Here is a 50,897-nt window from a genome sequence, read left to right on the forward strand (position 1 = left end):
CGGCGCCGCGCAGGTGAAGCTGAGTGCCGCCTGGCTGGTGCAGCACTCCGGCTACGGCCGGGGCACCCGCGCGGGCCGGGTCGGGACGTCGTCGCGGCACAGCCTGGCGCTGACCACCGAGCCCGGCGCCACCGCAACGGAGCTGATGGCCTTCGCCGACCGGGTGGTCGCTGCGGTGCGGGAGCAGTTCGGCGTCACCCTCGTGCCCGAGCCGACCGCGGTGCGCCCGTGAACCCGGCCGAGTCCCTGCAGCTGGGCGCCCTCTACGACGCGCTGCGCACCCCGGCCCCCATGCCGGCCGCCCCCGCCCAGCTGACCGGGTGGATGGCGCGCGTGGAGGCCGACGCCGCGCTGAGCGGGCTGATCTCCCGGGTGCTGAACTCCGGGAGCGCCACCGAGGCCGAGGTCGCCGACGCGCAGGCGCTGTTCGAGAAGAGCGGCACCGCCGCCGACCCGGCGCGGGTGGCCCGCGCCTACGACGTCCTGCACCGGACCGCGGACTAGGACAGTGCCCGGGAGAGCGTGACCTGCTCCTCGGCGTAGCCGAGCCGGGCGTACAGCTCTCGCGCCGAGTGGTTGGCGCTGCCGGTGTCGAGGGTGACCCGGTGCAGCCCGCGGGAGCGCGCCCATGCCTCGACCGCGGCGACCAGCAGGGTGCCGACGCCTCGGCGGCGAGCGCCGGGCGCGACCACCAGCTCACCCAGGTAGACCTCGCGTTCGCCGCTGAAGTGCCGCCGCGCGCTCGCCCCGGCGAACCCGAGCACGCCCTCCTCGGCGCTGGTCGCGGCCAGCAGCAGGTGATCGTCGTCGGCGGCGGCCCGGCAGGCGTCGGCCACCCAGCTCGCCGCCGCGGCGGTCGCGCCGTCCGTGGGTCGCCACGTCGCGATCCCGGCGGTGAGCTCGCCGGCCAGCGCCTGCACCGCGTCGTGGTCGGCGGGGACGGCCGGGCGGATCGTCAGTGGGAGACCGCGCACGGGCCGATCATGTCGGACGGGAACGTCTCGATCAAAGGGATCGTCCGGGGCATCGGCGGCCTACTCCTCGCGGTGCACCTTGTGCTGGGCGGCCTGGGCGCGGGGCCGGACGACGAGCAGGTCGACGTTCACGTGGTGCGGACGGGTGACCGCCCAGGCGATGCAGTCGGCGACGTCGGCGGCGACCAGCGGCTCGCGCACCCCGCGGTAGACGGCGTCGGCCTTCTCCTGCGACTTCGTGCGGTTGAGCGAGAACTCCTCGGTCTTGACCATCCCCGGCGCGATCTCGACCACCCGCACCGGCTCGGCCACGAGCTCCAGTCGCAACGTCTCGGCCAGCGTGTGCACCCCGTGCTTGGCCGCGGTGTAGCTCGCCCCGCCCTCGTAGCTGATCAGCCCGGCCGTCGAGCCGACGAACACCAGGTCGCCGGCGCCCGAGGCCCGCAGCGCCGGCAGCAGCGCCTTGGTCACCCGCACCGTCCCCAGCACGTTGACGTCGTAGGTGCGCTCCCAGGACTCCAGGTCGGCGTCGGCGACCGGGTTGCTGTCGAACGCGCCGCCGGCGTTGTTCACCAGCACGTCGACCCGGCCGAGCCCGTCGGCGAGGGCGGCGACGGAGGTGGGATCGGTCACGTCCAGCTGCACCGCCCGGCCGCCGATCCGCTCCGCGAGCTCGGTCAGCCGGTCGATGCGGCGGGCGGCCAGCACGACGGAGAACCCGTCGGCCGCCAGCCGCTCCGCGGTCGCGGCACCGATGCCGCTGGAGGCGCCGGTGACGACGGCGACGCGGCCCGACCCGGCGGAGGGCGCGCTGGAGGACGACGGGGCGACGGGGCTGGACATGTGCCCATCCTGGCGCTGTTGCAGACTGGGACGACGACAGGGTGTCCCGACCGGGCCGCCTCAGCAGCCACAGCAGGCCTCAGTGGCCCCAGGTGCCCGAGCGGGAGGAGCTCCGTGCCCGCTCGCCGCTCCCCACGCCAGCCCACGCCGTGGCGGGCCGGCGCCGCGCCGGAGCCTGCCGCGCCGGTGCTGCCGCGTCGGGTCGCGACCCTGTCGGTGCACACCAGCCCGCTGGAGCAGCCGGGCGCCGGTGACGCCGGGGGCATGAACGTGTACGTGGTCGAGGTCTCCCGCCGGCTGGCCGACCGTGGGATCGCCGTCGACGTGTTCACCCGGGCCACCTCCAGCGAGCAGCCGCCGGTGGTCGAGATGAGCCCGGGCGTCACCGTGCGGCACGTGAACGCCGGTCCCTTCGAGGGTCTGGGCAAGCAGGAGCTGCCCGCCCAGATGTGCGCCTTCACCGCCGCGGTGCTGCGCGAGGAGGCCCAGCACGAGCCGGGGCACTTCGACGTCGTCCACTCCCACTACTGGCTGTCCGGCCAGGTCGGCTGGCTGGCCCGCGACCGCTGGGGTGTGCCGCTGGTGCACTCGGCGCACACCCTGGCGAAGGTGAAGAACGCCGCGCTGGCGGAGGGCGACGAGCCCGAGCCGCGCACCCGGGTGATCGGTGAGGAGCAGGTCGTCGCGGAGGCCGACCGGCTGGTGGCCAACACCGCCGAGGAGGCCCGGCAGCTGGTCGACTTCTACGACGCCGACCCCCGCCGCACGCTGGTCGTCCCGCCCGGCGTCGACCTGGAGTGCTTCCGGCCCGGTGACCGCCGCGGCGCCCGGGCCCGGATCGGGGTGGCCCCGGACGCCGTCGTCCTGCTGTTCGTCGGCCGGATCCAGCCGCTCAAGGCCCCGGAGATGCTGCTGCACGCCGCGGCCCGGATGCTGGCCGCCGACCCGGCCCTGCGCGACCGGCTCGAGGTGCTGGTCGTCGGTGCGCCCAGCGGGTCGGGGCTGGCCGAGCCGCAGCGGCTGCAGGAGCTCGCGGTCACCCTGGGCGTCTCCGACGTGGTCCGCTTCCTGCCGCCGCAGGCACCCGCGCAGCTCGCCGACCACTACCGGGCCGCCGACGTCGCCGTCGTCCCCAGCCACAACGAGTCCTTCGGTCTCGTCGCGCTGGAGGCCCAGGCGTGCGGCACCCCGGTGGTCGCCGCGGCGGTCGGCGGGTTGCCCACCGCCGTCGACGACGGCGTCTCCGGGCTGCTGGTCGCCGGCCGTGACCCGGAGGCCTACGCCGCGGCCATCCGCCGGGTGCTGGCCCGCCGTGAGCTGCTCGCCGCCGGCGCCCGTCGGCACGCCGCCGCGTTCAGCTGGGACCGCACCACGGACTCGCTGGTCGACGCCTACGCCGCGGCGATGACCGAGATGGGCCGGCGCCGGGTGCGCCGGGCACACCGGGCCGCCGAGGCCGTGCGGGTGCTGACCGGTGGGAACAGCCTCGGGGGCCGGGCCCGGCGATGAGCGAGCGCAGCATCCCCGAACTCGACGCGGTCGTCGAGGAGACGCTGCGCGCGGCCGGGCTGGAGTACGAACACCCGGGGTCGGGTCGCTTCGTGGTCACCCTGCCCGGCACGAAGAAGCTCAAGACGGTCGTCGGGCTGACCATCGGCGCACACGCGCTCACCATCGAGGCGTTCGTCTGCCGGCAGCCCGACGAGAACCGGGAGCAGCTGTGGGCCTGGCTGCTGCAGCACAACGCGCGCAGCTACGGCATCAGCTATTCGATCGACAGCGTCGGTGACGTCTACCTGACCGGCCGCCTCCCGCACGCGGTGATCACCCCCGAGGAGATCGACCGGCTGCTCGGCTCGGTGCTCACCTACGCCGACGACCACTTCAACACCCTGCTGGAGATCGGCTTCGGCACCTCGATCCGCCGCGAGTGGGACTGGCGGGTCAAGCGCGGGGAGTCGCTGCGCAACCTGGAGGCCTTCGCCGCCTTCGCCGACCCGGCCCGGCGGCCCCGGGACCCGCAGGGGTGAGCACCACCGAACGCCCGGCACCGGCGACCGACCAGCTGCCGCCGGGCTACGAGCGCCGCTGGTGGGTGCTCGGCACGATGATCGTCTGCCTGCTCATGGTGATCATGGGCAACACGATCCTGAACGTCGCGCTGCCCACCCTGCAGCGGGAGCTCGACGCCACCCAGGGTGAGCTGCAGTGGGCGATCGACTCCTACATCCTGGTGTTCGCCGGGCTGCTGTTCAGCTGGGGCGTCATCGGCGACCGGATCGGCCGGCGCAAGGTGCTGCTGGCCGGGCTGACGATCTTCGCGTTCGGGTCGGTGCTGGCCGCCTTCAGCGACTCGGCGCTCCAGCTGATCGGCTGGCGGGCGCTGATGGGCGTCGGGGGCGCGGCGATCCAGCCGGCCACCCTCGCCGTGATCACCAACGTCTTCCCCTCCGGCGAGCGGGGCCGGGCGATCGGCCTGTGGGCCGGTGCCTCCGGGCTCGCCGTCGCCGGTGGGCCGCTGGCCGGTGGCCTGGTGCTGGAGCACTTCTGGTGGGGCGCGGTCTTCCTGCTCGGTGTCCCGGTCGCGGCGGTCGGCGCGGTCGGCGTGCTGACCGTCGTCCCCGAGTCCAAGGACCCAGACCCGGGTCGGCTCGACGTCCCCGGCGTGCTGCTGTCCATCGCCGCGCTGGTCGGGGTGGTCTACGGGATCATCCGCGGCGGCAGCGAGGGCTGGGGCGAGCTGCAGACCTGGGGGCCGCTGGCCGCCGGCGTCGTCCTGCTGGTCGTGTTCATCTGGTGGCAGCGGCGCACCGCGTACCCGGCGCTGGACGTGTCGCTGTTCCGCAACCCGGCCTTCTCCGCGGCGGCGGGGGCGCTGGCGCTCAACTTCTTCGCCCTGCAGGGGGCCACGTTCTACCTCGTCTACTACCTGCAGGGCGTGCGCGGCTACTCCCCGCTGGAGAGCGGGGCCTCGCTCGTGCCGGTCGCCCTGGGCATAGCGCTGACCGCGCCGCGCACCTCGCGGCTGGCCGAACGATTCGGGGCCAAGGCGGTCTGCGCCACCGGCTTCACCCTGATCGCGCTCTCCTTCGCCGGCATCCAACTGCTGGACGCCGATGCACCGGTCTGGCTGGTGCTCGCCGACCTCGCGCTGCAGGGCATCGGCATGGGCGCGGTGATGGCCCCGGCGACCGAGTCGATCATGTCCGTCGTCCCGCGGGAGAAGGCCGGTGCCGGGGCGGCCGTGAACAACGCGGTGCGCCAGGTCGGCGGTGCGCTCGGCGTGGCGATCCTCGGCTCGGTGCTGGCCACCTCCTACGCCAACCGGCTCGGGGACGACGTCCTGGCGCTGCCCGCCGGGGCGCGGGACCAGGCCGGTCAGTCGATCGTGGCGACGTTGTCCGCCGTGGCGGACGCCGAGGCAGCCGGCGGGGAGACCGCAGCAGCTGCTGCGGCCGTCGTCGACCCGGCCCGGGAGGCGTTCGTCGGTGCGATGCACCTGACCGCCGTCGGCACCGCGGGCGCCGCGGTGATCGCCGCGATCGTCGTCCTGGTCTGGCTCCCCGGCCGGCGCCGCACCAGCTGAGCCGTCCGTCCCTCGCGCGACCGGGTGTCACCCCGGCGGGGCCCTCCCGGCCGCCCGGCCGGGCACGCTCCGTCGAGGAGTGACCCGTCCCACGCCTGCTCGGGTGACCCTCGACCGGACTGAGCGGTATCCGTTGACCACGGAGCGTGTTGGCCGCCAAGGTCAGGGGTGAACGGCTGCGATCCCCGCGCCGATTGCGAGGAGCTGCCCGTGTTCGACGCTGCCCGGTCCGTCCCCACCCGCCGCGACCCCTTCGCCCCGCTGCTGGAGAGCACTCGCGCGGAGATGATGCGGCGGCACGTGCGGGAGGGGATGGCCACGCACTCGGTGCCCACCGCCGGGGCGCCGCAGCCGCTCACGGTGTTCGACGACGGCCGCACCCGGATCAACCTGGGCACGAACAACTACCTCGGCCTGGCCGGCGATCCCCAGGTGGTCGAGGCCGCGGTCGCCGCCCTGCGGCAGTACGGCACCAGTGCGGCCGGCAGCCGCATCCTCAACGGCACGACCCGCCTGCACCTGACCCTGGAGCGGGAGCTCGCCGAGCACCACGGCACCGAGGACGCGGTGCTGACCTCCGCCGGGGTCAACGCCAACGCCGCCATCCTCTCCACCATCGGCGGGCCCGGCGACGTGCTGCTCGTCGACGCCCACGCCCACGCCAGCCTGCACGCCGCGGCGGCCGCCAGCCGGGGCACCGTGCTCCGCTTCACCCACAACTCGGTGGCCTCGCTCGAGCGGCGGCTGGGGCGCCTGGACCCCGAGGCCGGGGCGGTCGTGGTCGTCGACGGCGTCTACTCGATGAGCGGGGAGTCGGCGCCGCTGGCGGCGATCGCCGGCCTCTGCGGGCGGTTCGCCGCCCGCCTGGTGGTCGACGAGGCGCACGGGCTCGGGGTGCTGGGGGCCAACGGCCGGGGCGCCGCCGAGGCGGCCGGGGTCCTGGACCGGGTCGACGCGGTCACCGTGGCGTTCAGCAAGTCGCTGGCCAGCGTCGGCGGGGCGGTGCTCACCTCGCGCGCGGTCGCCGACGGCATCCGCGCCTCGGCGATGCCCTACATCTTCAGCGCCGCGAACGCCCCGACAGCGGTCGCCGCCGCGCTCGCCGCGCTCCGGGTGCTGCGCCGGGAGCCGGAGCGGATGCAGCGCCTGCGGGACAACGGGGACCTGCTGCGCCGGGTGCTCACCGAGTGCGGTGCACCGCCCCTGCCCGGCAAGGGTGCCGTCATCGCGGTCCGCACCGGCGAGGACGAGGCCACCCGCAGCGCATGGGCCGCCGCCCACGAGGCCGGGGTCTACACCAACGCGGTCAGCTACCCGGCCGTCCCGCGCGGACAGGGCGTGCTGCGGCTGGCGGTCATGGCCACGCACACCGAGGAGCAGCTGCGCCGGGCCGGGGAGCTGGTGGCCGCCGCCGTCCGCGGGGTGCGCTCCCCGGAGCTGGCCGGCGCGATGACCGGGAGTGCGATGGCCGGGAGTGCGATGGCCTGACGGCCGGTCGGGGCCGCCTGCCGTGCACCCCGGCGGGGGCGGTCGGGCAGGATGGCCGCGTGAGCGACACGACGAGCACCGGGACCCTCATCCTGCTCCGCCACGGCGAGAGCGAGTGGAACAAGGCCAACCTGTTCACCGGCTGGGTGGACGTCGAGCTGTCGGAGAAGGGGCGTGCCGAGGCCGCCCGCGGTGGGCACCTGCTCGCCGAGCAGGGACTGCTGCCCGACGTCCTGCACACCTCGCTGCTCAAGCGGGCCATCACCACCGCGGAGCTGGCGCTGGCCGCCGCGGACCGTCAGTGGATCCCGGTCCGCCGCTCCTGGCGGCTCAACGAGCGGCACTACGGGGCGCTGCAGGGCAAGGACAAGGCCGCCACGCTCGCCGAGTACGGCGAGGAGCAGTTCATGACCTGGCGGCGCAGCTACGCCACCCCGCCGCCGCCGATCGAGGCCGGCAGCGAGTACAGCCAGGACGGCGACCCCCGCTACCGGTTCCTCCCCTCGGAGGCCCGCCCGGCCACCGAGTGCCTGGCCGACGTCGTCGTCCGGATGCTGCCGTACTGGTACGACGCGATCGTGCCGGACCTGCGCAGTGGCCAGACCGTCCTGGTGGCCGCGCACGGCAACAGCCTGCGCGCCCTGGTGAAGCACCTGGACGACATGGGTGAGGACGAGGTCGTCGGACTGAACATCCCCACCGGCGTCCCGCTGCGCTACGACCTGGACGCCGACCTGCGGCCGGTCACGCCCGGCGGCCAGTACCTCGACCCCGACGCAGCCGCCGCCGCGATCGAGGCGGTCAAGAACCAGGGCAAGAAGTAGCAGACGAGGAGGGGCCCGGGCGCATCGCGCCCGGGCCCCTCCTCGTTCGCTGGGTGGTGCTCAGCGGGGGTCGGTGACCGCCAGGGCCGGCTTCTCGCCGGTGACCAGGAAGACCACCCGGCGGGCGACGCTGACCGCGTGGTCGGCGAAGCGCTCGTAGTAGCGGCCCAGCAGGGTGACGTCGATGGCCGACTCCATGCCGTGCACCCAGGTCGGGCTGAGCAGCTCACGGAACAGCTGCTTGTGCAGCTGGTCCATCAGGTCGTCCTCGGCCTCGAGCTCGACGGCCGCCTCGACGTCCCGCTTGGCGATCACCGTGCCGGCCTTGGTCACCAGGCTCTCCGCGATGTGCCCGGCCTCCAGGAAGACCGGCCGGACCTCCTGCGGCACCGCGTGCTCCGGGAAGCGCATCCGGGCCACCTTGGCGATGTGCTCGGCGAGGTCGCCCATCCGCTCCAGGTCGCCGACGATCCGCATGGCCGTGGTGATGGTGCGCAGGTCGGTGGCGACCGGCTGCTGGCGGGCCAGCAGGGTGAAGCAGCGTTCCTCGATGCTCTCCCGGACGGCGTCGATGCGCTCGTCGCCGGCGATCACCAGGTCGGCGAGGGCGACATCGGCGTCCAGCAGGGCGGTCGTGGCCGTGCTCATCGCCGAGCCGACCGAGTTGGACATCTCCACCAGACAGGCGTTGATGTCGTCCAGTTCCTCGCGGTAGCTCTCTCGCAACACGGTTCCTCCTCGTCCCGTCGCCGCGCGCAGGCGGCACCCGGGGGACGGCGACCCGGGACGACGCGGTCCCCCCGCGTGTGCGCCGTCGGCGGGTTCGTCGGTCGCGACACGTGTGTGATCGAGGGTAGAGACCCGTTTCCGCGCCTGAGGAGGCCGCCAGGTGAACGGCCAGGGGCCCGACGGTGAACTCCTCCGACCCGACCGGGTGATCGCCACCGAGGATGCTGGTCCGCGCCCCGGTCCTGTCTAGCATCGGCCCTGTGGACCCGGTCGTCGCCCTGCTGGTGGGCCTGGTGCTCGGCCTGCTGCTGGCGGCGTCGGCGGCACTGGTCGTGCGGTCCTCGCGCGCCCGGCGGCAGGCCCAGGCGGACCAGCAGGCCGGTGCGGTCGAGCGCACCGAGCGCCGGACGGACTCCGACGCCGCGATGAGCCGGCGGCTGGTCGACCTGATGGACCCCGCCGTCGTCCTGCTCGGCCCCGACGAGGCGGTGCTGCTGGCCAACGCCTCCGCCCGTGCGCTCGGCGTCCTGCGCGGCAACCGGCTGCTCGTCCCCGGGCTGGTCGAGGTGGCCCGCGAGGTGCAGGTCACCGGGAGCCAGCGAGCCGACGTCGCCCTGCCCAGTGACCTGGTGGGGGCAGGGCCGCGGATGGTGGCCGTGCACGGCATCCGGCTCGGGACCGGACCCGCCACCTCCGCAGGGCCGGTCGCACTGGTGCTGCAGGACGTCACCGAGGCCCGGCGGGTCGAGGCGGTCCGCAAGGACTTCGTGGCCAACGTCGGGCACGAGCTGAAGACCCCGGTCGGCGCGCTCGCGCTGCTGGCCGAAGCGGTGCAGGATGCGGCCGACGACCCGGAGACCGTCCAGCGGTTCGCCGCGCGGATGAGCCACGAGGCCGACCGGCTGTCCCGGCTGGTCCGCGAGCTGATCGACCTCTCCCGCCTGCAGGGGGCCGAACCGCTGCCCGAGCTGGTGCCGGTCGCGGTGGGCACGGTCGTCTCCGAGGCCGTGGACCGGACCCGGGCCGCCGCCGCGGCGAAGGACATCCAGCTGGCCGTCGCCGCCCAACCCGGCCTCGTGGTCCGCGGGGTCGAGGCCCAGCTGGCCACCGCACTGACCAACCTGCTCGCCAACGCGGTCGCCTACAGCCCCGGCGGCACCACGATCGCGGTCGGCGCGCGCGCCCGGTCCGGGTTCGCCGAGGTCGCGGTGACCGACTCCGGCATCGGCATCCCCCGCTCGGACCGCTCGCGGGTGTTCGAGCGCTTTTACCGGGTCGACCAGTCCCGCGCCAGCGCCACCGGCGGCACCGGGCTGGGGCTGGCGATCGTCAAGCACGTGGCCACCAACCACGGTGGCTCGGTGACGGTCTGGAGCGAGGAGGGTCTCGGCTCGACCTTCACCCTGCGCATCCCGCTCGCGGCAGACGCCGACGCGGCGATGGACGACGACGGTGCGCCCGAACGGCCACCGGTACCACCACTGCGCAGCCGCCAGACAACCGATCAAGGCCCCTCACGGGCCGACGAAGGACCCTCCGGGGTCCTGCAGAAGGGACGGTCATGACCCGAGTGCTCGTGGTGGAGGACGAGGAGTCCTTCTCCGACGCGCTGTCCTACATGTTGCGGCGGGAGGGCTACGACACCGTCGTGGCCTCCACCGGGACGGACGCGCTCGTCGAGTTCGACCGGGCCGGGGCCGACATCGTGCTGCTCGACCTCATGCTGCCCGGGCTGTCGGGCACCGAGGTCTGCCGGTCGCTGCGCGCCAAGAGCTCCGTGCCGATCATCATGCTCACCGCCAAGGACGCCGAGATCGACAAGGTCGTCGGGCTCGAGCTGGGGGCCGACGACTACGTCACCAAGCCGTACTCCGCCCGTGAGCTCGTCGCCCGGATGCGGGCGGTGCTGCGCCGCGGCACCGAGGCCGAGCCCACGGCCGAGGGCGCCCTGGTCGCCGGACCGGTACGGCTGGACGTCGACCGGCACGTCGTCGCGGTCGACGGTCAGACGGTGTCGCTGCCGCTCAAGGAGTTCGACCTGCTGGAGCTGCTGCTGCGCAACGCCGGCCGAGTGCTCACCCGCGGCCAGCTGATCGACCGGGTCTGGGGCGCCGACTACGTAGGGGACACCAAGACCCTCGACGTCCACGTCAAGCGGCTGCGCGCCAAGCTGGAGCCCGACCCGGCCAACCCGCGCTACCTGGTCACCGTCCGGGGGCTGGGGTACAAGTTCGAGGCGTAGTAGGACTGTCGGCCTCCGGCCTCCCACCGCGGCCAGGAGCGGGGTCGGCCTGCGCTGAGCCGTTCCTGTCAGGCCGGAGGTGGACCCTGCGGGCCCGCCGTCCGGCCTGACCGCCTGCGGCGGGGCCCGTCGCCTGGCAGGAGGACCCTCCGGGCCCTCCGTGTCAGGCGACCACCGGTGGCGTCGCCCGGTTCGAGAGGGCGACAGCGTGGGTGGCCGCGACCCACCTCTGCCTGTTACTGGCCGCGGCCGGTCTCGTCCTGGAGTTCGTCGATCTTCTTGGAGGCGTCGGCCTTGCTGATGTCGTCGGGGACGTCCTCCTTGGCCTCGCGGGCCAGGGTGTTCAGGTAGCTCTTCTGTGCGCCGGTGGCCGGCTCGTCGCCGGTGACCCAGTCGTTGGGGTCCTTCTCGGTGCTCTGCGGGCTGTCCGGGCCGGTGCTGTTCGACTCGCTCATGTGTTCGAAGTTACGCGGGCTGTCGGACCCGTGCAGCTCGAGCGGCGGCGGCGGTCGTCGCCTGGACGGCGGCCCGCGTGGTGGCCCGGGCGGCGAGCTCGGTGCGGCGGTCCTCCCACCGCCGACCGGTCCGGAAGACGTGGCGGCCACCGCAGGAGGGGCACTCGATCGCGACGGCGATGTGCGTCGGGTGGTTGGCGACCGATCGGATCCGCCGGTCGGCGACCAGCTCGTCGGTCCGGGTGACGGGGCAGGTGATCAGCAACATGCGCAGAGCGTCGCGCTCGGCGGACAGCCGGACGAGTGGCAGGACTGACCACGACCGCGTCTGTTCTGCCATCCTGTCGGCATGACCGCTCCTGGTGCTCCGGTCGTGGTGAGCGTCGTCGTCGCCGATGGCGTCGTCGGCAGCTTCGGGCTGGGGGTGACGTCGGAGGTCTTCGGCTACGACCGCACCGCGATGGGCCTGCCGCTGTTCGACTTCGCGCTGGTCGCCGAGGTCCCCGGTGAGGTGCGCTCCGACACCGGCGTGCGGCTGCTGGTCGATCACGGGCTGGAGCGGCTGGCGGTCTCCGACATCGTGCTGATCACCGCCTGGGAGTCGTTCGACCGGGCGCCCTCGGCCGCGCTGATCGCCGGGATCCGCGATGCCCATGCCCGGGGCGCGATCGTGGTGAGCCAGTGCACCGGCGCCTTCGTCGTCGCCTCGGCCGGGCTGCTGGACGGCTGCCGCGCCACCACGCACTGGCGCTACGCCGGCGAGCTGGCCGCGCGGTTCCCCGCCGTGACGGTGGACCCCGCCGTCCTCTACGTCGACTGCGGTCGGCTGATCACCGGTGCGGGCACGGCCGCCGGCGTCGACACCCTGCTGCACCTGGTGCGCCGGGAGTGGGGTCCCGCGGCGGCGAACGCGCTCGCCCGGGAGATGGTCGTGCCCCCGCACCGGGACGGGGGGCAGGCGCAGTACATCGACACCCCGGTCGCCCGCTGCGAGGACGACCTGCTGGGCGTCGTCCTGGAGTGGGCCCGGGCGCACCTGTCGGAGGAGATCAGCGTCGAACTGCTCGCCCGCCGGGCGCTGATGAGCCCGCGCAGCTTCGCCCGCCGGTTCAAGGCCACCACCGGGACGACGCCGCACGCCTGGCTGCTCGGTCAGCGACTGGCCGCCGCCGAGGCGCTGCTGGAGGGCAGTGACGCCCCGGTCGAGGAGATCGCCCGGCTGGTCGGCTTCGGCACCGCGGCCGGCCTGCGGGAGCAGTTCACCCGGCGGCGCGGGGTCTCCCCGCGGGCCTACCGGCAGACCTTCCGGGCCGGCGCCCGCCCGGGTGGCTCAGTCGGGACGGCGCCGGTGCAGCTCCACCGGCACTGGCCGGGGGCTGGCGGGGTGGGGAGCGACGAGGCCGGCGTCCAGGCGGGCCTCGGTCAGCCGGCGTAGCTCGGCGTACGCGGCCGGCCCGAGCAGCGCGACGAGCTCGGGGCCGTAGGTCTCCACCAGCGGCTCGGCGGCGACGTGCGCCGTCGGCGAGCCCGTGCACCACCAGTGCAGGTCGTGCCCGCCGGGACCCCAGCCACGCCGGTCGAACTCGCCGATCGTGGAGACGAGCACCCGGCTGTCGTCGGGGCGGTCGACCCACTCCTGCTCCCGGCGCACGGGCAGCTGCCAGCAGACGTCGGGCTTTGTCTCCAGGGGGTGCCGGCCCTGGCGCAGCGCCATGGCGTGCAGCGCGCACCCGGCCCCGGCGGGGTGCCCCGGCCGGTTGAGGAAGACGCAGGCGCCGTCCACCACCCGGGTGCGCAGCGCCTGCTCGGCGTCCTCGCCCGGTGCCGGCTCGGTCAGGGTGTCCGGTTCGGTCCAGTCGTCCCGGACGGGGATCGTGCCGGGATGCCGCTGCCAGTCCGCGGGCGTCAGCTCGCCGACCGACTCCTCGACCCGGGTGAGGTCGTCGGTGTCGGTGAAGAAGGCGCCGTGGTTGCAGCAGCCGTCCTCGGCGCGGCCGGCCACCACCCCGGCGCAGCCACGCCCGAAGACGCAGGTCCAGGCGCTGGTCAGCCAGGTGAGGTCCGCCCGCACGAGGTGCTCCGGATCGGCCGGGTCCAGGAACTCGATCCACTCGCGGGGGAAGTCCAGCCCGACCTCGGGAGGGCTGTCGGCGGCTGTGCTCGGGTCCACCGGCGCAGCCTAGGCGCCCGACCCGGCAGACTCTCGGGCATGCGACTCGGGGTGCTGGACGTCGGCTCGAACACCGTGCACCTGCTGGTGGTGGACGCGCACCGTGGTGCCCACCCCACGCCGATGCACGACGACCGCTCCGTGCTCCGGCTGGCCGAGCACGTCGGCGCCGACGGCAAGCTGTCCAAGGCGGGGGAGAAGGGCCTGCTGCACGCGGTGCAGAGGGCGAAACAGCAGGCGGCCCAGCAGCGCTGTGACGAGCTGCTGGCCTTCGTCACCTCGGCGATCCGGGACGCGGAGAACGGGGCTGCGGTGCTCCGCCGGGTCCGCGAGCAGACCGGCGTCGACCTGCAGGTGCTCAGCGGCGAGGACGAGGCCCGGCTGACCTTCCTCGCCGTGCGGCGGTGGTTCGGCTGGAGCGCCGGGCGGCTCCTGGTGCTCGACATCGGCGGCGGCTCGCTCGAGCTGGCCACCGGTGTCGACGAGGACCCCGACGTCGCGCTGTCGGTGCCGCTGGGCGCCGGCCGGATGACCCGCCGGTACCTGCCCGACGCCGAGACCGGGGGCCGGCCCGACCTGTCCGCGCTGGCCGAGCTCGCCGACCACGCCACCGACGTGCTGGCCCCGGTCGGCAGGAAGCTGCGTGACGCAGGCACGCCGGACCTGGTGGCCGCCACGTCCAAGACCTTCCGGACGCTGGCCCGGCTGGCCGGCGCGGCCCCGTCGGCCGCCGGGCTGCGTGCCCCCCGCGAGCTGACCGCCACCGGGCTGGCCCAGGTGCTCGGCTTCGTCTCCCGGATCGAGTGCACGGCGCTGGCCGAGCTGCAGGGGGTGTCTGCAGCTCGGGCGCACCAGGTCCCGGCCGGTGCCGTCGTGGCGCAGGCCGCGATGCGGTCGGTGGACGTACCGTTCGTCCGGATCTGCCCGTGGGCGCTGCGTGAGGGCGTCATCCTGCGGCGCCTGGACCAGCTGGAAGGAGCGTGATGACGCAGCCCAACCCGTCAGGGGAGTACAGCGTCCGCTCGCTCGCCGAGATCCTGCGCGAGCACGGTCTGGAGAGCGAGCTCGGCACCCGCCCCGGCCGTCGACGCCAGCCCAACGGCGACGTCGAGTCCACCGGTCGTTCGGCGCGGGTGGACACGGGTGCGGGGTCACCGCGGGCGGAGTCGCCGGTGCGCTCGCCCTCGGCCACGTCGAACGGCCGCTCCGCCACCCCGCCCCGCTCCCCGGAGCGCGCGCCGTCGGTCCCGGTCTGGACTCCGGCTCCCGAGCCGAAGGCGCGGCCGGCGGCCGGGTTGCTGAGCCCGCAGACGCCGCCGGCCTCCCCGGCGTCGGCCCGGCCGGCGGCCGGTCGCGCGGACGAGGCGCCCCCCGCGGTGCGCACCGGTCGGCGGAAGTCCGATGCCGCCCCGGCCGGCCCCGGTGCAGAACCGCTGTTCGGTACCGGGCCCTCCACTGCCGCCATCCCGGCGGCGGCCCCGACGACCTCGTCGAACCCGACCGCCGCGCACCGCAGGTCCGCGCCGACGGGCTCCACGGGGGCGACGGCCCGGGGCGCCACCGGCGCGGGCCGGCGCGGTGCCGACCACCCGGTCACCGGCCCGATCCCGGTCGTCTCCGCGGCGCAGGCCGAGGCCGCCAGGGGTAAGGCCGCCAAGGTCGACGAGGAGCCGCTGACCGGCCGGGAGAGCGTGCTGGCCTGGGCGCGGTTCGCCGGCGAGATGGTGGTCGCGCTGGCCGCCGGCATCGGCGTCTACTTCGCCTTCACCGTGCTGTGGGAGCTGCTGCCCTACGTCGCCCTGGTCGCAGCCCCGGTGACGGTGACCGGTCTGGTCGCCGGGGTGGCGGCGTACCGGCAGCGCCGGGGCCAGGGTGCGCTGCCGGTCCGGTTGCTGGCGGTGCTGTTGCTGGCCGGGACGGTGCTGGTGATCGCCCCGGCCGCGGGCCTGCTCGCCGGCAGCTGACCCCCCGGTCAGCCAGCGGCGGCGATCTGCTCGACGAGGGTGCGCCCGAACGCCGGCAGGTCGTCGGGGTTGCGGCTGGTGGTCAGGTTGCCGTCGACGACGACCTCCTCGTCGACCCACTCGGCGCCCGCGTTGCGCAGGTCGGTCTGCAGCGAGGGCCACGAGGTCATCCGGCGGCCACGGACGACGTCGGCCTCGGCGAGCACCCACGGGGCGTGGCAGATGGCGGCCACCGGCTTGCCGGCGTCGAAGAAGGCCTTCACGAACTGGACGGCCCCCTGGTCGGCGCGCACGAAGTCGCCGTTGATCACGCCGCCGGGCAGCACGAGCGCGTCGTAGCTGCCGGGGTCGGCGTCGGACACCGCGACGTCGACGTCCTTGGTGTCGCCCTTGTCGATGTGCTGGTAGGCGGTGATGGTGCCGGGCTCGAGCCCGACGAGCTCCGGCCGGGCGCCGGCGTCCACCAGTGCCTGCCAGGGCTGGTCCAGCTCCGCCTGCTCGACGCCGTCGGTGGCGAGCACGGCCACCCGCTTGCCGTTCAGTTCTCCGGACATGGCGGACCGCTACCCCGGCTCCTCCGGGGGCACACGCCCGGGCACTACGGTCGCGGACATGATCGATGCAGGGCACGCGGGTCCCGACGCACGGCTGGCCGTCATCGGCGGCGGCAAGATCGGTGAGGCGCTGCTCGCCGGCCTGGTCCGCCAGGCGGGGGACGGGCGGGAGTTCCTGGTCGTCGAGCGCAGCCCGGACCGGGCGGCCGAGCTGACGGCTCGGTACGGCGTCGGCACCACCGACCTCGCCGGGGCGGCCGCCCGGGCGCGGGTCCTGCTGCTCGCCGTGAAGCCGCAGGACATCGACGCGCTGCTGGCGGCGCTGGGTCCGCACGTCACCCCGGAGCACCTGGTGGTCTCGGTGGCGGCGGGGGTGCCCACCAGCCGGGTCGAGGCGGCGCTTCCGGCCGGCACCCCGGTCGTGCGGGTCATGCCCAACACCCCGGCGCTGGTCGACGCCGGGATGAGCGTGCTCTCGGCCGGGGCGCACGCGACCGAGGCGCACCTGGACGAGGCGGAGGCGCTGCTGCTGCCGGTGGGTCAGGTGCGTCGGGTCCCGGAGAGCCAGCAGGACGCCGTGACCGCGCTGTCGGGCAGCGGCCCGGCCTACTTCTTCTTCCTGGTCGAGGCGATGATCGACGCAGGGATCCTGCTCGGTCTGCCCCGTACGGTCGCCGCCGACCTGATCGTGCAGACCGCCTACGGCGCGGCGGTCATGCTGCGCGACTCCGGCGAGCACCCGGTCCAGCTGCGGGAGGCGGTCACGAGCCCCGGTGGGACGACGATCGCCGCCGTCCGGGAACTGGAGCGGCACGGCGTGCGAGCTGCGCTGATCGCCGCGATCGAGGCGGCGTACCAGCGTTCGGTGGAGCTCGGCCGCACCTCCTGACCCGCTGACGCCGGGTTGAATCACACGCGTGTGGTTTTCCACAGAAATCTGTGGAGAACGGCCCCCGCGGAGCTTGTCGACTTGGGGACAACACGCCGTGACGGGTGTGTCACGCGGTGTTTCTGTCCACTTGTGCCCAGGACGGACCGGTCCGCCTGTTCGTTTCACCCATCGCTTCTGTCACTCCGGTCCCCTTACGCTCTGTTCCAGCACATGAGCGTTCTGTTCGCCGGTGGGGAAGCCGGTGGCCGCACATGGAGCTGAGAACCGGAGATGATCCACGTGACCATGCCCCAGCGCGCCGCCGTCCAGACCGTCCGTCCGGGTGTCCCGATGCCCCGCCAGATGGGCCGCCCCATCTCGGCCGCCTCGATGGCCCGCCCGGTCCCCGCCGCCCACCCGGCCTCGATGCCGCTGGGTCGCCCGGCCGCCGTGCCGGCACCCCGCGCCGCCGTCTCGTTCCTGACCGTCGCCGAGGTCGCCGCCCTGATGCGCGTCTCCAAGATGACCGTCTACCGGCTCGTCCACGGCGGGGAGCTCGCCGCCGTCCGCGTCGGCCGCTCCTTCCGGGTGCCCGAGCGCGCCGTGCACGAGTACCTGCGCGACGCCTACACCGACATCGCCTGAGCGAAGGACCCGGCTGCCACTCGCACCTCGTGGCGGGGCCCTGCAGCGAAGTCGTTCCAGCACGTCACCCGCTCAGGCGGGACCCGGGACGAAGGCCTGACCCTCGCGCCACCCACCGCTCGCACGTCCGCGGTGGGAGCGCGTGAGGCGGCTCTCCGGCACCTCGCCGGGCGGGCGTTCCCGCTCGGGGGCGCCCGCCGGGTAGTCTCGGGTGCTGAGCGGTGCCACCCCCCTGGGGCGGGCCGCGCACGAGCTGATCACCTCGCCCGGCGCCCGGACCACGGATCCGCGTGACCACCCCGGTCACCACCCCCGGCCGCCGAGCGAAGACGACGTCGGGAGCGGGACATGGGTTCTGTCATCAAGAAGCGCCGCAAGCGGATGGCGAAGAAGAAGCACCGCAAGCTGCTCAAGAAGACCCGCGTCCAGCGGCGCAACAAGAAGTGAGCTGACGCTCGTGCCGCCCGCGGTCGTCCTCGTCACCGGCGTCAGCCGGTGGCTGGGCGGCGCGCTGGCGGCCGAGCTCGCCGCTGACCCGGCGATCACCCGGGTCATCGGGGTGGACACCGTCCCCCCGGCCCCCGAGGTGCTGCGTCGCCTCGGTCGCACCGAGTTCGTCCGCGCCGACATCCGCAGCCCGTTGATCGGGAAGGTGATCGAGTCGGCGTCGGTGGACACCGTCGTGCACATGAACATCAGCGCCACACCGGCCGGTGCCGGCGGGCGGGTGTCGATGAAGGAGCTCAACGTCATCGGCACCATGCAGCTGCTGGCCGCCTGCCAGCGGTCTCCCGCGGTCCGCCGACTGGTCCTGAAGAGCACCAGCGCGGTGTACGGCGCCAGCTCCCGGGATCCTGCGGTCTTCACCGAGACCATGCAGGCCCGGCGGGTGCCCGGTGGCGGCTTCGCCAAGGACAGCCTCGACATCGAGGGCTACGTCCGCGCCTTCGCCCGCCGCCGTCCCGACGTGGGTGTCGCCGTGCTCCGGTTCACCAACCTCATCGGCCCGCGGATCGACTCGCTGCTGTCCGGGTTCCTCCGGATGCCCGTCGTCCCCACCGCCCTCGGGCACGACGCCCGGCTGCAGCTCCTCCACGAGGACGACGCCGTGGCCGTGCTCACCCGCGCCGCCACCGGCGACTTCGTCGGCACCGCGAACGTCGGTGCCGACGGCACGCTCCTGCTCTCCCAGGCGATCCGTCGGCTCGGCCGCGTCGCGCTGCCCCTGCCGGAGCCGGCGATGGGCTCCCTCGGCCGGACGACGCGCTGGGCCCGCATGGTCGACTGGTCGCCCGAGCAGATGCGCTTCCTGAACTTCGGCCGGGTCATCGACACCCAGGTGCTGCGCGAGGAGATCGGCTACGTGCCCCGCTACAGCACCGCAGAGGCCCTCGCCGACTACGGGCGCAGCCTGCCCCCGGTCGTCCGTGCCGAGCTCGTCGATGACGTTGCCGCCTCCGCGCGGACCGTGCTCGGCTCCGTCGCCGGTGGCGTCCACGCCGTGCAGGGCGTTCTCGGTAGCGTCACCGGGGGACGCCGCCGCGCCGCACCCTCGGTGCCGGGCCTGCGGGCGGTGCGCGATGCCTGAGGCCCGGGTGATCCCCCTGCGCCCCGACGACGACCAGTCCCCGCCGCCCCCGGCGGCCCCGCCGGGTTGGGACGAGCAGCTGGCCGGGGGCCTGGAGTTCCTGCGCCGCCGGCTGATCGGCGAGTACGACACCGACGAGTTCGGCTTCGACCCCGACCTCACCGACCACCTCCTGCTCCCGGGGCTCCGGCCGTTGTTCCACCGCTGGTTCCGGGTGGAGACCCAGGGGCTGGAGAACGTGCCCGACGCCGGGGGCGCCCTGGTGGTGGCCAACCACTCGGGCACCGTGCCGGTCGACGCACTGATGACCACGGTGGCGCTGCACGACGAGCACCCGGCGGCCCGCCGGCTCCGGCTGCTCGGCGCCGACCTGGTGTTCCAGGTCCCCTTCATCGGGTCCCTGGCGCGCAAGCTGGGCGTCACCCTGGCCTGCAACGAGGACGCCGAGCGGCTGCTGTCCGAGGGAGAGCTGGTCGGGGTCTTCCCCGAGGGCTTCAAGGGCGTCGGCAAGCCGTTCCACGAGCGGTACACCCTGCAGCGGTTCGGTCGCGGCGGCTTCGTCAGCGCCGCACTGCGCACCGGCACCCCGATCGTGCCGTGCGCGATCGTGGGGGCCGAGGAGATCTACCCGATGATCGGGAACGCCCGCACCGCCGCCCGGCTGCTCGGCCTGCCCTACTTCCCGATCACCCCGACCTTCCCGCTGCTGGGTCCGTTGGGTGCGGTCCCGCTGCCGTCGAAGTGGTTCATCGCCTTCGGCGAGCCGATCGAGACGGCGTCCTACGGGCCCGCGGCCGCCGACGACCCGATGGTCGTGTTCAACCTGACCGACCAGGTCCGCGAGACCATCCAGCACTCGCTCTACCGGCTGCTCCTCCAGCGCCGGTCCGTGTTCAGTTGAGACTGCGCGGGACGACCGTCGCGGAGGTCGGCAGGTGAGCGCGTGGCGGAGCCCCGAACTCGAGGCCCGGCTGGGTGGACCGCTGGATCAGCAGGGCGTAACGCTGGCGGCCTTGGAGCGGCTGGTCGCCGGCGCGGAACCCGAGGGCGAGCAGCTGGACTACAAGCAGCCGGGGGCCTACGCCAGGACCACCGGTGCGAGACCGGAGTGGACCCGTGAGCAGGAGTTCGCCAAGGACGTGTGCGCCCTGGCGAACCAGCGCGGCGGGCTGATCGTCATTGGGATCCGGGACGCGGACGAGCAGGCCGCCGAGCTGACCCCAGTCGACGGCTCGGTGGAGGCCTTCCACGCTCTGGATCAGCGCCTGCGGTTGGCGCTGGCCAACAACGCGGCTCCACTTCCCGCCATCGACACCTTCCCGGTGCCGGTCTCCGACTTCCACTACTGCGCCGTGGTGGTGGTCCCCCCGAGTCCGCGCGCTCCCCACGCAGTGGTGGCCGAGCCGGGCAGGCGCCTTGCGCTGCGCTATCCGGCTCGCGACGGTGCTGCCACACGGTGGCTGAACGAGGCTGAGGTCGCAGCCCGCTACGAGGGACGCGTCACCAACGAGGCCGCGACGGACCTGCGGATCGCAAAAGCAGTCGGGGCCGGTACGGAGGCATTGCGGCGGGGACAGGGGCTCTGGACGTACGTCGCGGTCTCGCCGGAGTTCGCTGCTCCGGTTCGCGTGGACGCCGCGTTCATCGATGAGTCTCACCGGTGGCTCGGCTCGAACTCGGGCCAGTCGCCGTTCGCCAGCTTCTATACCGGTAGCTGCCGGCCCATCGCGGGCCCGGGATGTGTCACCTTCACGTCACCGGCTTGGCGGGAAGGTGATGAGGACACGGATCCGCGAGAGGTCTACTTGGCTCTCTACGCGGACGGGTCGGCCTTCGTGGCCCTCGCGCTGGAACCGGTGCAGGCTCGGACTTCCGGTGTCGGCGAGAACACGCTCGTCGACTCGCTGATCGCCCTCACCGCGACGGCCGTCTCCTGGACGGTCAGCCGCAGCGGGGCCTGGGGCGGCGCCGTCCTCCAGGCAGGACTCGCTCAATCCGAGGCGGACAACGGAGTGCTGACCCCGCCGCTGCCGTTGTTGAGCGCCGCCTTCGGCATCGTGAAACGCCAACGGCGGACCCGGATGCTGACGCGGGACCCGGCCGTCCGGATCCCGGTCGACCTCGGCGCTGTCCGGGGTGTGCAGGACCATCTTGCGATCACGTGGCAGGCCGCCAGTGCGATGTTCCAACACTTCGGGCTTCCGGAGGCCACACAGCTGACTGCGGACGGTGCTCTCCGACCCTGGCAGTGGACCGACAAGCACCGCCGGCAGGTGGAGGAGTGGGCTGCAGAGAGGGCGATACCGGCCGTCCGGTGAGCCGCTCCGAACGACGGCTGCTCAGAACGGCCAGTGGTTGCGGCGGCGCAGGGAGATGAGCCCGCCGACGACGCCGCCGGAGAGGGCGGCCGCGCCCACGGTGGGGAGGCCGATCTTGGCGGCCTTGCGGCCGGTCCGGTAGTCCTTGACGGTCCAACCGCGGGAGCGGGCGACGGCGCGCAGCTCGGAGTCCGGGTTCACCGCGACCGCAGTGCCGACCAGGGTGAGCATGGGCAGGTCGTTGGTCGAGTCGCTGTAGGCGGTGCAGCGGGTCAGGTCGAGGCCCTCCCGCTCGGCGATCGCCCGTACGGCCTGTGCCTTGGACTCCCCGTGCATCATCTCGCCGACCAGCCGGCCGGTGTAGCGGCCGTCGACGATCTCGGAGACGGTGCCCAGCGCGCCGGTCAGGCCGAGGCGGTGGGCGATGATCGAGGCGAGCTCGACCGGGGTGGCGGTGACCAGCCAGACCCGCTGGCCGGCGTCCAGGTGCTGCTGGGCGAGGTTGCGGGTGCCCGACCAGATGCGGTCGGCCATCAGCTCGTCGTAGATCTCCTCGCTGGCGTCGACGATCTCCTGCACCTCGCGGCCGGCGACGAACGCCAGGGCGTTGTCCCGGACGGTGTGCATGTCGGTCGCGCTCTCGCTCCCGGCGACCCGGAACTTGGCCTGCTGCCAGACGAACGAGGCGACGTCGCGGCTGGTGAAGTACTTGCGGGCGGCCAGACCGCGGGCGAACCAGAAGAGCGAGGCGCCCATCATCATCGTGTTGTCGACGTCGAAGAACGCCGCCGCCGTGCGGTCGGGCGCGGGGGCGGTGGCCTCGGTCTCCGCCGCGGCGGCCGAGGCGGCGCCGGCGACGAGCGCGCGGGCCTCGTCGTCCTCCAGCTCGACCGGGGTGCGCGCCGCACGGCCTCGGAAGGGCACTCGGACCATCCCGCACCACCTCCCCGGTGTCGCTCCGGCGTCGTCGGCCGCCACCTCGCTGACCGTCATCGCGACCCTATCGCCGGGTCACCCGCCCGTGGCCGGTCCGTCGGGCAGCAGTGCGGCCAGTCGGCGCACCGCCCGGTGCTGCAGCGCCTTCACCGCGCCGTCCTTGCGGCCCATGGCCGTGGCCGTCTCGGCCACCGACAGCCCGTGGAAGAAGCGCAGCACCACGCACTGCCGCTGGTCGGCGGACAGCAGTCGGACGCCGTCCAGCAGGTCCACGTTCGCCAACCGCTGCAGCACGGCGTCCTCGGGGCCGTCGGTCGCCCGGTCCGCGTCGCGCATGTCGGCGGTGAGGACCTCCAGCCGGTGCCGGCCGCTCTTCACGTGGTCCAGCGCGAGGTTGCGGGCGATGCTGATCAGCCAGGCTCCGACGTCCCGCCCCTGGAACGTGAGGGAGTCGATCCGGCGGAGGGCGCGCGCGAACGTCTCGCTGGTGAGGTCCTCCGCCGTGGCCTGGTCGGCGACCCGGCGGGACAGGTAGCGGTGGACGACGTCGGCGTACCGGTCGTAGAGCTGCCCGAACCCGTCCGCGTCACCGGCCTGCGCGCGGCCCACGAGCGCCCAGACCTCGGCCTCGGCCGGGGTCGGGTCGCCGCCCCGGCGCGGCCGGGGGACGACCGGCGATGGCGTCGGGGGCGCGACGGCTGGGGACGGGACGGAGGGGAGGCGGGTCATGCCGCTGCCGGACCTCCTCACATCCCTGCCGAGCCGAGCTGCTCGGGCGCCACGCAGCCACGGACGGTGCGGTCCGCCGCCCATGGTGACAACATCGTGCCGCTGCGTCCACGTCCCCGCCGTCCGAGACGGCTGCTGCCCCCGCGGAGGTCCGTCGTGCCGGTCGAACGAGAACCGCACGAGCAGGACGGCCACGAGCAGGACGGCCACGAGCAGGACGGCCACGAGCAGGACGGTGCGGTGCGCTCCTTCTCCGCGCTCGTCCGCCGCGCGGCCGCGGGCCACGGCGACGCGCCGGCGCTGGTCCACGGCGAACGCCGGCTGACCTGGTCGGAGGTCGACGCCCTGACCGACCGGGCGGCTGTGGGGTACCTCGAGCGCGGACTGCACGCCGGTGACCGGGTGGCGGTGCAGCTGCCCAACGGCGTGGACTGGGTCGTCGCGGTGATGGGTGCGCTGCGTGCCGGGCTGGTCGTCGTCCCGGTCAACACCGCCTACACCGACCCGGAGGTCTCCCACCTGCTGGCCGACTCCGGGTCCCGGCTGTTCGTGGTGGCGGGGGAGCGGCCCGAGCTGGTCGGCGTCCCGGTGTGTGTCGGGCCCCCGGCAGCCGACGGCCCGCCGCCGGCCGACCCGGCCGACCCCGACGCGCTGGCCCTGCTGGCCTACACCAGCGGCACCACCGGGCTGCCCCGCGGCGCGATGCTCACCCACGCCGCGCTGCTGGCCAACCAGCAGCAGTGCCTGGCACTGCAGCCGCCGCCGGTGCGCGCCGGCGACCGGGTGCTGCTGACCCTGCCGCTGTTCCACGTCTACGGCTTCAACAGCGGCTGGGGCCTGGTCGCGGCCACCGGTGCCTGCGCGGTGCTGCTGGACGAGTTCGACCCGGCGGGGTCGCTGGCACTGATGGCCGCCGAGGAGGTGTCGGCGGTGCCGGGTGCCCCGCCGATGTACGCCGCCTGGCTGGCGGTGGCCGACGCGGCGGGCAGCGACGCCGTGCTCCGCCGGGGGTTCGCCGCCGTGCGCACCGCCAGCTGCGGATCTGCGCCGATGCCCGGTGCGCTGTTCGAGGCCATGCGCACCCGCGCCGCGGTCACGGTCTGGGAGGGGTACGGGCTGACCGAGGCCGCCCCGGTGCTGACCAGCACGCTGGCCACCGGGCGGGCGAAGCCGGAGTGCATCGGCGGTCCGCTGCCCGGGGTGGAGCTGGTGCTGCGGGACACCGCGGGCGGGCCGACCGCCGGGCCGGACCCGGGCAGCCGGGTGCGGGCCGACGTCTGGGGCGATCCGTTCGGCGACGAGGACGCCGACGGGGAGACCGGGGAGATCTGCGTGCGCGGCCCCAACCTGTTCGGCGGCTACTGGCCCGACGGGGCCGACGGGCCGGACGACGAGGGCTGGCTGCTCACCGGCGACATCGCCTACCGCGACGCCCAGGGCGACCTCAAGCTGGTCGACCGGCGCCGGGACCTGGTGCTGGTCAGCGGCTTCAACGTCTACCCGGGTGAGGTGGAGCGGGTGCTGGACGAGCACCCCGAGGTCGCCGAGAGCGCGGTGATCGGCGTGCCGGACCAGCGCCGCGGCGAGGCGGTGCACGCCGTCGTCGTCCGCACCCCCGGCGCGGAGGTGACGGAGGAGCAGCTGCGCGAGCACGCCGGCCGGTCGCTGGCCCGGTTCAAGGTCCCGGTGGCCGTCCACTTCGTCCCCGAGCTGCCGCACTCCCTGGCCGGCAAGGTCAGCCGGGCCCGGCTCCGCGAGCTCGGGCTGGAGCGGGCCGCGGCCGCGGCGGACGCCGAGCCGTCGGCGGTGGGGGAGGCCTCCGATGACTGAGTCGGCGCCCCGGCTGCAGCTGCTGAGCCGCGAGGGCTGTCACCTGTGCTTCATCGCCGCGGAGACGCTGACCCGGATCGCCGGGGAGGCCGGCCTGGGCGTCTCGCTGGTCGACGTCGACACCGACCCGGAGCTGCGGATCGAGTACGGCGACCGGGTGCCGGTGGTCCTGCTGGACGGCCGGGAGCACAGCCACTTCACCGTCGACGTCCCGCGGCTCCGCAGCGACCTGGGCATCCCCGCGCCGCACTGACCCGCCCCGGATGGGACGACGCCGGGGGCCGGTGAGATGCTGGGGCACCCGTCCGGGGGTTCCTGGGGCGTGGTCCTCACCACAGCGAGCGCCCGTCACCTGCGCGGACGCCCTCGGCGACTTTGTTCAGGCGTTCACAAGCGGTTACCGTGGCGTTTGCCGGGCGCCGACGTGCCCGTCTCCCTGACCTGTCTGAGTCCCCCCGATCGTCCCCGGCCCGTCCGGGAGTGCGTTCGGATCGCTGTGGAGTCTGCCCGTGCCCCAGTCGCGGCCCCGGATCATCCCGGAGGCCACCGTTGCCCGGTTGGCCGTGTACCTGAGGGTGCTGGCCGGCCTCGCCGACGGCGGTCGCAGTCACGTCTCCTCCGGGGAGCTCGCCTCGGCGGCCGGGGTGAACCCCGCCGGTCTGCGCAAGGACCTGTCCTACCTCGGTCCCTGCGGCGTCCGCGGGGTCGGCTACTCGGTGTCGGGTCTGCGGGACCGGCTCACCGACGCCCTCGGCGGGGAGCGCTCCCGGCCCTGTGTGCTCATCGGGATCGGCCGGCTGGGGTCGGCGCTGGCCGACTACGCCGGGTTCGCCAGCCGGGGCTTCGAGTTCGTCGGCCTGCTGGACACCGACCCCGCGACGGTCGGGCACCGGGTCGGCGGCCTCCAGGTCCGCCCGGTTCAGGAGCTGGAGGCCCTCGTCGCCGAGACCCACGCGACGATCGGCGTCATCACGACACCGGCCGAGGTGGCCCAGTCGGTCTGCGACCGACTCGTCTCGGTCGGGGTGAGGAGCATCTTGAACTTCGCGCCGGTGGCGTTGACGGTCCCTGCGGGTGTCGACGTCCGCAAGGTCGACCTGTCCGTGGAGCTGCAGGTGCTGGCCTTCCTGGACCAGCAGCGCGACGGGACGCCGCCGCTGCTGGCCCCGCTGCGGGCCGCCCAGGGGGTCGCCCGATGAGCCTGCTCGCGGTCGGCATCAGCCACCAGACGGCGCCGGTGGCCCTGCTCGAGCAGGTGAGCATGACCGGCGACGACAAGGTCAAGACCCTGCACGAGCTGGTCGAGAGCGACCACGTCTCCGAGGCCATCGTGCTGGCCACCTGCAACCGGATCGAGGTGTTCGCCGAGGTCGACCGCTTCCACGGCGGGATCACCGACGTCAGCCGGGTGCTCGCCCGGCACGCCGGCGCGACGGTGGAGGAGCTCTCCCCGTACGTCACCGTCTACTACGAGGACCAGGCGATCGGGCACCTGTGCACCGTCGCCGCGGGCCTGGACTCGATGGTCGTCGGTGAGACCCAGGTGCTCGGGCAGCTGCGCGCCGCCTACGCCCTCGCCCAGGAGGAGGGCACGGTCGGGCGGGAGCTGCACCCGATCGCCCAGCGGGCGCTGCGCGTGGGCAAGCGGGTGCACGCCGAGACCGGCATCGACCGGGCCGGCGCGTCCCTGGTCTCGGTGGCCCTGGACCGGGTCTCGGAGACCCTCGGTGAGCTCGCCGACCGCCCGGTGCTGGTCGTCGGCGCCGGGTCGATGGGCGCCCTGGCCGCGACCACCCTGGCCCGCCGCGGCGCGGCGGTCACCGTCAGCAGCCGGACGCCGGCCAGCGCCGCCCGGCTGGCCGAGTCGATCGGCGGTCGGCAGGCCGACCTCGAGCAGTTGCCCGCCGAACTCGCCGCGGCCGACGTCCTGGTCACCTGCACCGGCGCCACCGGCACCGTCATCGGCACCGACCTGGTCGAGGAGGCCCTCCTCGGGCGGGCCGGCCGGCCGCTGGTCATCGTGGACCTCGCGCTCCCGCGTGACGTCGACGCCTCGGTGGCCGGGCTGCCCGGCGTGCACGTGGTGGACCTGGCGATGCTGCAGGGGGAGCGCGCCGCGCACCCCGGCCAGCCGGTGGCCGGCTCCGTCGCCGCCGACGACATCGCCGCCGCGCACGCCCTGGTCGAGCTGGAGACCTCGCTGCTGCGCGCCGAGCGGCAGGCCGCCGCGGTGGCCCCCACCGTCTCGGCGCTGCGCAGCCAGGCCGCCGAGGTGGTCGACGCCGAGCTGCTCCGGCTGTCCACGCGCCTGCCCGACCTGGACGCCAAGGCGCGCAGCGAGATCGCCCGCACCGTCCGCCGGGTGGTCGACAAGCTGCTGCACGAACCCACCGTCCGGGTGAAGGAGCTGGCCGGTGCCCCCGGCGGCACCGACTACGCCGACGCGCTGCGTGCGCTGTTCGGGCTGGGGCTTTCCGGTGCCACCGACGGGGAGCGCACCAGCCTCTCCGACGCGGTCACCGTCGACCCCGAGCTGCCGGCCGGCACCCCGCTGTCGGCGCTGGACCCGCGGATCGACGCCACCCGCGACGGGCGCACCGGCGGCGCCGCGTGACCGGCGTGGAGTCGCCGCTGCGGCTGGGCACCCGGGCGAGCCAGCTGGCGCTCACCCAGTCCCAGCACGTCGCCGATGCGCTCACCGCGGCCACCGGCGTGCCGGTCGAGCTGGTGCACATCAGCACCTACGGCGACCGGTCCACCGAGGCGATCAACCAGCTCGGCGGCACCGGGGTCTTCGTCACCGCCCTGCGCGACGCCCTGCAGCAGGGCACCGTCGACCTCGCCGTCCACAGCTTCAAGGACCTGCCGACCTCGCCGAGCCCGGGCCTGACCGTGGCCGCCGTCCCGCCGCGGCAGGACCCCCGCGACGTGCTCGTCGCTCGCGACGGCCTGACCCTCGGGGAGCTGCCCGCCGGCTCCCGGATCGGCACCGGTGCCCCCCGCCGGGTGGCCCAGCTGCGCGCCCTGGGCCTCGGCCTGGAGATCGTGCCGATCCGCGGCAACGTCGACACCCGGATGGGCCGGGTCACCTCCGGGGACCTCGACGCCGTCGTCCTGGCCCGGGCCGGTCTGGCCCGGCTCGACCGGTTGTCGGCGGTGACCGAGGTGCTCGACCCGATCCAGGTGCTCCCCGCTCCGGCGCAGGGCGCCCTCGCCGTGGAGTGCCGCACCGACGACACCCGGGTCCGTGAGCTGCTCGCCGTGCTCGACGACCCCACGGCCCGGGCCTGCGTGGCGGCCGAGCGTGCGGTGCTCGCCGCGCTGGAGGCCGGGTGCAGCGCCCCGGTGGCCGCACACGCCGAGCTCGCCGAGGACGAGGACGGCGCCGCGGAGCTCTACCTGCGCGCGTCGGTCACCGCCCTCGACGGCAGCGACGGCGTCCGGAGCTCGATCACCGGGCCGGCTGTCGCGGCCGAGTCCCTGGGGCGCGAGCTGGCTGCCGAGCTGCTGGACCGCGGCGCGGCTGCGCTCATGGCGGCCAGCCGGTGACCGCCCCCCGCGGGGGCCGCGCCCCCCGCCCCATCCGTCCCGTACCACCCGCAGCGACCCCCTCCGGGGGCAGGAACAGGAGCACGCGATGACGCGCTCACGCAAGCAGAACGGCAACGGCAAGGGCACGGTGGTCTTCGTGGGCGCCGGGCCCGGTGACCCGGAGCTGCTGACCGTCCGGGCCAGCGCCGCGATCGCCGGCGCCGACACGGTGCTGGCCGACCCCGAGGTCTCCGCCGCCGTCCGCGAGGCGCTGCTGGAGGCCCACCCGGACCTCGAGCTGACCACGGTCAGCGGCGAGCCGGCCGAGGTGGCCAAGTCCGCGGTGGCCGCGGCCAAGAACGGCAGCGTCGTCGTCCGGCTGATCGCCGGTGACCCGTTCACCAGCGACGCCGTGGTCAAGGAGGCGCTGGCGGTCACCCGCACCAGCGTCGCGTTCGACGTCGTCCCGGGCGTCGCGATCGGCACCGCCGTGCCCGCCTACGCCGGCGTCCCGCTGGGGGCCAGCTCGGTCCAGGCGGACCTGCGCACCCACGACGCCCCGGTCGACCTGGCGGCGCTGGCCGCCGCCGCGACGGGCACCGGCAGCCCGCTGGTGCTGCAGGCCGACGCCGACCAGGTGGCCACCGCCGCGGCCGGCCTCCTCGACGGCGGCCTGTCCGGCAACACCCCGGTCGTCGTCACCACCCAGGGCACCGGGACGGCGCAGAAGAGCGTCGCCGCCAAGCTCGCCGCCGTCGCCGAGAAGTCCGCCGGGCTGGACAGCCTGGCCGGGCCGGTGGTGGTCACCGTCGGCGCCGTGGTCGACAAGCGCGCCAAGCTCTCCTGGTGGGAGAGCCGCCCGCTGTTCGGCTGGCGGGTGCTGGTGCCGCGCACCAAGGAGCAGGCCGGCGACATGAGCGAGCGGCTGCGCGCCTACGGGGCCGTGCCGGTGGAGGTGCCGACGATCGCCGTCGAGCCGCCCCGCAGCCCCGCGCAGATGGACCGCGCGGTCAAGGGCCTGGTCACCGGCCGCTACGGCTGGATCGTCTTCACCTCGACCAACGCGGTGCGCGCCGTCCGCGAGAAGTTCGCCGAGCTCGGCCTGGACGCCCGCGCCTTCGCCGGGGTCAAGGTCGCCTGTGTCGGGCAGCAGACCGCCGACGCGGTGCGCGAGTTCGGCATCGTGCCCGAGCTGGTGCCCAGCGGCGACCAGTCCAGCGAGGGCCTGCTGGCCGACTTCCCGCCGTACGACGACGTCTTCGACCCGATCGACCGGGTGCTGCTGCCCCGGGCCGACATTGCCACCGAGACCCTCGCGGCCGGGCTCAAGGAGCGCGGCTGGGAGATCGACGACGTCACCGCCTACCGCACCGTGCGGGCGGCGCCGCCGCCGGCCGCGGTGCGCGAGGCGATCAAGGGCGGCGGCTTCGACGCCGTCTGCTTCACCTCGTCCTCGACCGTGCGCAACCTGGTCGGCATCGCGGGCAAGCCGCACGCCCGCACCGTCGTCTCGGTGATCGGCCCGGCCACCGCGGCCAGCGCCACCGAGTTCGGCCTGCGGGTGGACGTGCAGCCGGAGACCGCGGCCGTCGGCCCGCTGGTCGACGCGCTCGCCGAGTTCGCCCAGGCCCGCCGGGCCGAGGCGGAGGCCGGGGACCCCACGTGACCTCCGGCCAGGGCGGCACGAACCCCGGGTTCGCCCGGGGTCGTCGGCTGCGCTCGACCCCGGCCATGCGCCGGTGGACGGCGCAGACCCGGCTGTCCCCGGCCGACCTGGTGCTGCCGGTGTTCGTCAAGGAGGGCATCGCCGAACCGGTGCCGATCAGCTCCATGCCCGGCGTCGTCCAGCACAGCCCCGAGTCGCTGCGGAAGGCCGCCGCCGAGGCGGCCGAGGCCGGGATCAGCGGGCTGATGCTGTTCGGCATCCCGGCGGACAAGGACGCGGTGGGCTCCCAGGCCGACGCGGCCGACGGCGTGGTCAACGCGGCGCTGCAGCAGCTGCGGGCCGACCTCGGCGACGAGCTCGTCCTGATGGCCGACCTGTGCCTCTGCGAGTACACCGACCACGGGCACTGCGGCGTGGTCACCCCGGCGGGCGTGGTCGACAACGACCCGACGCTCGACCGGTACGCCGCCGTCGCGATCGCCCAGGCCCAGGCCGGGGCGCACGTGATCGCCCCGAGCGGGATGATGGACGGCCAGGTCGCGGCGATCCGCGCCGGGCTGGACAGTGCCGCGTACACCGAGACGCCGATCCTGGCCTACGCCGCCAAGTACGCCTCCGGGTTCTACGGGCCCTTCCGCGAGGCGGCCGAGGGTGCGCCGCAGTTCGGTGACCGCTCGACCTACCAGATGGACCCGCCGAACACCGACGAGGCGCTGCGCGAGGTGGCGCAGGACATCGCCGAGGGCGCGGACGCGGTGATGGTCAAGCCGGCCGGGCCCTACCTGGACGTCATCGCCCGGGTGGCCGACGCCGTCGACGTCCCGGTGGCCGCCTACCAGGTCAGCGGCGAGTACGCGATGGTCGAGGCGGCCGCCGCCAACGGCTGGGTCGACCGCGAGCGGGCTGTCCTGGAGACGCTGACCTCGATCCGGCGGGCCGGTGCGGGTTCGGTGCTGACCTACTGGGCGGTCGAGGCCGCCCGCTGGCTGCGCCGGTAGCGAGTCGGGCACAGAGTGGCGCTGCTCACCGTCCGCCCCGTGGGCGGCGCGGACACCGGAGCGCCTGGGAGAGTGGGACCGTGACTGAGCCCTACCCGTACGAGGCCCCGGTGTCGGCAGAGCTGTTCGAGCGGGCGGGTCGGGTGACGCCCGGCGGGGTGAACTCCCCGGTGCGCGCCTTCCGGGCCGTCGGTGGCACCCCGCGGTTCATGGCCTCGGGCTCGGGCCCCTGGCTGACCGACGTCGACGGCCGCCGCTACGTGGACCTGGTGGCCTCCTGGGGTCCGATGATCCTGGGGCACGCACACCCCGAGGTGGTGGCCGCCGTCACGGCCGCGGCCCGCAACGGGTTCACCTTCGGCACCCCCACCGCCGCGGAGGCGGAGCTGGCGGAGGAGATCGTCTCCCGGGTGGCCCCGGTCGAGCGGGTGCGGCTGGTCAACTCCGGCACGGAGGCGGTCCTCTCCGCGGTGCGACTGGCCCGCGGGTACACCGGCCGGCCGCTGGTGGTGAAGTTCGCCGGCTGCTACCACGGCCACGTCGACGCCCTGCTCGCGTCCGCCGGGTCCGGCGTCGCCACCCTCGGCCTGCCGGACACCCCGGGCGTGACCACGGGCGCGGCGGCCGACACGATCGTGCTCCCCTACAACGACGTCGCCGCGGTCGAGGCGGTCTTCGCCGAGCGTGGCGACCAGATCGCCTGCGTGGTCACCGAGGCCGCCGCCGGCAACATGGGCGTCGTCCCGCCGCTGGACGGGTTCAACGGACACCTGCGCCGGATCACCGCCGCGCACGGGGCGCTGCTGCTGGTCGACGAGGTGATGACCGGGTTCCGGGTCTCCGGCGCCGGTTGGTACGGCCTGGACCCGGTGGACGCCGACCTGTTCACCTTCGGCAAGGTCATGGGCGGTGGCATGCCGGCCGCGGCGTTCGGTGGGCGCGCCGACGTGATGGACCAGCTGGCCCCGTCCGGGCCGGTCTACCAGGCGGGCACGCTGGCCGGGAACCCGGTCGCGGTGGCCGCCGGGCTGACCACGCTGCGGCTGTGCACCGACGAGGTCTACGAGCGTTGCGACTCCGTCGCCGCCCTGCTGCGGGGTGCCGCCAGCGCGGCGCTCTTCTCCGCCGGGGTGCCGCACCGGGTGCAGCAGGCCGGCTCGATGTTCTCGGTGTTCTTCGTCCCGGACGAGCGCCAGGTGCGCGACTACGACGACGCCCGCAGCCAGGACGTCGCCGCGCACACCGCCTTCTTCCACGCCATGCTCGCCCGCGGCGTCTACCTGCCGCCCTCGGCGTTCGAGGCGTGGTTCGTCAGCGCCGCCCTGGACGACGAGGCACTCGACCACGTGCTGGCCGCACTGCCCGCCGCCGCGTCGGCCGCCGCGGCCGCCGCCGGCGGCCCCGCCTCGCCCGAGGCCAAGGACACCCTGGAGCTGCAGCCGTGAGCGAGACGACCGTCGTCCACCTGATGCGGCACGGCGAGGTGCACAACCCCGCCGGCGTGCTCTACGGCCGGCTGCCCGGCTACCGGCTGAGCGAGGCCGGCGAGGGCATGGCCCGCACCGCGGCCGCCTGGTTCGCCGACCGCGACGTCACGCACCTGGTGGCCAGCCCGCTGGAGCGCGCGCAGCAGACCGCGCGCCCGATCGCCGACACGCTGGGGCTGGAGATCGCCACGGACGAGCGGCTGATCGAGGCCGGGAACTCCTTCGAGGGCAAGACCTTCGGCGTCGGTGACGGGGCGATGCGGCACCCGGGCAACTGGTGGCGGCTGCGCAACCCGTGGACGCCGTCGTGGGGCGAGCCGTACCGGGAGATCGCCGCGCGGATGCTCGGTGCGATCGACACGGCCCGGGACGCCGCCCGCGGGCACGCCGCCGTCTGCGTGAGCCACCAGCTGCCTGTCTGGACGGTGCGGCTGCACCTGGAGGGCCGTCGCTACCTGCACGACCCGCGGCGGCGGGAGTGCGGGCTGGCCAGCGTCACCTCGCTCACCTACGACGGCGATCGGCTGGTGCGGCTGGAGTACGCCGAGCCGGCCGGGGCCACCGACCCCGACGCGGTGCCCGGTGCGTGACCGACTGGCGGCGGCGCTGGGGGCAGCCGCGGTGCTCACCGCGGGCTGCAGCACCGGGGACGGCGCCGTCGACGTGAACAACGGCGGTGAGTTCCGCTTCGAGGCGGCCACGCCGTACGGCGAGGTGATCCCGGAGGGAGAGCGGGCCACCGCCCCGGGCTTCTCCGGCACGCTGCTCGACGGCGGGGAGTTCGACTCCGGCGAGCTGGCCGGGGACGTCGCGGTGCTCAACTTCTGGGGCTCGTGGTGCGCACCCTGCCGGGTGGAGACCCCGGAGTTCCAGGAGGTCTACGAGGAGGTCCGGGACGACGGTGTCCAGTTCCTCGGGCTGAACGTCAAGGAGACCGACCAGCAGTTCGCCGACGCCTTCGTGGAGAGCAAGGGGATCACCTTCCCCTCGCTCTACGACCCGCGCGGTGAGGTGGCCCTGGCGTTCCGGGACTACCCGGCCAGCGCCGTCCCCTCCACGATCCTGCTCGACCCGGACGGACGCGTCGCCGCGGTGTACACCGGTCCTGTGCGCCAGGACGACCTGCGCACCGTGATCACCCAGCTGACCGGGGAGGCCTGAGCCGTGGTGGAGGCCATCAGGGAGCTGATCGGCGACGGGCCGCTGCTGGTCGCCGCCGCGGTGGCGGCGCTGGCCGGGCTGATCAGCTTCGCCTCGCCCTGCGTGCTGCCGCTGGTCCCCGGCTACCTCTCCTACGTCACCGGCCTGGTGGGCAGCGCCCAGGGGACGGCGGCTCCGGTCCCGGCTCCGGTCCCGGCTCCGGTCCCGGCGTCGGCCGGTGCTGTGCCGGGGGGCCAGGCCCTCGCCGGCGGCTCCTCGGTGGACACCGCCGTCCGACCGGTCGACGAGCGGGCCTCGCGCGGCCGGATGGTGCTGGGCTCGGTGTTGTTCGTGCTCGGCTTCACGGTGGTCTTCGTGGCGATCAGCAGCGCCGTCGGCGGGCTCGGTCGGCTGCTGCTCGAGTACAACGACGTGATCACCCGAGCCATGGGCGTGGTGACCATCGTGGTGGGACTGGCCTTCCTGGGGTGGCTGCCGTTCCTGCAGCGCACCGCCCGGATCACCGCCCGCCCGGCCGTCGGCCTGGCCGGTGCCCCGCTGCTGGGCGTCGTCTTCGGCCTGGGCTGGACGCCGTGCCTGGGCCCCACGCTCGCTGCGGTGCAGAACCTGGCCTTCAGCGAGGCGACCGTGGGGCGCGGCGCGTTCCTGGGGCTGGCCTACTGCCTGGGCCTCGGTGTGCCGTTCGTGCTCGTGGCGCTGGGTGCCCGCTGGGCCGTAGGGGCGATGTCGTTCCTGCGCCGCAACGCCCGCACGGTCACCCGGGTCGGTGGGTTCGTGCTGATCGCCGTCGGGCTGATGCTGGTCAGCGGGGCCTGGACCGAGCTGATGATGTGGCTGCGCGGCTGGCTGGCCGCCACCGGTCTGGCCGAGTCGGCGCCGCTGTGACAGCGACGGCCCCGCCGCGCCCGGCCGCGCCGGCCAGCCCGCCCTCCCCGCCCTCGCCCGGCCGCCGGGTGGCGGGCCGGCTGCTGCGCTGGTGGCGGCAGCTCACTGCGATGCGCACGGCGCTGATCCTGCTGTTCCTGCTGGCCGTCGCGGCGATCCCGGGTTCGCTGCTGCCGCAGCGGTCGCTGTCGCGGAGCGACGTGGCCGGCTACCTGGCCGAGTACCCCACGATCGGACCCTGGCTGGACCGGCTGTACCTGTTCGACGTCTTCAGCTCGCCGTGGTTCGCGGCGATCTACCTGCTGCTGTTCATCTCGCTGATCGGCTGCGTCGTGCCCCGGGCGATCGAGCACGGCCGGTCGCTGTTCACCCCGCCGCCGACGGCGCCCCGGCACCTGCAGCGGCTGCCGGAGTCGGCGGCGCTGAGCACCTCGCTGGCCGGCCCGGCCGCTCTGGACGTGGTGGAGGAGGAGCTGCGGGTCCGCCGCTTCCGCGTCGTCCGCCGGGAGGGCCGGTCCGGTCCGGAGGTCTCCGCGGAGAAGGGCTACCTCCGGGAGACCGGCAACGTGCTGTTCCACCTCTCGCTGCTGGCGCTGCTGCTCGGCCTGGCCGGCGGGAAGCTCTGGGGCTACGAGGGCAGCATCCTGGTGACCGAGGGCCAGGGCTTCTGCAACGCGTTCCAGCAGTACGACACCCACCGGTCCGGGCCGCTGGTCGACGGGGAGGACCTCTCGCGGCTGTGCGTGGACCTCGAGGACTTCGAGGCCGTGTACGAGGAGAACCTCACCGCCGCCTCGTACACCGCGGACATCAGCTGGGAGCTGGACGGCGCCGACCCGGTGGGCACCACCATCGGGGTCAACGACCCGCTGCGGGTGGGCGGTGACCGGGTCTACGTCACCGGGCACGGCTTCAGCCCCGTGTTCAGCATCGCCCGGCCGGACGGCCAGACGTTCACCGACCTCTCCGCGCCGTTCCTCCCCGCCGACCTGGGGACGATGCTCAGCCAGGGCGTGCTGAAGGTGCCCGACCTGGGTGCCGGATCGACCGAGCAACTGGCGATCGAGGGCTTCCTCGCCCCGACCGGCGTCCTGGAGGCCGGCTTCCTGACCTCGATCAACCCGCGGCCGCTGGACCCGAAGGTCGGGATCGACGTCTACACCGGCTACCTGGGGCTGGACTCCGGCCTGCCGCAGTCGGTCTACGCGCTGGACCGGGAGCAGATCGACCGGGGTCTGCTGAACCGGGTGGCCCGGACGAACCTCGCCATCGGGGAGTCGACCACCCTGCCCGACGGCACCGTGGTCACCTTCAGCGGCCTGAAGGAGTTCGCGGCCCTGCAGGTCTCGCACGACCCCGGCCAGGTGTGGGTCCTGGGGGCGTCGATCGCCGTCCTGGTGGGCCTGCTGGGGATGCTGCTGGTCCGCCGGGAGCGGGTGTTCGCCCGCTCCGGTCCCGCACCGGACGGCGGGGGTACGGTGCTGTCGATCGGCTCGCTGACCCGCGGCAGCGCTGACACCGGTCCCCGCTTCACCTCGCTCACCGAGGACGTGCAGGCAGCCCTGGCCGCCCGCGCCGACGCCCCGGCGAGCACCCCAGCGGCCCGTGGACACGGGCCGGCACCCGATGAGGAGGCACCGCCGTCGTGATCGACGAGTCGTTGGCCGCACTGTCCGACACGCTGTTCTCGATCAGCGTCGGCCTGTACTCCCTGGCCGTGGTCGCCTTCTGCGCCGAGCTGGCCTTCGGCCGGTCCGTCCGCGGGCGCACCGAGCAGCTGGTCGCCGCCGGTGGCGTCCCCGCCCAGCCGCCGGTCGACGCCCCGGCCGCCGGGGAACCGGTCGAGCCGGCGCGGGCCCGGCGACTGGGCCTGGTCGCGATGGTGCTGACCGGCCTCGGCGCGGTGACCCACGCCGGGGTGCTGGTCGCGCGGGGCATGGCCACCGACCGATTGCCCTGGGGCAACATGTACGAGTTCGCCACCGCGGTGGTCCTGGTCGCCGTCGTGGCCTACCTGGTGCTCGCCGTGCGGGCGCCGTCGCTGCGGCACATCGGCGTCTTCCTGCTGGCGCCCGTGGTGCTGTCGATGGTGCTGATCGGGCTGTTCCTGTACGCCGAGGCCGGCCCGCTCGTGGCCGCCTTGCGGTCCAGCTGGCTGGCGATCCACGTGAGCACCGCCACCATCGGGTTCGGCATCTTCTTCGTCAGCGGCATCGCCAGCGTGCTCTACCTGGTGCGCACCCGGCGGGACGCCACGGTGGCCGCCGGCGCCTCGACGGGCGCGTCCGCTGCCCCGTCCCTGCTGGACCGGCTGCCCACGGCGGCGGCGCTGGACCGCACGGCTCACCGCACCGCCGTCTTCGGCTTCCCCATCTGGACCTTCGCGGTCATCGCCGGCGCGATCTGGGCGGAGAGCGCCTGGGGCCGGTTCTGGGGCTGGGACCCGAAGGAGACCTGGGCGTTCATCGCCTGGATCGTCTACGCGGCCTACCTGCACGCCCGCACCACGGCCGGTTGGCGGGGGCGCCCCTCGGCGTGGATCAACATCGTCGGTCTCGTGGTGATGATCTTCAACCTGCTGTTCGTCAACCTGGTGTCGACCGGCCTGCACAGCTACGGCGGCGTCTGACGCCTCCTGGTTCTCGGACTGGTCACCCACCGTCACGATCGGGTGGAACAAGCTCGCGCGACTCATGGGACGATGCGCCCCAGGGCGCACACCGTGTCATCCTGACCGCATGACTGAGCGCGGTCGAGTTCACCGTGGGTAGGCACTCGGCGGGGAACGGTGCCCGCGTCGACCCGATCGTCGAGGCCGCGCTGCGGCAGCGGACGACGTCGGTGGAGCCGGGCCCGCCCCGGCACGCGCCCGGCCTCCCCGACGGTCAGCAGGTCGAGAGCCAGCAGGACGGCGGTCTCGGCTGGCCCGGCGAGCCTGGTGAGGGCTCCGGCCTCGGCTGGCCGGACCGGGACGACGCCACGTACCCCGCGGCCGTCGACACGACGGAGACCGACCCGACTGAGTCCGCCACCACGGTGGCCGTGACCCCCGTGGGCCCGGCGACCGGGGACGGGCGACCGGCCCGGCGCCGGCTCGGCTGGCGCCGGTGGCTCGGCGGGAGCCCGGCCGCCTCGCCCGCGCGCTCAGGCGGCAACGCCGCCTGAGCAGGACGCCCAGGCGCAGCGAGCCGTCAGCCCCCGAGGGCTGACGGCTCGTGGTGCGTCGGGGGGGGGCGGGCCAGCTGGCCCGCGGGTCTCAGTTCAGGCTGCCGTCGTCCCGACGGGCCCGCCGCTCCAGCTCACGCAGGAACTCCGGGTCGTCGTCGGGAGCCACCGGCCGGGTGGGCCGCTGTGCCCGGGGCGGGCGGGGTCCACGCGGCGGGCGCTCCGGGCGACCGATGCCGCCGGACCCCCCTCGGCCACCGTCCTGCGCCGACGCGGCGCGCATCACGAGCACGACCACGGCCACCGCGATCACCAACATCACCAGGAAGACCATCAGGCCACCCCCCTCATCGCCACCAATGTACGACCGCGGCGATACTCGGACCCGGTGATCTCCTGCCCGACCGGGGCGGGCCCTGCGCCGGCGGTCCGCCGGGCGCACACCCGAGGAGCCGGAGGGCGACATCGACGCGGTCGACGAGCAGCTGATCAGCCTGTTGCGGGCCAACGGCCGGGCCAGCTACGCCGAGCTCGCCCGGCAGGTCGGGCTCTCGGCTCCCTCGGTGCACGAGCGGGTCGGCAAGCTGGAGGCCGCCGGTGTGATCACCGGCTACCAGGCGCTGGTCGACCCGGCCTCGGTCGGGCTCGGCGTCACCGCCCTGGTCGGGGTGATCGAGAGCGACCAGGTCGACGACACCGGCCTGGAAGAGGCACTGGCGGAGCTGTCGTCGGTGGAGGACTGCTGGCGGGTCGCCGGCAGCGAGGGGTACGTGCTCAAGGTGCGGGTTCCGGACATCCGGGCACTGGAGGACACCATCAGTGCGTTGAACAGGGTCCGGGGCGTCGCACGCACCCGGACGACCGTGGTGCTGTCGACCAAGTGGGAGGGCCGTCGTGGCTGAGCAGATGAGGGCAGCCGGGGCCTCCGTGCCCGGGGGCACCGACGGCGGGGCGCCGAGCCAGGGTGGTGTCGCGAAGTGGCTGGCGATCTACACCCTCGGGCGGCTGGCCATCGCCGCCGTGCTGATCGGGCTGCTGTGGGTGCTCGGACTGCCCGGCACCCCCGGCTTCCTGTTCGGGGTGCTGCTGGCGATGCCGGTGTCCTACCTGGCGCTGGGCCGGGTGCGCGAGCAGCTGACCGGTGCCCTGGTGGCACGCAACGAGCGCAAGGAGCGGCTGCGCGCCGAGCTCCGCGGCACCGCCGCCGACGACGCCTGACGGTCCTGCTGCCCCCACCCCTCGGCAAGCCCCTGCAGCGGGGCCTCAGCTCAGGGCGAGGCCCAGGCCGAGCAGGACGCCGGTGACCAGGGTGAGCTGACCGGTGGCCTTGAGCGCGCCGATCAGCGCCGGCCCGCGGCCGCCACCCAGCACGGTGCGCACCGGCGGCACCGCGAGCGGGGCGGCGAGCAGGCCGAGCAGCGCCCAGGGCCGGACGACGCCGATCCCGGCGATCACGGCGAAGGCGACGACCAGCAGCCCGGTGTAGAAGACCCGGGTGCGGGCCTCGCCGAGGAGCACCGCCAGCGTCCGCTTGCCGACGGCGGCGTCCCCGTGCACGTCGCGGAGGTTGTTGACGACCAGCAGCGCCGTCGAGAGCAGCCCGATCGGCACCGCGGCGGCGAACGCGAGCCCGTCCAGCGTCTCGGTCTGGGCGAACGTCGTCCCGACCACGGCGACCAGGCCGAAGAAGACGAAGACGAAGACCTCGCCCAGCGCCCGGTAGCCGTAGGGGATCGGGCCGCCGGTGTAGGTCCAGGCCGCCAGGATGCTCACCGCACCGACGGCGACGAGCCACCAGCTGGACACCGCCGCGAGCGCCAGGCCGGCCACTGCCGCCACCGCGAAGGACGCCAGCGCGGCGACCAGCACCTGGTGCGGGGTGGCCGCGCCGGACCCGACCAGCCGCATCGGGCCGACCCGGTCGGCGTCGGTGCCGCGCTTCCCGTCGGAGTAGTCGTTGGCGTAGTTGACCGCCACCTGCAGCGCGAGCGCGACGGCCAGCGCGAGCAGCGCCGGCACCAGCCGGAACCCGTCGAGCGCGGCCGCCGCGCCGGAGCCGACGAGCACCGGGGCGAGTGCGGCGGGCAGTGTGCGGGGTCGGGCGCCTGCCAGCCACTGGGCGGGGGTGGCCATCAGTCGGTTCCTCTCGGCGTGCGTGCGACGGCCCGGCGGTCGGGCTTGCCGGTGTGCAGGGTGGGCACGGCGTCGACGACCGTCAGCTCGCGGGGGGCGGAGGGCGCGCCGAGCCGGGCGGTGACCCAGGGGCGCAGCTCGGCCAGGTCCGGGATGGTGCCGGGGGTGGCGACGACGGCGGCGACCACCCGCTGCCCCCACTCGGGGTCGGGGAGCCCGGTGACGACCGCGTCGGTGACCGACGGGTGCTCGCGCAGCACCGCCTCGACCGCCTGGGGGGAGACGTTGACCCCGCCGCTGATCACCACGTCGTCCAGCCGGCCGTGCACGGTGAGCCGGCCGGCGTCGTCCAGCGAGCCGGCGTCCCGGGTGCGGAACCAGCCGTCGCGGAAGGCGGCCGCCGTCCCGGCCGGGTCGAGCCGGTAGCCGTGCGCCAGCACCGGGCCGGCCAGCTCGATCCCGTCGGCCACCCGCACGGACACCCCCGCCAGCGGCACGCCGTCGTAGACGCAGCCGCTGGCGGTCTCGCTCATGCCATAGGCGGTGCGCACCTGCACACCGGCGCGGCGGGCGGCGGCGAGCAGGGCGGGGTCGGTGGCGGCGCCGCCGATCAGCACGCCGTCGAAGGCGGCCAGCGCGGCCGGCTCGTCGGCCAGGTACCGGCGCAGCTGGGTGGGCACCAGCGCGACGTAGCGGCGGTCGCCGGCCGGCAGCCGGGCCGCGGCGGTGGCCAGCGACTCGCCCCGGCCGAGGACGACGGGCTCCCGGCCGGCCAGCGCGGTGCGGACCAGCACCTGCAGCCCGCCGATCGCCGAGGTCGGCAGGGTGAGCAGCCAGCTGCCGGGGTCGCCCAGCCGGTCGGCGGTGGCGGCCGCCGAGGCCCGGAGCGCTGCCGCGGAGAGCAGCACGCCCTTGCCGGTACCGGTCGACCCGGAGGTGACCACGACCAGGTCGGTGCCCGGCTCCAGCGGCTCGTCGGGTCGGAGCACCGCACGCGCCGCGTCGGCGGGCCCGGTGCCGGCGGGCAGCACGGCCAGTGGCCCGTCGCCGTCCAGGCTGCGGAGGAGAGCCGGCCAGACGGAGGACAGCACCGCCGCGGCCGCCTCCGGCGGCGGCGCGGCCACGAGGGTCAGCTGCCGGTGCACGAGGAGTCAGGCTACGGCGGCCCGCACTCAGAACAGGTCGGGCACCAGCGCCAGGACGACGAACCGGATCGCCCGGCCGATCAGGCAGGTCACCACGAACGCCCGCAGGCTCATCTTCGACGTCCCGGCGTAGAAGGCGATCGCCAGCAGCGGCGGGATGCCCACCGAGCCGCTGAGCAGGACGACGCCGGGACCCCAGCGGCCGGACAGCAGCGCGACGCCGCGGGCGTTGACCCGGCTCAGCCAGCGGCCCACCGGCCGGAGCGCCCGCTTCACCGGCCCGCCCGGGGGTGGCTCCCCAGCGGCCTCGGCGGCGGCGATGGCGGACGCCTCCGCCGCCCCGCGCTCGCGCAGCCGCTCCAGCCAGCGGGAGCTGGTCGCGCCTCGGGCGGCGGAGAACAGCAGCACCTTGCCCGCGGTCTGGCCGATGGCTGCGGCGACGGCACCGGCGACGGCGACGGTGGGGGACTGGGCGACCGCCAGGCCGATCACGTAGGCCTCCACCGGCAGGAACGGTGTGACCGCGGAGACGGCGCCGACCACCAGGCCGAGCGCGATCAGGCCGATCGTTCCGGCGTCAGGCACGGGCGGCGGCGCCCGGGGTCGGCTGGGAGACGTGCACCGCGTCGGTCGGCCGGGGCAGCCGGAGCACCCGGCCCAGCGACCAGACCTTGATCACCAGCACCACCGAGGCGGCGACCAGGGCCACCCGCTGGTCGGGCACGAACACCAGCAGCAGCACCAGCAGGGTGGTGTTGGTGACCTTGGCGACCACGTGCCAGTTCAGCGTCCAGGCCAGCCGGTCGACGAGGAAGAAGTAGTTGGGCGACAGCACCGGCCAGCGCATCGGCAGCAGGGTCAGCGGCAGGTCGACCACGACGAACTGGAAGAGGAAGACCGCGACCGGCCACGGTGCGTCGATGAACATCAGCAGCACCAGGGCGCAGCTGATGCAGTTGATCCGGTCGCAGACCACGTCGAACACCGCCCCGAAGCGGGTCTCCTGGTCCCGCCACCGGGCGACGTTGCCGTCGGCGGAGTCGCCGATCCAGTAGGTCAGGTAGGCGGCGAGCAGCCACGGCCAGGAGTGCTGGACGGCGGCGGTGGTCACCAGCGCCAGCGACGCCAGCGTGCGGATCACGGTGACCAGGTTCGCGGCGTTGCGCAGCTGGCGGGGGTCCTCGCAGGCGCAGCCGCGCACGCCGCACCGCACCGGCAGCCCGGGACGGCGGGGGGTGCGGTCGGCGGCGACGGTCCCTGGAGCCGTCGAGTGGGCCACGGGGGACCTCCGGGTCTCGGGCGCGCCGGATCGGCGGCGCTGCGGAGTGCACGCTAGGGGTCGGTTGGCCTGTGCACCAGGACCGCCCCCGGGTGTCCCGGCCGCCCGCCTACGCTGTCGGCCGTGGTCACCGCCCCTCCCGACGCTGCAGCGGCGGCCCTGGCGGTGCACGTCTGGTCGGTGCCGATGCGCACCCGGTTCCGCGGCATCGACGTCCGCGACGGGGTGCTGGTGCACGGCCCGGCGGGCTGGGGCGAGTTCTCCCCGTTCTGGGACTACGACGTCACCGAGAGCCGCCGCTGGTGGGCTGCGGCGCACGAGGCCGCCGTCCTCGGCTGGCCCGACCCGCTGCGGGACAGCGTGCCGGTCAACGTCACGGTGCCGGCCGTGGGGCCGGACCGGGCACACGCCATCGTGACGGCCTCGGGGTGCCGGACCGCGAAGGTGAAGGTGGCCGAGCCCGGCCAGGCCGCCGCCGACGACCTGGCCCGCGTGGAGGCGGTGCGCGATGCGCTCGGCCCGGCCGGGGCGATCCGGGTGGACGCCAACGCCGCCTGGGACGTCGACACCGCGGTCGCCCGGTTGCGCGAGCTCGACCGGGTGGGCTTGGAGTACGCCGAGCAGCCCTGCGCCACGATCGGTGAGCTGGCCGCGGTGCGGCGGCGGGTCGAGGTGCGGGTGGCCGCCGACGAGGTGGTCCGCCGCGCCGCCGACCCCCGCGCGGTCGACCTGCGCGAGGCGGCCGACGTGGTGGTGCTGAAGGTGCAGCCGCTGGGCGGGGTGCAGGCGGCGCTGGCGGTGGCCGAGGCGCACGGGCTGCCGTGCGTGGTCTCCTCGGCGCTGGAGAGCTCGGTCGGGATCGCCGCCGGCGTCGCGCTGGCCGCCGCGCTGCCGGAGCTGCCGTTCGCCTGCGGACTGGCCACCGTCGCGCTGTTCACCGACGACGTCACCGGCGAGCCGCTGCTGCCGGTCGACGGTGCGCTGCCGGTGCGCCGCCCGGAGCCCGACCGGCTGGCCGAGACCGCGGCCGAGCCGGCGGTCGAGCAACGCTGGCGCGCCCGGCTGGCCGCGGTGACGGCTCCGTGAACCCGGCCACCGCCTTCGCCCGGGTGCTCGTCGACGAACTGGTCCGCGGCGGCGTCACCGACGCGGTGGTCGCTCCCGGCTCCCGCTCCGCGCCGGTCGCCCTGGCGCTGGCCGATGCCGAGACGGCGGGCCGGCTGCGGCTGCACGTGCGGATCGACGAGCGCACGGCGGCGTTCCTCGCGCTCGGGCTGGCGAAGGCCGCCGGGCGGCCGGTGCCGGTGCTGACCACCTCCGGGACGGCGACCGCCCACCTGCACGCGGCGGTGCTGGAGGCGCACGAGAGCGGGGTGCCCGTGCTGGCGCTGACCGCGGACCGCCCCCCGGAGCTGCGCGCCACCGGCGCGAACCAGACGATCGACCAGGTCGGCCTCTACGGCGGTGCGGTGCGCTGGGCACTGGACGTCGGGGTGCCCGAACCGGGTCGCGAGGCGGCGCAGAACAGGTACTGGCGGTCGGTCGTCGCCAAGGCGCTGCTCGTCGCCCGGGGTGCGCTGTCCGGCGACCCCGGCCCGGTGCACCTCAACCTGGCCCTCCGTGAGCCGCTCATGCCCGACGACGGCGGGGAGCGACCGGCGCCGCTGTCGGGTGACCTCGCCGGGCGCCCCGACGGCGCTGCGTGGACCACCTCGGCCGGTGACGGGACGCGGAGCGCACCGCTGACCGGCGGCGAGCCGGCCGGCGGAGGTCGCACCCTGCTCGTCGCCGGGGACGCCCCCTCCGCGGTCGGGCGGGCCGCCGCCGTCGTCGCCGACCAGCGGGGCTGGCCGGTGCTGGCCGAGCCCAGCAGCGGGGCCTGGGGGGCGAGCGGGGCGGTGCGCGGGCCGGCCCTGTTGCTGGGGGCCGCCGACTGGCTGGCCGCACACCGGCCCGACCGGGTGGTCGTCGTCGGCCGGCCCACGCTCTCCCGGCCGGTCAACGCCCTGCTGGGCGACCCGTCGGTGACCGTGGAGACCTACGGGCCCTCGCCGCGCTGGGCCGATCCGGGCCGGGGCAGCAGCGTCGTCGGCAGCGCCCAGCTCGACCCGGGCCTGGCGCTGCGCGACCCCGGGCCGCGGGGCAGCGGGGAGTGGGCGGGTCAGTGGGCCGAGGCAGCCCGGCTGGTCGGGGCGGCGGTCGACGCGGAGCTGGACGACGTCCCCGGGCGCGGGCTGACCGCGGCCCGGCTGGCCCGGGACCTGGTGGCCACGCTGCCGGCCGGCGCGCTGCTGGTGCTGGGCTCCTCGACGCCGGTGCGCGACGTCGACCGGTTGGCCGTGCCGCGGCCGGGGGTGACCGTGCTGGCCAACCGGGGGGTGGCCGGCATCGACGGCACGATCTCCACCGCGGTCGGGGCCGCGCTGGCGCACCAGGGGGCCGGCGGCGGACCGGCGTTCGCGTTGATGGGCGACCTCACGTTCCTGCACGACCTGACCGGGCTGCTGCCCGGGGCGGGGGAGCCCCGGCCGGACCTGACCGTCGTCGTCCCGGACAACGACGGAGGCGGCATCTTCGCCCAGCTGGAACCGGGGCAGCCGCAGTACGCGGCCAGCTACCGGCGGGTGTTCGGCACCCCGCACGGCCGGGACCTCGTGGCGGTGGCCCGCTCGCTCGGCTGGGCGGCGACCGCGGTCAGCGACCCCACCCAGCTGGTGGCCGCGCTGGGGGCGGGCGGGCCGCGGGTGGTCGTCGTCCGCACCGACGCCGCCGCCGAGGCGGCTCTGGCCACCCGGCTGCGCACGGCCGCCGTCACCGCACTCGGCCAGGTCGGCGCCTGATCAGGCCTGGGCGGCGGGCAGTTCGCCGGCGCTGGTCGCCGGCCGCGGGTGGGGCAGCGCCGGCGCACCGGAGGCCTCGGCGAGCAGCAGCAGCTCCGCCTCGTCGGCCTCCAGCGGCTTGGCGAACAGCCAGCCCTGGGCCAGGTCGCAGCGCTCGGCACGGAGCCGGTCGCGCTGGACCTCGGTCTCCACGCCCTCGGCGACGACCTCGAGCCGCAGCGTGCGGCCCAGCTGGATCAGCCCGTGCACGATCGCCGCGTCGTCGGCCGAGCCGTCGAGCAGGTTCACGAACGAGCGGTCGATCTTGAGCACGTCGACGTCGAACTGGCGCAGGTAGCTCAGCGAGGAGTAGCCGGTGCCGAAGTCGTCCAGGGCCAGCCGGGTGCCCAGCGCGCGCAGCTCCAGGAGCCGTTCGGCCACCGCGTCCGGGTCGGTGACCAGCGCGGTCTCGGTGACCTCCAGGACCAGCGAGGACGGCGCGATGCCGCTGGAGGTCAGCGCCTCGGCGACGTGGTCGACCAGGGTGCCGCCGACCAGCTGCCGCGCGGAGACGTTGACCGCCATGGACAGCGGGGTGACCCGGGGGTGGGCGCGCTGCCAGCGGGCAGCCGTCCGGGTGGCCTCGGCGAGCACCCAGCGACCGATCGGCACGATGTGCCCGGAGTCCTCGGCGACCGGGACGAACCGGTCCGGCCCGATGGCGCCGAGGGTGGGGTGCTGCCAGCGGAGCAGCGCCTCGAAGCCGACCACCCGCTCGGTCTGCAGGTCGACGACCGGCTGGTAGACCAGCCGGAGCTGGCCGGCGGCCAGTGCCCCACCCAGCTCCCGCTCCAACTGGATCCGTTCGAGTGCGGCGGCGCGCATCTCCGGGTCGAACACGACCCACTGGGCCCGGCCGGCGGCCTTGGCCCGGTACATGGCGATGTCGGCGTCGCGGAACAACGACAGCGGGGTCGCCTCGGGTTCGGCGGCGACGATCCCGATGCTCGCGGCCACGGTGACCCGGTGGCCGTGCAGCAGCACCGGCTCGCCCAGGACCTGCAGCAGCCGCTCGGCCAGCGAGGCGGCGGCCGGCAGGCCGCCCCGGCTGTCGTCGATGAGGACGGCGAACTCGTCGCCGCCCAGCCGGGCCACCGTGTCCGCCGCGCGGACGACGCCCTGCAGCCGCTCGGCGACCGTGCGGAGCAGGTCGTCCCCGGCCAGGTGGCCGAGGCTGTCGTTGACGTCCTTGAACCCGTCGAGGTCCAGGCAGAGCACGATCGGCGGGCTGCCGGTGCGGCCGGCCCGGCGCAGCGCCTGCTCGGCGTGGTCCAGGAAGAGCGACCGGTTGGCCAGCCCCGTGAGCCCGTCGTAGAAGGCCTGGTGGGCCAGCTCCTGTTCGGCGAGCTTGCGGGGGGTGATGTCGTAGACGCTGACGGCGATGCCGCCGACGTCGGGGTCGTGCCGCAGGTCGACGGCGCGACCGCCCAGCCACACCGTGCCCCCGGTCGGGTGGTCCCCGCGCAGGTCCAGCTCCACCGGCTCACCGGGCAGCAGTCGGGCCCGGTCCAGGGCTGCCAGCACGTCGGCGGGGTCGATGCCGATGCCACGGAGCAGCTGCGGCAGCGACCGCCCGGCGCCACCCGGGCGCCCGAGCAGCTCGGCCAGCGACCGGGAGTCCGAGGTCAGCCGCCCGTCGCGGTCGACGACGGCCACCGCGTCGGAGGAGGTCATCGCCAGCGCCTCGTACCGCCGGGCCAGGGAGTGGACCTCGGCCCGGGCGCGGCCCTGGTCGGCGAGCAGCCGCTGGGCGCGCACGATCATCAGCACGGTCAGCGTGGAGGTGGCCAGCAGACCGGGCAGCGGTTCGACCTCCTCGCCGGCGAGCCAGGCCCGGAGCTCGAAGGCACCGGGCACGAGCAGCGGCAGGAAGGCCAGGGTCATCCGCCAGCGTCCGCCGGCCGTCCGGCGCGTCGCCGCCGGGCCGGGTGCCGCGTCCCGCCGGTCGGCCCATGGCAGCGTGGCGAACGCGACGGCGCCGATCAGCCAGCCGGCGTCCAGCCAGCCGCCGACCGTGTCCGGGGCGGCGAGCAGCAGCCAGGCCAGGTCCGAGGCCAGCCAGGCGCTGGAGCCGAGCCCCAGCAGCAGCGCCGGCACCCCGACCCGCGACTGCACGACCATGCCGCGCACCACCAGGCCGATGACCACCGCGTCCAGCAACGGGTAGGTGGCCCAGATGGCCCGGGTGCCCAGCGGCAGGTCGGCGTCGGTCAGCGTCGAGTGCACCGAGCTCTGCCAGACCACGAGCAGGGCGATCACCAGCACCGCGGCGCCGTCGAGCAGGGCGTGGAACCGGGCCCGCGGGTGGGCGTCGCCGTCCCCGGCGTAGACCAGCAGGGCGGCCCCGAGGGAGCAGTAGGAGGCCAGGTAGGCGGCATCGGCCACCGAGACGTCCGGTGGGGTGTCGGCCAGCCAGGCCTGCAGCTGCCACAGCAGGTCGCCGACGGCGTTGAGCGAGACGGTGACCGCGATCCACCGGGCCGCCGGGCCCGGGCGGCACCGCCGCACCCCCAGCCAGGCGGCGACCGCGGCGCCGGCGCTGACGACCAGGTAGACGACCGAGGCGGCGGTGTTGCCGCCGGTGGACCCGACCAGCACGACGAGGGCAGCGGCCAGCGACAGCCATGCGGCAGCGGCCCTGCGGCCGCCACCGTTCGCCGTCCTGGTGGCCATGTCCCGTCGTCCCCCTGTCGGTGTCCCCTCCTGGAGACTGTCGGGCCGCGGGCGGGTCGTCTTCACCTGAGGCGGGCACTCGGGCGGAGGGTTCCCTCCTCCGGGGGAGGGGCTCAGTCCTCGAGCGCGGCCTGGAAGGCGGCCAGCTTCGCCTGGGTCTCGGCCAGCTCGGCGATCGGGTCGGAGTCGGCGACGATGCCACAACCGGCGAACAACCGGGCCTGCCGCCCGCCGTCGGCCCCGGTCAGCTGTGCGCAGCGCAGCGCCAGCCCGAACTCCCCGTCGCCGCGCGCGTCCAGCCAGCCGACGGGCCCGGCGTAGCGGCCGCGGTCCATCCCCTCGAGCTCGGCGATCACCCGGGCCGCGGTGGCGGTCGGGCTGCCGCAGACCGCGGCGGTGGGGTGCACGGCGCCCACCAGCTCCAGCAGCCCGGTCGCGTCGTCGTCCCGCTGGCGGCCGCGGACGTCGCTGGCCAGGTGCCGGACGTTGGGCAGGGTCAGCACGCTGGGCTGCTCCGGGACGACGAGCTCGTCGACGAACGGCCGCAGCGCGTCGGCGAGGGAGTCGACGGCGTAGGCGTGCTCGGCGTGGTCCTTGACCGAGGTCTGCAGGCCCGCCGCCAGCCGGTCGTCCTCCGCGCCGGCGCCCCGTGGGGCGGTGCCGGCCAGCACCCGGGCGTCCAGCTCGCGGCCGGTCCGGCGGAGCAGCAGCTCGGGGGTGGCGCCCAGCAGACCGTCGACGGCGAACGTCCAGGTGTCCGGGAACCGCTCGGCCAGCCGGAGCAGCAGCCGGCGGGGGTCCAGCGGCCGGTCGGCGGTGACCAGCAGGTCGCGGGCCAGCACCACCTTGTCCAGCTCGCCGGCGTCGATCCGGGCGACCGCGGCGGTGACGGCGCCGCACCAGGCCATCGGGTCCAGGGCGCCGTCGGCGTAGGCGAGCCGGCCGATCGAGGTGGCCGCGTGCTGGGGTGAGGTCTCGACGACGGTGAGGTCCTCGTCGTCCGCGTCGCCGGTCACGGTCACCCAGGTGCACCCGTCGCGGCGGCCCACGACCACCTCGGGGACGACGAAGACCGACGTCCCCGCCGCCGGGTCGAAGGCCACGGAGGCGAAGAGGACCGGCCCGGAGCCGGGGACGCCGACCGGGTCGTGGACCTCGGTGCCGGCGCAGCGCTGGGCCCACCAGTCGGCCGCCTCGGTGAGCGCACCGGGGCCGGACACCTCCAGTCGGGCCGCCTCGCCCCACCCGATCAGGCCCTCGCCGCGGCGCACCCAGGCCAGCGCGCCGTCGCGGGGGAGCAGGGTCAGCAGCGGCGTGCGCCGGGCGCCCAGCGGGGTGGTGGTGACCGCTGCCGCGCTGGTCGCGGTGCGTGCGGCTGCCGTGGTCACCGCTCCAGGGTAGGAGAGGCGCAGGTAGCGTCGCCGTCGTGGCGACCGGGGAACGGGCGGGGACGGCGGGGACGCGAGCCGGGCTGGACAAGCGGCCGGCGGAGGTCGCGGCGATGTTCGACCGGGTCGCCGGCCGGTACGACGTGACCAACACCGTGCTCTCCGCCGGGCTGGACGCCGGCTGGCGCCGGGCCACCCGCGAGGCGCTGGGTGCGCGGCCGGGTGCGACCGTGCTCGACGTCGCGGCCGGGACGGCGGTCTCCACCGTCGAGCTCGCCGCCGGGGGAGTGCACGCGATCGCCTGCGACTTCTCCCAGGGCATGCTGCGCGCCGGGGCGTCCCGCCCGGTGCCGAAGGTGGCCGGGGACGCGATGGCGCTGCCGCTGGCCGACGAGAGCGTGGACGGCGTCGTCATCTCCTTCGGGCTGCGCAACGTGGCCGACCCGCAGGCGGCGCTCCGCGAGTTCTCCCGGGTGACCAGGCCCGGCGGCACGCTGGTGGTCTGCGAGTTCTCCAGCCCGGTGTGGAGGCCGTTCCGGACCGTCTACACCGAGTACCTGATGCGGGCGCTGCCGGTGATCGCGCGGGCGGTCAGCAGCAACCCGGAGGCCTACGTCTACCTGGCCGAGTCCATCCGGGCGTGGCCGCCGCAGCCGGAGCTGGCGCGGTGGCTGCAGGGCGCCGGCTGGGCCGACGTCGCGTGGCGCGACCTGACCGGCGGCGTCGTCGCCCTGCACCGGGGCACCCGGCTCTAGTCGTCGGCCAGCACGGCCGCCAGGACGGCGTCGGCGCGGTGCTGTTCGGCCGCGTTCGTCCCGGCGAGACCGGCCCGCACGACGAGTGCCTTCCACAGCGCCCAGCCGCGGGCCCGGAGCCACGTGCCGTCGTCCAGGTCGAGGCCGGCCCGGAACGCCGCCCGGCTCCGGTCCGTGAAGAACGTCCAGGCGATGACGAGGTCGCACGCCGGGTCACCCACCCCGCAGGTGCCGAAGTCCAGGACGGCGGCCAGCCGGCCGTCCCGCACCACCAGGTTGCCGGCCGCGACGTCGCCGTGGAACCACCGCGGTGGCCGGTCCCAGGAGGTCGATGCGGCAGCCGCCCAGACGGCGGTGGCCGCGGCGCCGTCGATCGACCCGCCCAGTGCCTCGATCGCTGCGTGGGTCTCGCCGGCGTAGTGGGTGAGCGGGGCGCCGCGGAACCAGCTGTGCGGTCCGGCCGGTGGCCCGCCGGCCGTGTCAACCAACTGGAGGGCGGTCAGGAACCCGGCCAGATCGGTGGCGAACGTGCTGAGGTCGCCGACCGGCGTCCCGGACGCATCGGTGCCGTCCAGCCAGCGGTACACCGACCACGGCCACGGGAAGCCTGCGCCGGGGGAGCCCTGGCCGCGCGGCACGGGGACCGGCAGCGGCAGCTGCGGCGCCAGGCGGGGGAGCCACTCCTGCTCCTTGGCCACCTGGACGGCGTAGGCCGCCGCGCTGGGCAGCCGGACGAGCAGCTCCGCACCGAGCCGGAACGTGCGGTTGTCCCAGCCGCCCGGCTCGACCGGCACGACCGGCAGGTCGGCCCACTCCGGGAACTGCGCTGCGACCAGCCGGCGCACGAGCGGGACGTCGATGTGCGCGGTGGTCACCGGATCGCCGTGCCCTGTCCCGGCCCGGTCAGGGCCATCGACTCCCCGGCCCGGTCAGCCGGCGCGGCGGCCGAGCGCGCGGTAGGTCCAGCCGGCGGCCACCCAGTGGTCACGGTCCAGCGCGTTGCGCC

Annotated in this window: 54 protein-coding genes (1 of these 54 only partly in view); 37 read left to right on the forward strand and 17 right to left on the reverse strand. The window is 75.1% G+C overall.

Annotated features, from left to right (window positions below; all coding sequences use genetic code 11):
- On the forward strand, positions 1 to 232 hold the final stretch of the coding sequence (locus O2V63_RS16330) for a UDP-N-acetylmuramate dehydrogenase (RefSeq protein WP_269168607.1). It extends 803 nt beyond the left edge of the window; only the last 232 of its 1,035 coding nucleotides appear in the window; its start codon lies beyond the left edge, outside the window; the stop codon is at positions 230 to 232.
- On the forward strand, positions 229 to 504 hold the full coding sequence (locus O2V63_RS16335; RefSeq protein ID WP_269168608.1) for a hypothetical protein: 276 nt from the start codon (positions 229 to 231) through the stop codon (positions 502 to 504). Before O2V63_RS16330 ends, O2V63_RS16335 begins: the two co-directional genes overlap by 4 nt.
- On the opposite strand, the gene O2V63_RS16340 is transcribed toward O2V63_RS16335, so the two are convergent.
- Entirely contained in the window at positions 501 to 974 is a 474-nt protein-coding gene (locus O2V63_RS16340; RefSeq protein WP_269168609.1) for a GNAT family N-acetyltransferase, read from the reverse strand. The two genes, O2V63_RS16335 and O2V63_RS16340, sit on opposite strands and share 4 nt — an antisense overlap.
- A 60-nt stretch (positions 975 to 1,034) precedes the next feature.
- Entirely contained in the window at positions 1,035 to 1,817 is a 783-nt protein-coding gene (locus O2V63_RS16345) for an SDR family oxidoreductase (protein WP_269168610.1), read from the reverse strand.
- Between the two features lie 114 nt (positions 1,818 to 1,931).
- Here O2V63_RS16345 and mshA point away from each other — a divergent pair, with 114 nt between their 5' ends.
- The 5 genes from mshA to O2V63_RS16370 all read left to right on the forward strand — a co-directional run bounded on the left by mshA (position 1,932) and on the right by O2V63_RS16370 (position 7,715).
- Positions 1,932 to 3,326, forward strand: a complete 1,395-nt coding sequence (gene mshA, locus O2V63_RS16350) for a D-inositol-3-phosphate glycosyltransferase (RefSeq protein ID WP_269168611.1) — start codon at positions 1,932 to 1,934, stop codon at positions 3,324 to 3,326.
- Positions 3,323 to 3,847: a YbjN domain-containing protein gene (locus tag O2V63_RS16355; RefSeq protein WP_269168612.1), complete on the forward strand. Its 525-nt coding sequence runs from the start codon at positions 3,323 to 3,325 to the stop codon at positions 3,845 to 3,847. Before mshA ends, O2V63_RS16355 begins: the two co-directional genes overlap by 4 nt.
- The gene (locus O2V63_RS16360; RefSeq protein ID WP_269168613.1) at positions 3,844 to 5,403 is read left to right on the forward strand and encodes an MFS transporter; all 1,560 of its coding nucleotides are present in this window, start codon (positions 3,844 to 3,846) and stop codon (positions 5,401 to 5,403) included. Before O2V63_RS16355 ends, O2V63_RS16360 begins: the two co-directional genes overlap by 4 nt.
- Positions 5,404 to 5,613: 210 nt before the next feature.
- A complete protein-coding gene (locus O2V63_RS16365; protein WP_269168614.1) occupies positions 5,614 to 6,891 on the forward strand; it encodes an aminotransferase class I/II-fold pyridoxal phosphate-dependent enzyme in 1,278 nt (425 codons plus the stop codon).
- A 59-nt stretch (positions 6,892 to 6,950) separates the two neighbouring features.
- Complete coding sequence (locus tag O2V63_RS16370) at positions 6,951 to 7,715, forward strand: phosphoglyceromutase (RefSeq protein WP_269162857.1); 765 nt, start codon at positions 6,951 to 6,953, stop codon at positions 7,713 to 7,715.
- Positions 7,716 to 7,775: 60 nt separating this feature from the next.
- Here the strand turns inward: O2V63_RS16370 and phoU are convergent, their stop codons facing one another.
- Positions 7,776 to 8,444, reverse strand: a complete 669-nt coding sequence (gene phoU / locus O2V63_RS16375; RefSeq protein WP_269168615.1) for a phosphate signaling complex protein PhoU — start codon at positions 8,442 to 8,444, stop codon at positions 7,776 to 7,778.
- Between the two features lie 260 nt (positions 8,445 to 8,704).
- Here phoU and O2V63_RS16380 point away from each other — a divergent pair, with 260 nt between their 5' ends.
- Positions 8,705 to 10,009, forward strand: a complete 1,305-nt coding sequence (locus O2V63_RS16380; protein WP_269168616.1) for a sensor histidine kinase — start codon at positions 8,705 to 8,707, stop codon at positions 10,007 to 10,009.
- Complete coding sequence (locus tag O2V63_RS16385; RefSeq protein WP_036333121.1) at positions 10,006 to 10,686, forward strand: response regulator transcription factor; 681 nt, start codon at positions 10,006 to 10,008, stop codon at positions 10,684 to 10,686. The genes O2V63_RS16380 and O2V63_RS16385 overlap by 4 nt, the downstream gene beginning before the upstream one ends.
- A 236-nt stretch (positions 10,687 to 10,922) precedes the next feature.
- On the opposite strand, the gene O2V63_RS16390 is transcribed toward O2V63_RS16385, so the two are convergent.
- Together O2V63_RS16390 and O2V63_RS16395 are read right to left on the reverse strand one after the other, a co-directional pair.
- Positions 10,923 to 11,141 (reverse strand): DUF3072 domain-containing protein, encoded by a 219-nt coding sequence (locus O2V63_RS16390; RefSeq protein ID WP_269168617.1) that lies wholly within the window; start codon positions 11,139 to 11,141, stop codon positions 10,923 to 10,925.
- 10 nt (positions 11,142 to 11,151) lie between these two features.
- The gene (locus O2V63_RS16395; RefSeq protein ID WP_269168618.1) at positions 11,152 to 11,409 is read right to left on the reverse strand and encodes a hypothetical protein; all 258 of its coding nucleotides are present in this window, start codon (positions 11,407 to 11,409) and stop codon (positions 11,152 to 11,154) included.
- Between the two features lie 81 nt (positions 11,410 to 11,490).
- Here O2V63_RS16395 and O2V63_RS16400 point away from each other — a divergent pair, with 81 nt between their 5' ends.
- The gene (locus O2V63_RS16400) at positions 11,491 to 12,576 is read left to right on the forward strand and encodes a helix-turn-helix domain-containing protein (RefSeq protein ID WP_269168619.1); all 1,086 of its coding nucleotides are present in this window, start codon (positions 11,491 to 11,493) and stop codon (positions 12,574 to 12,576) included.
- Here the strand turns inward: O2V63_RS16400 and O2V63_RS16405 are convergent.
- Positions 12,472 to 13,311, reverse strand: a complete 840-nt coding sequence (locus O2V63_RS16405; protein ID WP_269168620.1) for a hypothetical protein — start codon at positions 13,309 to 13,311, stop codon at positions 12,472 to 12,474. The genes O2V63_RS16400 and O2V63_RS16405 overlap by 105 nt on opposite strands.
- A 39-nt stretch (positions 13,312 to 13,350) precedes the next feature.
- Between O2V63_RS16405 and O2V63_RS16410 the strand changes: the two genes are divergently transcribed.
- Together O2V63_RS16410 and O2V63_RS16415 are read left to right on the forward strand one after the other, a co-directional pair.
- Positions 13,351 to 14,295, forward strand: coding sequence for a Ppx/GppA phosphatase family protein (locus tag O2V63_RS16410; protein ID WP_269168621.1), 945 nt, complete (start codon positions 13,351 to 13,353; stop codon positions 14,293 to 14,295).
- Positions 14,295 to 15,275 (forward strand): hypothetical protein, encoded by a 981-nt coding sequence (locus tag O2V63_RS16415; RefSeq protein ID WP_269168622.1) that lies wholly within the window; start codon positions 14,295 to 14,297, stop codon positions 15,273 to 15,275. Before O2V63_RS16410 ends, O2V63_RS16415 begins: the two co-directional genes overlap by 1 nt.
- Before the next feature lie 8 nt (positions 15,276 to 15,283).
- On the opposite strand, the gene O2V63_RS16420 is transcribed toward O2V63_RS16415, so the two are convergent.
- Positions 15,284 to 15,829 carry a type 1 glutamine amidotransferase domain-containing protein gene (locus O2V63_RS16420; protein WP_269168623.1) on the reverse strand — a complete coding sequence of 182 codons (546 nt, stop codon included), beginning with the start codon at positions 15,827 to 15,829 and terminating at the stop codon, positions 15,284 to 15,286.
- Between the two features lie 58 nt (positions 15,830 to 15,887).
- Between O2V63_RS16420 and proC the strand changes: the two genes are divergently transcribed.
- The 6 genes from proC (at position 15,888) to O2V63_RS16450 (ending at position 21,251) form a co-directional block, all read left to right on the forward strand.
- Positions 15,888 to 16,718 (forward strand): pyrroline-5-carboxylate reductase, encoded by an 831-nt coding sequence (proC, locus tag O2V63_RS16425; protein WP_269168624.1) that lies wholly within the window; start codon positions 15,888 to 15,890, stop codon positions 16,716 to 16,718.
- Positions 16,719 to 16,991: 273 nt separating this feature from the next.
- Positions 16,992 to 17,345, forward strand: a complete 354-nt coding sequence (locus O2V63_RS16430) for a helix-turn-helix domain-containing protein (RefSeq protein WP_231557951.1) — start codon at positions 16,992 to 16,994, stop codon at positions 17,343 to 17,345.
- 348 nt (positions 17,346 to 17,693) lie between these two features.
- The gene (locus tag O2V63_RS16435; protein ID WP_012854759.1) at positions 17,694 to 17,792 is read left to right on the forward strand and encodes a 30S ribosomal protein bS22; all 99 of its coding nucleotides are present in this window, start codon (positions 17,694 to 17,696) and stop codon (positions 17,790 to 17,792) included.
- A 10-nt stretch (positions 17,793 to 17,802) separates the two neighbouring features.
- Positions 17,803 to 18,933, forward strand: coding sequence for an NAD-dependent epimerase/dehydratase family protein (locus tag O2V63_RS16440; protein ID WP_269168625.1), 1,131 nt, complete (start codon positions 17,803 to 17,805; stop codon positions 18,931 to 18,933).
- Positions 18,926 to 19,834 carry a lysophospholipid acyltransferase family protein gene (locus O2V63_RS16445; protein ID WP_269168626.1) on the forward strand — a complete coding sequence of 303 codons (909 nt, stop codon included), beginning with the start codon at positions 18,926 to 18,928 and terminating at the stop codon, positions 19,832 to 19,834. Before O2V63_RS16440 ends, O2V63_RS16445 begins: the two co-directional genes overlap by 8 nt.
- Positions 19,835 to 19,868: 34 nt before the next feature.
- Entirely contained in the window at positions 19,869 to 21,251 is a 1,383-nt protein-coding gene (locus tag O2V63_RS16450; protein WP_269168627.1) for an AlbA family DNA-binding domain-containing protein, read from the forward strand.
- 21 nt (positions 21,252 to 21,272) lie between these two features.
- On the opposite strand, the gene O2V63_RS16455 is transcribed toward O2V63_RS16450, so the two are convergent.
- Together O2V63_RS16455 and O2V63_RS16460 are read right to left on the reverse strand one after the other, a co-directional pair.
- Complete coding sequence (locus O2V63_RS16455) at positions 21,273 to 22,184, reverse strand: HAD family hydrolase (RefSeq protein WP_269168628.1); 912 nt, start codon at positions 22,182 to 22,184, stop codon at positions 21,273 to 21,275.
- Positions 22,185 to 22,262: 78 nt separating this feature from the next.
- On the reverse strand, positions 22,263 to 22,916 hold the full coding sequence (locus O2V63_RS16460) for a sigma-70 family RNA polymerase sigma factor (protein WP_269168629.1): 654 nt from the start codon (positions 22,914 to 22,916) through the stop codon (positions 22,263 to 22,265).
- 156 nt (positions 22,917 to 23,072) lie between these two features.
- Between O2V63_RS16460 and O2V63_RS16465 the strand changes: the two genes are divergently transcribed.
- The 14 genes from O2V63_RS16465 (at position 23,073) to O2V63_RS16530 (ending at position 37,639) form a co-directional block, all read left to right on the forward strand.
- Complete coding sequence (locus O2V63_RS16465; protein ID WP_269168630.1) at positions 23,073 to 24,746, forward strand: class I adenylate-forming enzyme family protein; 1,674 nt, start codon at positions 23,073 to 23,075, stop codon at positions 24,744 to 24,746.
- On the forward strand, positions 24,739 to 24,999 hold the full coding sequence (locus tag O2V63_RS16470) for a glutaredoxin family protein (RefSeq protein WP_269168631.1): 261 nt from the start codon (positions 24,739 to 24,741) through the stop codon (positions 24,997 to 24,999). The genes O2V63_RS16465 and O2V63_RS16470 overlap by 8 nt, the downstream gene beginning before the upstream one ends.
- Before the next feature lie 256 nt (positions 25,000 to 25,255).
- Positions 25,256 to 25,945, forward strand: a complete 690-nt coding sequence (locus O2V63_RS16475) for a redox-sensing transcriptional repressor Rex (protein ID WP_269168632.1) — start codon at positions 25,256 to 25,258, stop codon at positions 25,943 to 25,945.
- Positions 25,942 to 27,360, forward strand: coding sequence for a glutamyl-tRNA reductase (locus O2V63_RS16480; RefSeq protein ID WP_269168633.1), 1,419 nt, complete (start codon positions 25,942 to 25,944; stop codon positions 27,358 to 27,360). Before O2V63_RS16475 ends, O2V63_RS16480 begins: the two co-directional genes overlap by 4 nt.
- Positions 27,357 to 28,295 (forward strand): hydroxymethylbilane synthase, encoded by a 939-nt coding sequence (gene hemC, locus O2V63_RS16485; RefSeq protein WP_269168634.1) that lies wholly within the window; start codon positions 27,357 to 27,359, stop codon positions 28,293 to 28,295. The genes O2V63_RS16480 and hemC overlap by 4 nt, the downstream gene beginning before the upstream one ends.
- A gap of 88 nt (positions 28,296 to 28,383) precedes the next feature.
- Positions 28,384 to 29,943, forward strand: coding sequence for a uroporphyrinogen-III synthase (locus tag O2V63_RS16490; protein WP_269168635.1), 1,560 nt, complete (start codon positions 28,384 to 28,386; stop codon positions 29,941 to 29,943).
- On the forward strand, positions 29,940 to 30,941 hold the full coding sequence (hemB, locus tag O2V63_RS16495) for a porphobilinogen synthase (protein WP_269168636.1): 1,002 nt from the start codon (positions 29,940 to 29,942) through the stop codon (positions 30,939 to 30,941). The genes O2V63_RS16490 and hemB overlap by 4 nt, the downstream gene beginning before the upstream one ends.
- Positions 30,942 to 31,021: 80 nt before the next feature.
- Complete coding sequence (gene hemL / locus O2V63_RS16500) at positions 31,022 to 32,386, forward strand: glutamate-1-semialdehyde 2,1-aminomutase (protein ID WP_269168637.1); 1,365 nt, start codon at positions 31,022 to 31,024, stop codon at positions 32,384 to 32,386.
- A complete protein-coding gene (locus O2V63_RS16505) occupies positions 32,383 to 33,018 on the forward strand; it encodes a histidine phosphatase family protein (protein ID WP_036333148.1) in 636 nt (211 codons plus the stop codon). Before hemL ends, O2V63_RS16505 begins: the two co-directional genes overlap by 4 nt.
- Positions 33,011 to 33,589, forward strand: coding sequence for a TlpA family protein disulfide reductase (locus tag O2V63_RS16510; RefSeq protein ID WP_269168638.1), 579 nt, complete (start codon positions 33,011 to 33,013; stop codon positions 33,587 to 33,589). Before O2V63_RS16505 ends, O2V63_RS16510 begins: the two co-directional genes overlap by 8 nt.
- Positions 33,590 to 33,595: 6 nt before the next feature.
- Positions 33,596 to 34,474 carry a cytochrome c biogenesis protein CcdA gene (locus O2V63_RS16515; protein WP_269168639.1) on the forward strand — a complete coding sequence of 293 codons (879 nt, stop codon included), beginning with the start codon at positions 33,596 to 33,598 and terminating at the stop codon, positions 34,472 to 34,474.
- Positions 34,471 to 36,123 (forward strand): cytochrome c biogenesis protein ResB, encoded by a 1,653-nt coding sequence (gene resB / locus O2V63_RS16520; protein WP_269168640.1) that lies wholly within the window; start codon positions 34,471 to 34,473, stop codon positions 36,121 to 36,123. The genes O2V63_RS16515 and resB overlap by 4 nt, the downstream gene beginning before the upstream one ends.
- Entirely contained in the window at positions 36,120 to 37,103 is a 984-nt protein-coding gene (ccsB, locus tag O2V63_RS16525) for a c-type cytochrome biogenesis protein CcsB (RefSeq protein ID WP_269168641.1), read from the forward strand. Before resB ends, ccsB begins: the two co-directional genes overlap by 4 nt.
- A 134-nt stretch (positions 37,104 to 37,237) precedes the next feature.
- Positions 37,238 to 37,639 (forward strand): hypothetical protein, encoded by a 402-nt coding sequence (locus O2V63_RS16530; protein WP_269168642.1) that lies wholly within the window; start codon positions 37,238 to 37,240, stop codon positions 37,637 to 37,639.
- Between the two features lie 91 nt (positions 37,640 to 37,730).
- Here the strand turns inward: O2V63_RS16530 and O2V63_RS16535 are convergent, their stop codons facing one another.
- On the reverse strand, positions 37,731 to 37,973 hold the full coding sequence (locus O2V63_RS16535) for a hypothetical protein (RefSeq protein WP_036333158.1): 243 nt from the start codon (positions 37,971 to 37,973) through the stop codon (positions 37,731 to 37,733).
- 130 nt (positions 37,974 to 38,103) lie between these two features.
- Between O2V63_RS16535 and O2V63_RS16540 the strand changes: the two genes are divergently transcribed.
- On the forward strand, positions 38,104 to 38,541 hold the full coding sequence (locus tag O2V63_RS16540) for an Lrp/AsnC family transcriptional regulator (protein ID WP_269179138.1): 438 nt from the start codon (positions 38,104 to 38,106) through the stop codon (positions 38,539 to 38,541).
- The gene (locus tag O2V63_RS16545) at positions 38,534 to 38,857 is read left to right on the forward strand and encodes a DUF4229 domain-containing protein (RefSeq protein ID WP_269168644.1); all 324 of its coding nucleotides are present in this window, start codon (positions 38,534 to 38,536) and stop codon (positions 38,855 to 38,857) included. Before O2V63_RS16540 ends, O2V63_RS16545 begins: the two co-directional genes overlap by 8 nt.
- A 45-nt stretch (positions 38,858 to 38,902) precedes the next feature.
- On the opposite strand, the gene O2V63_RS16550 is transcribed toward O2V63_RS16545, so the two are convergent.
- Genes O2V63_RS16550 through O2V63_RS16565 form a run of 4 tightly spaced genes read right to left on the reverse strand, consistent with a single transcriptional unit; the run spans position 38,903 to position 42,196 of the window.
- Positions 38,903 to 39,772 carry a 1,4-dihydroxy-2-naphthoate polyprenyltransferase gene (locus O2V63_RS16550; protein WP_269168645.1) on the reverse strand — a complete coding sequence of 290 codons (870 nt, stop codon included), beginning with the start codon at positions 39,770 to 39,772 and terminating at the stop codon, positions 38,903 to 38,905.
- Positions 39,772 to 40,917 carry an o-succinylbenzoate--CoA ligase gene (menE, locus tag O2V63_RS16555; RefSeq protein ID WP_269168646.1) on the reverse strand — a complete coding sequence of 382 codons (1,146 nt, stop codon included), beginning with the start codon at positions 40,915 to 40,917 and terminating at the stop codon, positions 39,772 to 39,774. Before menE ends, O2V63_RS16550 begins: the two co-directional genes overlap by 1 nt.
- 27 nt (positions 40,918 to 40,944) lie before the next feature.
- A complete protein-coding gene (locus O2V63_RS16560) occupies positions 40,945 to 41,502 on the reverse strand; it encodes a hypothetical protein (protein WP_269168647.1) in 558 nt (185 codons plus the stop codon).
- Entirely contained in the window at positions 41,495 to 42,196 is a 702-nt protein-coding gene (locus O2V63_RS16565; RefSeq protein ID WP_269168648.1) for a CDP-alcohol phosphatidyltransferase family protein, read from the reverse strand. The genes O2V63_RS16560 and O2V63_RS16565 overlap by 8 nt, the downstream gene beginning before the upstream one ends.
- Positions 42,197 to 42,319: 123 nt before the next feature.
- Here O2V63_RS16565 and O2V63_RS16570 point away from each other — a divergent pair, with 123 nt between their 5' ends.
- Complete coding sequence (locus O2V63_RS16570) at positions 42,320 to 43,282, forward strand: o-succinylbenzoate synthase (protein ID WP_269168649.1); 963 nt, start codon at positions 42,320 to 42,322, stop codon at positions 43,280 to 43,282.
- The gene (gene menD, locus O2V63_RS16575) at positions 43,279 to 45,036 is read left to right on the forward strand and encodes a 2-succinyl-5-enolpyruvyl-6-hydroxy-3-cyclohexene-1-carboxylic-acid synthase (protein ID WP_269168650.1); all 1,758 of its coding nucleotides are present in this window, start codon (positions 43,279 to 43,281) and stop codon (positions 45,034 to 45,036) included. Before O2V63_RS16570 ends, menD begins: the two co-directional genes overlap by 4 nt.
- Here menD and O2V63_RS16580 read toward each other — a convergent pair whose 3' ends face one another.
- Positions 45,037 to 47,748: a putative bifunctional diguanylate cyclase/phosphodiesterase gene (locus O2V63_RS16580; RefSeq protein ID WP_269168651.1), complete on the reverse strand. Its 2,712-nt coding sequence runs from the start codon at positions 47,746 to 47,748 to the stop codon at positions 45,037 to 45,039. It abuts the gene before it with no gap.
- 113 nt (positions 47,749 to 47,861) lie between these two features.
- Positions 47,862 to 49,136: an isochorismate synthase gene (locus O2V63_RS16585; RefSeq protein ID WP_269168652.1), complete on the reverse strand. Its 1,275-nt coding sequence runs from the start codon at positions 49,134 to 49,136 to the stop codon at positions 47,862 to 47,864.
- Between the two features lie 38 nt (positions 49,137 to 49,174).
- Here O2V63_RS16585 and O2V63_RS16590 point away from each other — a divergent pair, with 38 nt between their 5' ends.
- Positions 49,175 to 49,891 (forward strand): demethylmenaquinone methyltransferase, encoded by a 717-nt coding sequence (locus O2V63_RS16590; RefSeq protein ID WP_269168653.1) that lies wholly within the window; start codon positions 49,175 to 49,177, stop codon positions 49,889 to 49,891.
- On the opposite strand, the gene O2V63_RS16595 is transcribed toward O2V63_RS16590, so the two are convergent.
- A complete protein-coding gene (locus O2V63_RS16595; protein WP_269168654.1) occupies positions 49,888 to 50,766 on the reverse strand; it encodes an aminoglycoside phosphotransferase family protein in 879 nt (292 codons plus the stop codon). The two genes, O2V63_RS16590 and O2V63_RS16595, sit on opposite strands and share 4 nt — an antisense overlap.
- Between the last annotated feature and the right edge of the window lie 131 nt (positions 50,767 to 50,897).

It is taken from the genome of Modestobacter sp. VKM Ac-2977 (assembly GCF_026968045.1).
Lineage (GTDB): Bacteria > Actinomycetota > Actinomycetes > Mycobacteriales > Geodermatophilaceae > Modestobacter.

What these genes read in the sequence shown, in the direction of transcription:
- O2V63_RS16455 (WP_269168628.1), bottom strand. Translation starts at nt 22,184, where the DNA reads ATGGTCCGAGTGCCCTTCCGAGGCCGTGCGGCGCGCACCCCGGTCGAG.
- O2V63_RS16430 (WP_231557951.1), top strand. Translation starts at nt 16,992, where the DNA reads ATGATCCACGTGACCATGCCCCAGCGCGCCGCCGTCCAGACCGTCCGT.
- O2V63_RS16390 (WP_269168617.1), bottom strand. Translation starts at nt 11,141, where the DNA reads ATGAGCGAGTCGAACAGCACCGGCCCGGACAGCCCGCAGAGCACCGAG.
- O2V63_RS16400 (WP_269168619.1), top strand. Translation starts at nt 11,491, where the DNA reads ATGACCGCTCCTGGTGCTCCGGTCGTGGTGAGCGTCGTCGTCGCCGAT.
- O2V63_RS16420 (WP_269168623.1), bottom strand. Translation starts at nt 15,829, where the DNA reads ATGTCCGGAGAACTGAACGGCAAGCGGGTGGCCGTGCTCGCCACCGAC.
- O2V63_RS16470 (WP_269168631.1), top strand. Translation starts at nt 24,739, where the DNA reads ATGACTGAGTCGGCGCCCCGGCTGCAGCTGCTGAGCCGCGAGGGCTGT.
- proC (WP_269168624.1), top strand. Translation starts at nt 15,888, where the DNA reads ATGATCGATGCAGGGCACGCGGGTCCCGACGCACGGCTGGCCGTCATC.
- O2V63_RS16355 (WP_269168612.1), top strand. Translation starts at nt 3,323, where the DNA reads ATGAGCGAGCGCAGCATCCCCGAACTCGACGCGGTCGTCGAGGAGACG.
- O2V63_RS16490 (WP_269168635.1), top strand. Translation starts at nt 28,384, where the DNA reads ATGACGCGCTCACGCAAGCAGAACGGCAACGGCAAGGGCACGGTGGTC.
- O2V63_RS16395 (WP_269168618.1), bottom strand. Translation starts at nt 11,409, where the DNA reads ATGTTGCTGATCACCTGCCCCGTCACCCGGACCGACGAGCTGGTCGCC.
- O2V63_RS16535 (WP_036333158.1), bottom strand. Translation starts at nt 37,973, where the DNA reads ATGGTCTTCCTGGTGATGTTGGTGATCGCGGTGGCCGTGGTCGTGCTC.
- O2V63_RS16480 (WP_269168633.1), top strand. Translation starts at nt 25,942, where the DNA reads ATGAGCCTGCTCGCGGTCGGCATCAGCCACCAGACGGCGCCGGTGGCC.
- O2V63_RS16410 (WP_269168621.1), top strand. Translation starts at nt 13,351, where the DNA reads ATGCGACTCGGGGTGCTGGACGTCGGCTCGAACACCGTGCACCTGCTG.
- O2V63_RS16580 (WP_269168651.1), bottom strand. Translation starts at nt 47,748, where the DNA reads ATGGCCACCAGGACGGCGAACGGTGGCGGCCGCAGGGCCGCTGCCGCA.
- O2V63_RS16460 (WP_269168629.1), bottom strand. Translation starts at nt 22,916, where the DNA reads ATGACCCGCCTCCCCTCCGTCCCGTCCCCAGCCGTCGCGCCCCCGACG.
- O2V63_RS16345 (WP_269168610.1), bottom strand. Translation starts at nt 1,817, where the DNA reads ATGTCCAGCCCCGTCGCCCCGTCGTCCTCCAGCGCGCCCTCCGCCGGG.
- O2V63_RS16550 (WP_269168645.1), bottom strand. Translation starts at nt 39,772, where the DNA reads ATGGCCACCCCCGCCCAGTGGCTGGCAGGCGCCCGACCCCGCACACTG.
- O2V63_RS16435 (WP_012854759.1), top strand. Translation starts at nt 17,694, where the DNA reads ATGGGTTCTGTCATCAAGAAGCGCCGCAAGCGGATGGCGAAGAAGAAG.
- O2V63_RS16415 (WP_269168622.1), top strand. Translation starts at nt 14,295, where the DNA reads ATGACGCAGCCCAACCCGTCAGGGGAGTACAGCGTCCGCTCGCTCGCC.
- O2V63_RS16385 (WP_036333121.1), top strand. Translation starts at nt 10,006, where the DNA reads ATGACCCGAGTGCTCGTGGTGGAGGACGAGGAGTCCTTCTCCGACGCG.
- O2V63_RS16445 (WP_269168626.1), top strand. Translation starts at nt 18,926, where the DNA reads ATGCCTGAGGCCCGGGTGATCCCCCTGCGCCCCGACGACGACCAGTCC.